The organism is Curvibacter sp. GW821-FHT09D12 (assembly GCF_059416245.1).
Genome location: NZ_JBWKOU010000009.1, coordinates 56,086 through 111,265, shown reverse-complemented (window position 1 = coordinate 111,265; position 55,180 = coordinate 56,086). Strand labels below are relative to the sequence as shown.

Annotated in this window: 60 protein-coding genes (2 of these 60 running past the window's edge); 22 read left to right on the top strand and 38 right to left on the bottom strand. The window is 59.7% G+C overall.

Features of this window, described 5'->3' with window-relative positions; genetic code table 11:
* The 3 genes from lexA to AC07PT_RS16310 all read left to right on the top strand — a co-directional run.
* On the top strand, positions 1-365 hold the 3' portion of the coding sequence (lexA, locus tag AC07PT_RS16320; RefSeq protein ID WP_492346397.1) for a transcriptional repressor LexA. Its footprint begins 307 nt before the window's first position; the window shows 365 of its 672 coding nt (coding positions 308-672); the start codon falls outside the window, past its left edge; it ends in the stop codon at positions 363-365.
* A 119-nt stretch (positions 366-484) separates the two neighbouring features.
* Entirely contained in the window at positions 485-925 is a 441-nt protein-coding gene (locus tag AC07PT_RS16315) for a hypothetical protein (RefSeq protein ID WP_494657351.1), read from the top strand.
* Between the two features lie 309 nt (positions 926-1,234).
* Entirely contained in the window at positions 1,235-1,618 is a 384-nt protein-coding gene (locus AC07PT_RS16310) for a hypothetical protein (protein ID WP_494657350.1), read from the top strand.
* A 49-nt stretch (positions 1,619-1,667) separates the two neighbouring features.
* On the opposite strand, the gene AC07PT_RS16305 is transcribed toward AC07PT_RS16310, so the two are convergent.
* The 3 genes from AC07PT_RS16305 to AC07PT_RS16295 all read right to left on the bottom strand — a co-directional run bounded on the left by AC07PT_RS16305 (position 1,668) and on the right by AC07PT_RS16295 (position 3,000).
* Positions 1,668-1,973 carry a hypothetical protein gene (locus tag AC07PT_RS16305; RefSeq protein ID WP_494657349.1) on the bottom strand — a complete coding sequence of 102 codons (306 nt, stop codon included), beginning with the start codon at positions 1,971-1,973 and terminating at the stop codon, positions 1,668-1,670.
* 62 nt (positions 1,974-2,035) lie between these two features.
* Positions 2,036-2,494: a hypothetical protein gene (locus AC07PT_RS16300; protein ID WP_494657348.1), complete on the bottom strand. Its 459-nt coding sequence runs from the start codon at positions 2,492-2,494 to the stop codon at positions 2,036-2,038.
* The gene (locus AC07PT_RS16295) at positions 2,491-3,000 is read right to left on the bottom strand and encodes a lysozyme (protein WP_494657347.1); all 510 of its coding nucleotides are present in this window, start codon (positions 2,998-3,000) and stop codon (positions 2,491-2,493) included. The genes AC07PT_RS16300 and AC07PT_RS16295 overlap by 4 nt, the downstream gene beginning before the upstream one ends.
* 17 nt (positions 3,001-3,017) lie before the next feature.
* Here AC07PT_RS16295 and AC07PT_RS16290 point away from each other — a divergent pair, with 17 nt between their 5' ends.
* On the top strand, positions 3,018-3,329 hold the full coding sequence (locus tag AC07PT_RS16290; protein ID WP_494657346.1) for a hypothetical protein: 312 nt from the start codon (positions 3,018-3,020) through the stop codon (positions 3,327-3,329).
* A gap of 80 nt (positions 3,330-3,409) precedes the next feature.
* Here AC07PT_RS16290 and AC07PT_RS16285 read toward each other — a convergent pair whose 3' ends face one another.
* Genes AC07PT_RS16285 through AC07PT_RS16270 form a run of 4 tightly spaced genes read right to left on the bottom strand, consistent with a single transcriptional unit; the run spans position 3,410 to position 6,088 of the window.
* Positions 3,410-3,697 carry a hypothetical protein gene (locus AC07PT_RS16285; protein ID WP_494657345.1) on the bottom strand — a complete coding sequence of 96 codons (288 nt, stop codon included), beginning with the start codon at positions 3,695-3,697 and terminating at the stop codon, positions 3,410-3,412.
* On the bottom strand, positions 3,694-4,035 hold the full coding sequence (locus AC07PT_RS16280; protein WP_494657344.1) for a hypothetical protein: 342 nt from the start codon (positions 4,033-4,035) through the stop codon (positions 3,694-3,696). The genes AC07PT_RS16285 and AC07PT_RS16280 overlap by 4 nt, the downstream gene beginning before the upstream one ends.
* Positions 4,035-5,705: a phage head spike fiber domain-containing protein gene (locus AC07PT_RS16275; protein ID WP_494657343.1), complete on the bottom strand. Its 1,671-nt coding sequence runs from the start codon at positions 5,703-5,705 to the stop codon at positions 4,035-4,037. Before AC07PT_RS16275 ends, AC07PT_RS16280 begins: the two co-directional genes overlap by 1 nt.
* A 2-nt stretch (positions 5,706-5,707) precedes the next feature.
* Positions 5,708-6,088, bottom strand: a complete 381-nt coding sequence (locus tag AC07PT_RS16270; protein WP_494657342.1) for a hypothetical protein — start codon at positions 6,086-6,088, stop codon at positions 5,708-5,710.
* A gap of 381 nt (positions 6,089-6,469) precedes the next feature.
* Here AC07PT_RS16270 and AC07PT_RS16265 point away from each other — a divergent pair, with 381 nt between their 5' ends.
* Positions 6,470-6,754 carry a hypothetical protein gene (locus AC07PT_RS16265; RefSeq protein ID WP_494657341.1) on the top strand — a complete coding sequence of 95 codons (285 nt, stop codon included), beginning with the start codon at positions 6,470-6,472 and terminating at the stop codon, positions 6,752-6,754.
* Positions 6,755-6,757: 3 nt separating this feature from the next.
* Here the strand turns inward: AC07PT_RS16265 and AC07PT_RS16260 are convergent, their stop codons facing one another.
* The 30 genes from AC07PT_RS16260 to AC07PT_RS16115 all read right to left on the bottom strand — a co-directional run bounded on the left by AC07PT_RS16260 (position 6,758) and on the right by AC07PT_RS16115 (position 42,665).
* Positions 6,758-14,911, bottom strand: coding sequence for a PLxRFG domain-containing protein (locus tag AC07PT_RS16260; RefSeq protein ID WP_494657340.1), 8,154 nt, complete (start codon positions 14,909-14,911; stop codon positions 6,758-6,760).
* Positions 14,912-14,919: 8 nt separating this feature from the next.
* Positions 14,920-16,332: a hypothetical protein gene (locus AC07PT_RS16255; RefSeq protein WP_494657339.1), complete on the bottom strand. Its 1,413-nt coding sequence runs from the start codon at positions 16,330-16,332 to the stop codon at positions 14,920-14,922.
* A 77-nt stretch (positions 16,333-16,409) separates the two neighbouring features.
* Positions 16,410-18,275 carry a hypothetical protein gene (locus tag AC07PT_RS16250; RefSeq protein ID WP_494657338.1) on the bottom strand — a complete coding sequence of 622 codons (1,866 nt, stop codon included), beginning with the start codon at positions 18,273-18,275 and terminating at the stop codon, positions 16,410-16,412.
* A 2-nt stretch (positions 18,276-18,277) separates the two neighbouring features.
* Positions 18,278-18,718, bottom strand: coding sequence for a hypothetical protein (locus AC07PT_RS16245; RefSeq protein ID WP_494657337.1), 441 nt, complete (start codon positions 18,716-18,718; stop codon positions 18,278-18,280).
* A gap of 1 nt (position 18,719) precedes the next feature.
* Positions 18,720-20,720 carry a hypothetical protein gene (locus AC07PT_RS16240; protein WP_494657336.1) on the bottom strand — a complete coding sequence of 667 codons (2,001 nt, stop codon included), beginning with the start codon at positions 20,718-20,720 and terminating at the stop codon, positions 18,720-18,722.
* Positions 20,721-20,725: 5 nt separating this feature from the next.
* Positions 20,726-21,901: a hypothetical protein gene (locus AC07PT_RS16235; RefSeq protein WP_494657335.1), complete on the bottom strand. Its 1,176-nt coding sequence runs from the start codon at positions 21,899-21,901 to the stop codon at positions 20,726-20,728.
* 1 nt (position 21,902) lies between these two features.
* Positions 21,903-22,589, bottom strand: coding sequence for a hypothetical protein (locus tag AC07PT_RS16230; protein WP_494657334.1), 687 nt, complete (start codon positions 22,587-22,589; stop codon positions 21,903-21,905).
* Positions 22,590-22,963: 374 nt separating this feature from the next.
* Positions 22,964-24,529, bottom strand: a complete 1,566-nt coding sequence (locus AC07PT_RS16225) for a LamG domain-containing protein (protein ID WP_494657333.1) — start codon at positions 24,527-24,529, stop codon at positions 22,964-22,966.
* Between the two features lie 9 nt (positions 24,530-24,538).
* A complete protein-coding gene (locus tag AC07PT_RS16220; RefSeq protein ID WP_494657332.1) occupies positions 24,539-24,940 on the bottom strand; it encodes a hypothetical protein in 402 nt (133 codons plus the stop codon).
* A 20-nt stretch (positions 24,941-24,960) separates the two neighbouring features.
* Positions 24,961-25,617 (bottom strand): phage adaptor protein, encoded by a 657-nt coding sequence (locus AC07PT_RS16215; protein ID WP_494657331.1) that lies wholly within the window; start codon positions 25,615-25,617, stop codon positions 24,961-24,963.
* Positions 25,614-26,432 (bottom strand): RyR domain-containing protein, encoded by an 819-nt coding sequence (locus AC07PT_RS16210; RefSeq protein WP_494657330.1) that lies wholly within the window; start codon positions 26,430-26,432, stop codon positions 25,614-25,616. Before AC07PT_RS16210 ends, AC07PT_RS16215 begins: the two co-directional genes overlap by 4 nt.
* A gap of 66 nt (positions 26,433-26,498) precedes the next feature.
* The gene (locus tag AC07PT_RS16205; RefSeq protein WP_494657329.1) at positions 26,499-26,972 is read right to left on the bottom strand and encodes a hypothetical protein; all 474 of its coding nucleotides are present in this window, start codon (positions 26,970-26,972) and stop codon (positions 26,499-26,501) included.
* Positions 26,973-27,037: 65 nt separating this feature from the next.
* Complete coding sequence (locus AC07PT_RS16200) at positions 27,038-28,315, bottom strand: phage capsid family protein (RefSeq protein WP_494657328.1); 1,278 nt, start codon at positions 28,313-28,315, stop codon at positions 27,038-27,040.
* Between the two features lie 54 nt (positions 28,316-28,369).
* Positions 28,370-29,452 carry a hypothetical protein gene (locus AC07PT_RS16195; protein WP_494657327.1) on the bottom strand — a complete coding sequence of 361 codons (1,083 nt, stop codon included), beginning with the start codon at positions 29,450-29,452 and terminating at the stop codon, positions 28,370-28,372.
* 212 nt (positions 29,453-29,664) lie between these two features.
* The gene (locus AC07PT_RS16190) at positions 29,665-30,558 is read right to left on the bottom strand and encodes a Gp49 family protein (protein WP_494657326.1); all 894 of its coding nucleotides are present in this window, start codon (positions 30,556-30,558) and stop codon (positions 29,665-29,667) included.
* Positions 30,555-32,879, bottom strand: a complete 2,325-nt coding sequence (locus AC07PT_RS16185; protein WP_494657325.1) for a portal protein — start codon at positions 32,877-32,879, stop codon at positions 30,555-30,557. Before AC07PT_RS16185 ends, AC07PT_RS16190 begins: the two co-directional genes overlap by 4 nt.
* An 8-nt stretch (positions 32,880-32,887) precedes the next feature.
* Entirely contained in the window at positions 32,888-34,522 is a 1,635-nt protein-coding gene (locus tag AC07PT_RS16180; protein ID WP_494657324.1) for a terminase, read from the bottom strand.
* A 2-nt stretch (positions 34,523-34,524) separates the two neighbouring features.
* Complete coding sequence (locus tag AC07PT_RS16175; RefSeq protein ID WP_494657323.1) at positions 34,525-35,430, bottom strand: terminase small subunit; 906 nt, start codon at positions 35,428-35,430, stop codon at positions 34,525-34,527.
* A 68-nt stretch (positions 35,431-35,498) separates the two neighbouring features.
* Positions 35,499-35,981, bottom strand: coding sequence for a hypothetical protein (locus tag AC07PT_RS16170; protein ID WP_494657321.1), 483 nt, complete (start codon positions 35,979-35,981; stop codon positions 35,499-35,501).
* Positions 35,982-36,485: 504 nt separating this feature from the next.
* A complete protein-coding gene (locus AC07PT_RS16165; RefSeq protein ID WP_494657320.1) occupies positions 36,486-36,905 on the bottom strand; it encodes a hypothetical protein in 420 nt (139 codons plus the stop codon).
* Positions 36,902-37,360 carry a hypothetical protein gene (locus AC07PT_RS16160; RefSeq protein ID WP_494657319.1) on the bottom strand — a complete coding sequence of 153 codons (459 nt, stop codon included), beginning with the start codon at positions 37,358-37,360 and terminating at the stop codon, positions 36,902-36,904. Before AC07PT_RS16160 ends, AC07PT_RS16165 begins: the two co-directional genes overlap by 4 nt.
* The gene (locus AC07PT_RS16155; RefSeq protein WP_494657318.1) at positions 37,357-37,692 is read right to left on the bottom strand and encodes a hypothetical protein; all 336 of its coding nucleotides are present in this window, start codon (positions 37,690-37,692) and stop codon (positions 37,357-37,359) included. The genes AC07PT_RS16160 and AC07PT_RS16155 overlap by 4 nt, the downstream gene beginning before the upstream one ends.
* Positions 37,685-37,975 carry a RusA family crossover junction endodeoxyribonuclease gene (locus tag AC07PT_RS16150; RefSeq protein WP_494657317.1) on the bottom strand — a complete coding sequence of 97 codons (291 nt, stop codon included), beginning with the start codon at positions 37,973-37,975 and terminating at the stop codon, positions 37,685-37,687. Before AC07PT_RS16150 ends, AC07PT_RS16155 begins: the two co-directional genes overlap by 8 nt.
* 294 nt (positions 37,976-38,269) lie before the next feature.
* Positions 38,270-38,494, bottom strand: a complete 225-nt coding sequence (locus AC07PT_RS16145) for a hypothetical protein (protein WP_494657316.1) — start codon at positions 38,492-38,494, stop codon at positions 38,270-38,272.
* Positions 38,491-39,093 (bottom strand): hypothetical protein, encoded by a 603-nt coding sequence (locus tag AC07PT_RS16140; RefSeq protein WP_494657315.1) that lies wholly within the window; start codon positions 39,091-39,093, stop codon positions 38,491-38,493. Before AC07PT_RS16140 ends, AC07PT_RS16145 begins: the two co-directional genes overlap by 4 nt.
* On the bottom strand, positions 39,041-40,048 hold the full coding sequence (locus AC07PT_RS16135) for a hypothetical protein (protein ID WP_494657314.1): 1,008 nt from the start codon (positions 40,046-40,048) through the stop codon (positions 39,041-39,043). Before AC07PT_RS16135 ends, AC07PT_RS16140 begins: the two co-directional genes overlap by 53 nt.
* The gene (locus tag AC07PT_RS16130) at positions 40,048-41,019 is read right to left on the bottom strand and encodes a phosphoadenosine phosphosulfate reductase domain-containing protein (RefSeq protein WP_494657313.1); all 972 of its coding nucleotides are present in this window, start codon (positions 41,017-41,019) and stop codon (positions 40,048-40,050) included. The genes AC07PT_RS16135 and AC07PT_RS16130 overlap by 1 nt, the downstream gene beginning before the upstream one ends.
* Positions 41,020-41,290: 271 nt before the next feature.
* On the bottom strand, positions 41,291-41,449 hold the full coding sequence (locus AC07PT_RS16125) for a hypothetical protein (protein WP_494657312.1): 159 nt from the start codon (positions 41,447-41,449) through the stop codon (positions 41,291-41,293).
* Between the two features lie 318 nt (positions 41,450-41,767).
* Positions 41,768-42,127 carry a SurA N-terminal domain-containing protein gene (locus tag AC07PT_RS16120; RefSeq protein ID WP_494657311.1) on the bottom strand — a complete coding sequence of 120 codons (360 nt, stop codon included), beginning with the start codon at positions 42,125-42,127 and terminating at the stop codon, positions 41,768-41,770.
* A gap of 295 nt (positions 42,128-42,422) precedes the next feature.
* On the bottom strand, positions 42,423-42,665 hold the full coding sequence (locus AC07PT_RS16115) for a transcriptional regulator (RefSeq protein WP_494657310.1): 243 nt from the start codon (positions 42,663-42,665) through the stop codon (positions 42,423-42,425).
* 81 nt (positions 42,666-42,746) lie between these two features.
* On the opposite strand from AC07PT_RS16115, the gene AC07PT_RS16110 reads away from it, so the two are divergent.
* From AC07PT_RS16110 to AC07PT_RS16100, 3 genes are read left to right on the top strand one after another with little or no spacing between them, the layout of a single operon-like run.
* Entirely contained in the window at positions 42,747-43,418 is a 672-nt protein-coding gene (locus AC07PT_RS16110; protein ID WP_494657309.1) for a S24 family peptidase, read from the top strand.
* A gap of 43 nt (positions 43,419-43,461) precedes the next feature.
* The gene (locus AC07PT_RS16105; protein ID WP_494657308.1) at positions 43,462-44,130 is read left to right on the top strand and encodes a DUF4124 domain-containing protein; all 669 of its coding nucleotides are present in this window, start codon (positions 43,462-43,464) and stop codon (positions 44,128-44,130) included.
* A gap of 10 nt (positions 44,131-44,140) precedes the next feature.
* Positions 44,141-44,329 (top strand): hypothetical protein, encoded by a 189-nt coding sequence (locus AC07PT_RS16100; RefSeq protein ID WP_494657307.1) that lies wholly within the window; start codon positions 44,141-44,143, stop codon positions 44,327-44,329.
* 59 nt (positions 44,330-44,388) lie between these two features.
* Here AC07PT_RS16100 and AC07PT_RS16095 read toward each other — a convergent pair whose 3' ends face one another.
* Complete coding sequence (locus AC07PT_RS16095; protein WP_494657306.1) at positions 44,389-44,631, bottom strand: Arc family DNA-binding protein; 243 nt, start codon at positions 44,629-44,631, stop codon at positions 44,389-44,391.
* Between the two features lie 113 nt (positions 44,632-44,744).
* On the opposite strand from AC07PT_RS16095, the gene AC07PT_RS16090 reads away from it, so the two are divergent.
* From AC07PT_RS16090 to AC07PT_RS16025, 14 genes are all read left to right on the top strand, one after another.
* Entirely contained in the window at positions 44,745-44,957 is a 213-nt protein-coding gene (locus AC07PT_RS16090) for an Arc family DNA-binding protein (protein ID WP_494657436.1), read from the top strand.
* A gap of 860 nt (positions 44,958-45,817) precedes the next feature.
* The gene (locus AC07PT_RS16085) at positions 45,818-46,549 is read left to right on the top strand and encodes a hypothetical protein (RefSeq protein ID WP_494657305.1); all 732 of its coding nucleotides are present in this window, start codon (positions 45,818-45,820) and stop codon (positions 46,547-46,549) included.
* Positions 46,550-46,615: 66 nt separating this feature from the next.
* Complete coding sequence (locus tag AC07PT_RS16080) at positions 46,616-47,101, top strand: hypothetical protein (protein ID WP_494657304.1); 486 nt, start codon at positions 46,616-46,618, stop codon at positions 47,099-47,101.
* The gene (locus AC07PT_RS16075; RefSeq protein WP_494657303.1) at positions 47,098-47,439 is read left to right on the top strand and encodes a hypothetical protein; all 342 of its coding nucleotides are present in this window, start codon (positions 47,098-47,100) and stop codon (positions 47,437-47,439) included. Before AC07PT_RS16080 ends, AC07PT_RS16075 begins: the two co-directional genes overlap by 4 nt.
* 139 nt (positions 47,440-47,578) lie before the next feature.
* A complete protein-coding gene (locus AC07PT_RS16070; RefSeq protein WP_494657302.1) occupies positions 47,579-48,394 on the top strand; it encodes an ERF family protein in 816 nt (271 codons plus the stop codon).
* The gene (locus AC07PT_RS16065; protein WP_494657301.1) at positions 48,391-49,125 is read left to right on the top strand and encodes a hypothetical protein; all 735 of its coding nucleotides are present in this window, start codon (positions 48,391-48,393) and stop codon (positions 49,123-49,125) included. Before AC07PT_RS16070 ends, AC07PT_RS16065 begins: the two co-directional genes overlap by 4 nt.
* 10 nt (positions 49,126-49,135) lie before the next feature.
* Complete coding sequence (locus AC07PT_RS16060) at positions 49,136-50,338, top strand: hypothetical protein (RefSeq protein ID WP_494657300.1); 1,203 nt, start codon at positions 49,136-49,138, stop codon at positions 50,336-50,338.
* A 65-nt stretch (positions 50,339-50,403) separates the two neighbouring features.
* Positions 50,404-51,324 (top strand): prohibitin family protein, encoded by a 921-nt coding sequence (locus AC07PT_RS16055; protein ID WP_494657299.1) that lies wholly within the window; start codon positions 50,404-50,406, stop codon positions 51,322-51,324.
* 67 nt (positions 51,325-51,391) lie between these two features.
* Complete coding sequence (locus AC07PT_RS16050) at positions 51,392-51,640, top strand: KTSC domain-containing protein (protein ID WP_494657297.1); 249 nt, start codon at positions 51,392-51,394, stop codon at positions 51,638-51,640.
* Between the two features lie 10 nt (positions 51,641-51,650).
* On the top strand, positions 51,651-52,568 hold the full coding sequence (locus AC07PT_RS16045; protein ID WP_494657296.1) for a ParB/RepB/Spo0J family partition protein: 918 nt from the start codon (positions 51,651-51,653) through the stop codon (positions 52,566-52,568).
* A gap of 324 nt (positions 52,569-52,892) precedes the next feature.
* Positions 52,893-53,813: a recombination-associated protein RdgC gene (locus AC07PT_RS16040; RefSeq protein WP_494657295.1), complete on the top strand. Its 921-nt coding sequence runs from the start codon at positions 52,893-52,895 to the stop codon at positions 53,811-53,813.
* Entirely contained in the window at positions 53,810-54,307 is a 498-nt protein-coding gene (locus AC07PT_RS16035) for a DUF1643 domain-containing protein (RefSeq protein ID WP_494657294.1), read from the top strand. Before AC07PT_RS16040 ends, AC07PT_RS16035 begins: the two co-directional genes overlap by 4 nt.
* A gap of 44 nt (positions 54,308-54,351) precedes the next feature.
* Positions 54,352-54,840 (top strand): hypothetical protein, encoded by a 489-nt coding sequence (locus AC07PT_RS16030; protein WP_494657293.1) that lies wholly within the window; start codon positions 54,352-54,354, stop codon positions 54,838-54,840.
* An 8-nt stretch (positions 54,841-54,848) separates the two neighbouring features.
* Positions 54,849-55,180, top strand: partial view of a hypothetical protein gene (locus tag AC07PT_RS16025; RefSeq protein ID WP_494657292.1) — the 5' portion only. The gene runs 121 nt beyond the window's last position; only the first 332 of its 453 coding nucleotides appear in the window; it begins with the start codon at positions 54,849-54,851; the stop codon falls past the right edge of the window.

Genomic DNA, 55,180 nt, shown 5'->3' with positions numbered 1-55,180 from the left:
GAGTCGCCGCAGGCTCACCGATTCTCGCCCAAGAGCACGTGGATCAAACCTATTACGTGGAAAACAGCCTGTTCCAGCACAAGCCCGACTACCTTCTGAAGGTGCGCGGCATGTCGATGCGTGACGCGGGCATCATGGATGGCGACCTGCTGGCAGTGCAATCCACCCGTGAAGCCAAGAACGGTCAGATCATCGTGGCCCGCCTCGGTGAAGAGGTCACGGTCAAGCGCCTGCGCAAGACACCGCAGCACATCGAACTGATCGCCGAAAACCCGGACTTCGCCCCCATCATCGTCCAGCCGGGTGACCCTTTCGAGATCGAAGGGCTGGCTGTTGGCTTGATCCGAAACACGATGCTGATGTAAAGCGGCTGGCCTGCGCAGGTGGCGGGCGTTTGAGGCAAGGTGTCCTTGTCGAAACCCTGCGCTGGCTCCATCTTTCAATCCTGCCTGTGTTCAACCCCTGAATCGAACTGGAGTTTCACATGGGAAAGGCATTCACCACTGCCGTGCGTTGGCTCGCGCCTCTGAGCGCCATCTTGGCCCCTCGACACACCCACAATGCAGGCTTGAATGACGCCAATCTGGGCGCGCAAGCCTCCAAGCGGATGACATCGGGTTGCGAAGCACCTCCCCCCATCCCACAGGCATCCCAGGATCTGGTCGGCATCGCCCTCGAACAGGCGGTGGCCACGGTGCCGGTGGATGCACGAGCCGACCGCATGGACCGCGGGCCTGTCGCCACAGCCCCCCAGGTGCACTCGAGCCCCTCGTCCTCCAGCCTGCGCCCCCTTCGTGTGTTGCGGATCCGGGAAAGCTGCCCCAACCCTCGACAGGCTGGTCGACTGGTGATTTCCGGACGCATGGCCGATGTGTGTGCCGAGCTGGAGCGCTTGGCTGCCGCCCATCCCGGATTGGTGCATTGACAATGATCGGCTCTACCCCGGGCTGAATCCGGCGTACCCCAATCGACCCGCCTTGGGGCCCAAAAAAGCGCGCATCGTGCCCCAAGACTTCGGGCCTCGCGATTCATCATCTATCGCAATGTCCTACGCTGAAGCGGGCAAATGCCTGCATTCACCCAAACCGGTTCCATGATCCATCCCCTCCAGGCCCGATGCCCACCCCAGGCAGGGCACAATCAGGGGATGAACATTGTGATTCTGGATGCTTATGTTCTCCTCTGAAAATCAAGGTCTGATTTTCAAACCTACGCCAAAAGCTACGCCAGTTTTGTGCATCTCATCGTCTACCGCATCCGCCACGCCGGCCACAGAATCCCCGGCACTGACCCCGCGCTGAGGGTCGGCATCCGGGGTGATTTGCTGCTGGCCCCGGCCCTCACCGAAGGGCGCCGACTGCAGGCCCGACTGCTGGGCACAGACGGCCAAGACTTGATCCAGCGCCTGGAATATGCCGAGGTCTGTCAGGTCCGCGGAGAAGCGATGCACATCACCGGAACCGAGCTCGTGTCGCGGGTTTCGCGTGGTAAGCCCTCCAAATACCGGCAGTCGTGGCTCTGCGTTTGGGATGAGTCCGTAGCGCTTGAGTTGCTGGGCCGGGTGCAGGTCAGGCCCATGGATCCGTTCAGCCCCGAGTTTGACGACTGCCCAGAATGAAAAAGGCCCGCACATGGCGGGCCTTCAAGTCGGTGTAGACCGGAGCGCCTCAGATCGAGGGACACAAACTCCAGGCGCTGAACTTGCGGCACGGTTCGGTCTGGCTGCGCTGGGAGGCCTTGGCACGAGCCGCCTGGCCTTTCAGGTACTGAGGGGGCTTGACCAGATCCATCGCGTTGCGCTCCACGGGCGAGATCGAGGCCGGGACCGACATCAGCCAGGTGCGTGCCAAACGAAAGACCGCGATGCCGATTTCATAGACATCGCGAATACAGCTCGAAGCCGCGGCACAAGCTGCGAGCGAAAGAGCAACGAGGGAGCGGAAGGAAGAGCGGCAGATGGAGGTGGTTGCCATGGTCGACTTTCAGGTTGTGCGCTGCGGCTCACAGCGGGAATCCCTCGCCATAACGGGAAATCTCACTGGGCGGCCGATACCGGCCATGCCTCGATCAGGGTTCGGACATCACTCGCGTGGCCGTCAGCCTTTCCCGCCAGGTCTTGATATTCGCGCTGGCACGTGTCGAATAGCTGGTTGACGGCAAGGGCGTACTCAATGACGGCGGCTGGGGCAGCGCTGGCGAGTCGGCGGGCGGCGTCGGCGCTTTGTGCGCGCAAGCCGTCAGACTCAGCACGAGCACCATCAGCATCGCGACGCAGGGCCGCTTCACGGGTTTTTGCAGCATTGAGGGCCCCTTCGTAACGATTGGTGATTGCGCGCTCTTCGGTCAGCGCTTTTTCCTTGGCATCGGCCTCAGCCGTGGCCGCGTTCAGCCGGATCTCGGCCAGCTCGGCCGCGTGGCGGCTGCCTTCGAATTCATAGACACCCAGGCCGGCCAGCACGGCGCCCAGGATGAACGTGATCAAGTCGGTGCTCATGTGCGCCCCCAGGAAAGACAAAGTTCCATCTCGACAGAGCGGCGGTCCACCAGGCCATCCAGCGTGATCAGCGTGCCGTTGACGCGGCTCTTGACCCACTTGATCAGCTCGCGGCACCCGGCATCGGTCTGGCCGCTGTTGAACAGGCGGCGCATGGTCGATCCAGCCAGGCCGGGTTCACCGACGTTGTAGGTGAAGTCAACCAGGGCGGCCTGCTGGAACCGGTTGAGCCGGTCATAGACCACGATCTGCCGGCGTGCTGCCATCTCGGCGATGGCCAGGTGCTTGCGCTCCAGGGCTTCGCACTCGGCCGTTGTGTAGGTCTTGCTGGGCACGACTTCGGGCCCGGTGATGCCATGACAAACCGTCCAGATGTTGGCCGGATCGCGGTACGGCACCAGGGGGCGCTTGTTGCTCGACTCGAAATGCGACTGCAGCACGGCTGCGATTGCCAGAGTTCCCCCTGCGGCGGCCTTGGCGAGACGAGAGCGAAGGATCTCGTTCATAGCTTAGGGACCGGTGGATGCCCAGTCTTCCAAGTGACCCAGAGCGAATAGACAGCAGCCCCACAACTGGCAATCCAGGTGAATGGCATCGCCAGCTTGCCGATCCAACTCAGGACTTTGAAGGCCGACTTCACAGCCTCGAAGAACTCAACGATGTCCCGAGTCGCATTGGCATTTTCCTGGGTGATCTCGGTGTTCTTGCCCAGGGACTGCACAACCTCAGCCAGGGCCGCCTCGATCCGGTTCATGCGGGCATCGCCATCGTCAAGGCGCTCCTTCACCTGCTGGTCTGGGGCCTCGCAGGCTGGGCAAACATGGGGATCGGATGACATGAAACGGTACTCGCTTGGGGAAACAACCCCGCGAGTAAACCGCTGCATTCAGAAATCAAGAACCCTTAGAGGGGGGGTCATACCCCTTCGCTTTTGGTGCAATGGTCCTTCTCAAAGAGGTCCAGAGCACGACAAAGGATGCAGCCCCAGCGGCGCCCCTCTCGCTGGGCTCTTGCAGCCCTGCTCGATATCGTTTCATCCTCGCTTCCATTTGCCGCAGCATTCGCAAGTTGGTCAAATGCGACAGCCATCCGCCAGGCCTCCACCGGATTGACCAGCACACACCAAACGTAGCGGATCCAGGAATAAAGCGTGGCCGCAATCAAAGCGGGCGTGATGATGAGCAGAAGGGATATTCGGGTCATGAGATCACCACCGCAGCACAGAAGGCCTGACAGTCAGCAAGGCTAGGCGGCTCCAGGTCTTGCCAGCGGGCCGCATAGTCGGCCTGGCAGGCCGCGTGCAGCTGCGCAGGATCAGCCAGCATGACGAGCGCCTGGGCCTTGAACCCAGGCGTGCAGGCGGTTGTGGTGGTCAGCGTCGAGGTGTCGAGCACCGGGGTGCCGTCCTCAGCATAGCTGGTCACGGGGTGGCGGAACGAGTCCGCTCCGCCAGTGTCGGGGTCCATAGCACGGCCAATGGCCGATGCCAGTGCTGCCAGTTCGGCGGGCACGCTCAGGGTGAGGGTTTCGGAGTAGTTCATCAGAAGCTCAACATTCCTGGCAGTGGGCCGGTCCCAACAGCAATCATTCGCTCGATAGCGATCAGGTCTGCATCTGTAACGTAGCCCTTGATGCCGACGACGAGATTTGTGATGCCCGGCAATAGGTTGCCTGCTGTGGTTGTGGTCACGCCACCGATGGAGGCCGTGTTGACAGTAGTCGTACCCGGCGTCAATGCGACAGACGCAGACTGAATGCCATTGACACGTAGCACGCCTAGGCCACCATTTCGACGTAATGACAGCACACATGACTGCCCCACCCTCGATGTTCCTGATGTCGCGCGAAACAAGGCGCCACTATCGTCACGCCAAACGGCGTCTGGCAAGCCGGCAGTAAAGCCGAGCTGGCTGACGATAGGTGTAGTGCTGGAAGTAGATCGAATCCCGAAGAACGAGCGATCTGCTGAACCCGAGTCACAGCGACCTCCGGCGACGACGACATGATCATCAGCCATCTGGAAGGGCAGAGATGTGAGCTGCAAGTACTTAGAGGTGCCGTCTCCTTCCCACCCCCAACTCCCTTGTGACGAAGACGCAACAGCGCTCGTGGTCAGGGGGATGCCTCCGCAGGCCAGGATTTGCGCCGCAGTAAGCGCCCCAACAAAACAGCCTGCGTTATAGATCAGCAAGTCGCCGTTCACAGACTCAAGGTTCCTCAAGCCGCAGCGCCCTGAGCCAAGTAGCGACGCACCCACAGTACCCGACACGACACACAGCGTCCAAGTGGTCGTAACTGTGAAGTCCTGGGTGATCTGAGTGTCATTGATAAACAGGCGCACTTGCTTTGTGCCCGATGTCGTCCGCATCCAAATCGCGTTCGTCATCGGCGCATTGACAATAGCCTTCGTCTGATACAACTGCCGTCCAGCAGTCACATACGTACCCGAGAGCGAGGTCGCAGAATTACCACCGAGCGGATCTACCCCAGCATTTGGGGTGATGGTGAACACCCCATCGCCGCCAGCCAACCATGCCGCGTTGGTGAAGTCATTGCTGAAGGTAAACTGGTTAGTGACGCCACGGCGCAGCGTCGGTTTGTTGGCCGTGGTGGCCTGGGAGGCGAGGATCCCAGAAACGGCCTGCAGAGTGACTTGTCCAAACGTCGTCGCAGCTCCAGCCGAACCACCCTGCTGCAGGAACAGCGCCGTTGAGGTAGACGTCGCAGTGAAATAGATTGTGATTCGGCCAGGAGTGGCCTGGTAGCCTGTATTGTTGCCCGTAACGCCAAAAATGTAGTTGCTTGTCGGGTTCGTAATGAAGCAGCTAACTTTGTAGCTTTGCCCGACTACCGTGGGGACGTTCTGCGCAAGCTGACCATCAGTAGATCCGTTTTTCTGGAGAGTTACGCCATTCACCCCGTTCGAGGTGATTGGTGAATTTATCGGAGTCCACCCCGATAGGTCTGTGGTGAGACCCCCATTACTGACAAGGTTTGGCCCCGTGGTTGGGTTCGCTAAATCCAATAACAAGCCAATCGGGTTGTCCACACTGGCCGCGCTGCTGCCGATGCTATCGAGGAAATTGCCCAACTGCTGCCCGTTGAAGTACCCGATGCCAGGCAACCAGAGGTGCGCATTGGTGCCGTACTTGCGGAGGACTTTGAGTCCCCGCTGCACGCGGTTCAACCGCTTGAACAGTGCGATGGTCATGATCAGGCCAGGGGGCGGGTGATCAGGGTGAAATCGCGCTGCGCGCCCTGGTTGACCGGGCTCGCCAAGGTGCCCGAGCGCAGGCGCACGTAACGGAACGGCAGCAGGGTCAGCGTGTCCACGGCATAGGCCGCGCCGGCCACCAGGCTGGGGTAGTTGCCCGAGGCGGTGCTGCTGGCGTCGTACAGGCCAGCCGTGACCCACTCGGAGGCATTGCCACCTCCGGTCATGCTCACCTCAATGTTGAGGGCTGCAGCCGTCCACGCGGAGGGCGAAATGAAGGCCAGCAGCGCAGTGCTCAACAGATCCACCGTACCCGACACGCTGGCCCCGTTCGGAATGCTGGCAACAAAAGTGGCACGAGGAGACTGGTCGCTTGCCATCACAACAGGCAAAGATGCAGCTGCCGATTTTTGGCCCAAGGAAGCGGGGAGCTTTCCGACCAGCCGCTTGACGAGAGCGATCAGGGTGAAATTGCCAGTGTCGTCAGTGGCAGCGGTATCGGTGGTCGCGCCGATCTCGCGCAACGAAACGACTGCGCGGCCATCATCTTCTGCAAGTGGGTGGACATCGAGATTCTTTGCGGTCTTGTGGGATTGCATGGTGCTGCTCCGGAGCCCTAGGAGGGGCGAACCGGTGCAGTCTCTTGCGCCAATGAGAAATCAAGAAACCCCGGAGGGGGGGTCTGTCAAGTGCGAAATTCGGCCGCAGTCCAAGAACTTGTTGCCATGGCACGCTACAGCCTTCAACTTTGGAGATTGAAGATGAATGATTTGATTGGTGTCATGCTTGCCTTGGAATCTGGATTCGAAAGGCATGTCGGCATGACACGGCAGTTCAGGAAGGTAGACCTGGAGAAGATGCGCATGCTTTCAAATCAGGTACGTGGGAAATGTGACGACAGATATGTTCTCGGATGCCTTTCAAGGATGAATTCACACCTGAAGGAGGCTTGCAAGCGGGACCAAGATGAGTCCTTCCATATCGGCCATGCGACGTCTGATCTTCACAACATCAGGAGCTGGTGCCAGGACCAACTCCTGATTTGAGAGTCACAGTCTGGAGCGGGTTTCAGCCGCATCTGCCCGCATCTGGGCCCGCATGGCTTTGGGAGCCGTATCGGCAATGCGCTGGTCTTTCGACTTCGACATTTCCCGAACCCGCTTCATGATGGATGGCATGTTGATCGGAATGCGCTGATCTGGGTTGGCCTCGTTCCAGGCGGCCATATCCTGGCGGGCCTGGTCTACCAAATCAGGATCCTTCTCAAAGATGCCACGGGCCCATACGCCCCTGATCTCTTGGGCCTTGAGGGTGTAGAAGTCTTTGGACCGTTGGTTGATGTAGTTGGCCTCCTGCACCTTCGAGACACTGGCGGGCTGGAACCCGATAGCCTTCATGGCCCCTTCGAGCATTGAGGTATCGAGCACCTTGTAACCCTTGTCATCTCGGTACATGCCGCGGGCCAGCATGTCGGTTCCTTTGGCTGCGTTTGCAATCGCTTTGGGTGCCATGGAAAGTGCAGCCGACCCAACATCTCCAGTGAGCAACTGCCCCGCGGCCGTGAATCCACGTTTGACCAGATCACCTGCAGGACCGGCGAGCTCCTGAATGTCGCCCGTGTGATTGGACTTTTTCAGGAGCAGGCCAGTGCCAGGGATCAAGTTCCCCATACCCAGACGGCCAGAGATATCCAGCGGTGCCCCTGGCAATCCAGTGATGCCTCTGTCGATGAAGTCTCCAATGACTGGACCAACGATCGACTCCAAGAACTCTTGCTTGGCCTTCTTTGAGCTGAAGTTGTAGCCCAGCGACTGAGCCAGTGCATCAGCAACATCTTCGGCATCCTCCGCAAATGGCAGGCCCCCTGCCCCACCCAGGAGCATCAGTACCGCCAGAGCGAGCATTGCAGCGCGCTTGCCCTCCGGACCACCCTGGGTGTACATCCGATGCAGCAGCTCAAGGTATGCGATGGAATAGGTCTTGAACGTCATCAGAGTGCCGCCTACCGCACCGCGTGCCCATCGCATCTTGTTGGCCTTGCTGTACACGAACTGGGTTTCCAGAACGGCCCGCTTGGCAAACTCAGCAGGATTTCCCAGATTCTTTGCTTTGGCAATCCGATATGCAGCGATGAAGGTGGAACGGCGGTTGACCTGTTCGGCGGCGCCAAAGACCTTACCCCATGCCAGTGACATACGGGCAAGGCCATTGGTCACTGCAGCGCGGGCATCCCCTACCTTGGTGCCATCACCTGGGCGCAGCGATCCAGATCCGCGAGCCTGGGCCATGAGCTGGTGCACCTCCTGGGGGGAAACCGTCCCATCGTCCTCAGCCTCTTTGATGGCCTTCGCCAGATCGGGCTCATAAGCCTTGCGGGTTGCAAGGCCCTGCATTGCGCGAACCAGTTCCGCACCGGCCAGCTTGGCACCCGCATACTGGCTCAACCAAGGGAAGGACACTGCAGCAGGCTGGGTCATGTTGACGAATGCGCTGGCAATCGAGCCCCCCAGGTATTGGGCAAAAAGCAGCCCACGAATGGCCTGGGCCTCCTCCTGTGGATTCTTGATGTACTCGGCCAGGCTGATGGCGACATCCTTCAATTCACCTTGAGCCTTGGGTATGTCGCTGATCGACTGGGCCAACTCCCCCATGTGCAGCGCGGCAGCGGTCTGGCGGGCATTGGAGTAGACAAAGCTGGCAAGCACGCGGCCAACGTCCTCGCTGTACCCGGCGATCCCCTTCCGATGGATCAGCCGGCGCAAAGCGCTGCGGTTCGTCTTTGTGCGGCGCAGGTACTCCTGAAAGGCCTGGTCTTTGGCCTGATCCCCCGTGGATTCGAGGCCCAGCATGTTGCCGAAGATCTCCAGGCTTTCCGGAGTGATGCCCGCGAAGAGCTTGAACTCCTGTTCGCTCAATGTGCCCTGAGAAACAGCAGCACTGCCAAACTCTTGCCGCATCTTGATCGCCATGAGGTTTGCCTCACGAGCGGTTTCGAAGAGCCCGAAATATTGGCGCTCTCCATCTGTCACCACATCGACGGTGAACTTTCCAAAGCGAGACAGGGGTGCGTAACCGGATTTCTTCAGATCTTCAACCTTGTTGGCGCGATCAGTCATCCCGTTCGCCAACTGGAGAAGCTCGCTGGCCCGGCCAGGTTGCTCCTTGGCGGCGCCGGCAAGATAGTCGAAGAGAATCCGACCGGCCTCTGCAGCATCGGGAGCTGCCAAAACCGCATCTTTCAGGCCCTGAACATCCTCACCACCGAAACGCAACATTTCGGCCTTGGCGAGCGAATCCAAGCTGTGATCTACCGATGCCCTGAATTCCTGATACAGACCGATCTGACCGTTGAAAGAGCCGTCGGGTTGCCTTTCTCCGTTCAGGCCCCATCGTGTTTTCAACTCGTCGACAGTCCAGAGGATTCCAGGCTGCAACAGCTTGGCCTGGTATTGGCTCTCGATCAGGGATTCATACTGGGCCAGGGGCAAGCCCTGCCAAACACGCAGCATGGCTGGTGAAATGTGATCATTGCGAAGCAGGCGCTGTGCCTTCTGTTCAATCGACAGATTTGCCGCCTCGGCCTCCAGCTCATCAACCTTGCGAGGCTTCCCAGATTCATCGCGAGCCCAGTTGAGAGTGCCCTCGAAGATAGGCAGACCAACTGCCTTGTTGTCCTCGGCGCTCACCGGCGACTTTGTGATGTCACGCCATGTTTCCAACTTGGGTAGCCATTTTGGGGCCATATCGGCTGCCTCGGTCGCAAACAAGGACACGTCGTCAACGAAGCCCTGGGCCGCATCGAACACGCGCTTGAATTCAGGCGAGCGCTCAGCCAAGTTGTACATCGTCCCGATAGTCTTGTGCCACCAGGACAGTTTGCCTGGGACATTGAACGTCTTGTCCAACTCCTGTCGCGCCTTCTGCATAGCCCCAGAATACGCCTCCCTGCTTGCCATGGGGGTCGAGTCAAAACCACCGAAATCCAGGCTCAAAAGCCTCTGCAGCTCGTCAGCAACCTCAGAGGCATTGACCTTGCCGACTTGGGTCGGCTGGGATACCATACTCTCGCCTCCTGAATTGGACGGGCCGGATCGCTCCACATCGCTGTTTGCTTTGTCAGTCCCGGATACCCGACGATTCAAGAGGCTTTCTTTTGTCGCAACGCTGTGAAGATACATCCGTTGTGTGTTTGGGTCTCTTCGCACCAACACAGTCACGACGTCATCAACTCCTGCTATTTTCACTGGTGCGCTGATGTAGAAACTTGTTGCATCGTGCCGATGGGGACGTTCAACAACAATAACCCCCCTTGAAATTACAGTAGGTACAGCAGCGAAAGCTTCGGCTTTGAATCGGTTCATGCCGTGTGCGATGGAATCTCGGACGGACCGGTCATCCAATACAACCGTCCCAATTTCTGGATTGGTAGCGCTTCCACCAGCTTTTTTGAAAATCTCAGAGGCCCAATTACGTAGCGATTGGAATCCCTTTGGAGCCTCCTCTACAGCCAGTTCAATTACCGGATTGCCCTGAAGGAATTCAGCCTTTATCTGGTCATTGGTCCTTACCTTCCCACGGCTTGGAGATGGCCTGTTCAGATCGGTATTCCCCCCCTTTCGAGAGGCTTGTGCAACGGCAGTGATCCCGCTGATAGATTCAATTGCTCTAGCGCTGGGAGTGGATGTCCCCTCAACATAGTTGCGAGCAGGAATCAGGAAATTCCGGACTATCTCGTCGTCGGTAAGTTTGACGTTGGCAAGCGCCGGTACGTTCTCCCTCAACCAGGTTCTGATGGCCGCGACAGCACGGCGAACAAACCCAATCTCTGGTCGGGTCTGAGCCATCTCCGCGAGCACTTCTTCGGCGGCCTTGAGGCGGTCAAGTTCGCTGTTTGGGTTCATCCCGTAGGAGATCAATTTGGCCATTGACTCGCCATTGCGCATCGACCAGACCTGGCGAAGAACTGGAATCAGTTTCTCTCCGAAAACTTTGCGCAGTCCAAAGTGCCCAAGAGCCTCATGGAACAGGGTTTCGACAACATCTCTTTCTGTCCCCAACTTAGACGACAGCAAGTAGACGGTTCCTCGGTAGTAGTAGCCTTTTGAAGTTCCGGCCGCTCCGCCAGAAATCTGGTTGTCATCCTCTTGGCGAATGGCATCAGGCAAAGATGCATCGCTCAAATCGTAGGCAATAACGATGGGAGGGTTGTTTTTCCAGGCCTTTACGATGGGGGAGATGATTTCCTGAACACGTTTATTCTCGGCGTCTTTAAATTCGCGTGGAAGGCTATTCAAAGCTTCCAAGGAGGAAAAATTGCTGCGGCTTAACTGTACTGATTGAGGCCCAGAAAAAAGACCGGCCTTGAGAGCATCCTGATCGACCTGCTCTTGGGCTGCCTTCACGTAGCGCAGTTCATCCCGGTGCTCGGATTCTGCTTTGATAAGTTCGACCCGCAAATCGGACCGGCCTTCTTTGACCTGGGAGCGCAAGGTTTTGACACGCTGCCAGGCCTTTTCCTTGCGTTCGATGGCGTTGTTCAGAGCCCCCACTGCTGGAGAATCGACTCGATCAATGTTGGACTTGGAACCAGCCATGGCAGCCACCATCCGGGTCCAGTCAATCGGCGCGATATCCAGTACGCGATTGAATTGGAATGGGCGCCCCCATTCGTCGGGTGTCATTTGCTCTTTGGCTGCACTAACGGCCTGTTCAAGAGTCACAAACTTGTCGTTTGTAAGCATCACACCATTCGGGGGGCGCTCCTTAGTTGAGATTTCCCGCAAGGTTTGCCACGGCTCTTTTTGCTGCGCCAAATTGGAACCTTCAGCAGCAACTGCGCTTTCAGCTTGGCTGACAGGCCCAGCTGGATTGACGCCGCGATCAACCGCGGTCGGGTGTGGCTTTCCATCGGCGCGCTGATCCGAATAAGCCACTTGGCTGGCGGGCTGGTATCCCAGGCGCTCAACCGGGCCGGCAGCTAGTTGCCTCGTATCCGGCTGAGTGGCGTGGCTTCTGGCGTCTTGAGGACGTCCCTCACGGACCCATTTGCCGTCCACCTTATCAACTCGGTGAACCTTCACGCTCCAAGTGCCGCCAACGTCTTTGGGTGGGCTGTAGGAAAGCACCTCATCAAAGCCGCCGTACCCCTTGATGATGTTGCCAGGCGTGAAGTAATCAGCCCTGGCATTTTCGGCAGCAGCAGCGGAATTTTTCAGCGAAGTCCGCGGCTTTGCTGGCTTGATCACAGGCGCGGCTGGCTCGGGGTATTTGCCGGCAGCCTTTTCCTTCTCGTACTTTGCAGCCATGTCCAGGAACTTGGCAGGCTCCCACTTGACCATGGACTCCATGGCCTTACGGATTTCGGAAGCCGTGGCGCCGGCTTGCATGAGCTTGGGCCCACGCGCCATGTCCGCGATCATCTGGGCGCCTTTCTCGGCGTAAAGAGCCTTGGCCGCAGCCTTGCTTTCTTTTCGAGCGGCCGCGGCTTCCTTTGACTGGGCTTTCTGCTTGGTCTTCTGTTCGGCCTTATATCGATCAAGCATTGCATCGATTCCGGACGTGCGACCGGGAATATTGAGCTCGCCGTGATCAAGGCGAGGTGCTTCCTTTACCGGCTTGGCTTCGGCAGTGGAAGCAGGCCCTGCTGGTTCTTCTTGCGGTCGTTGCGCTTCTGCTTGCTGGGTTTGATCGGCTTGAGGGACATCTGCTTTCTCCGTTGATGAGAGGTTTGTTGGGGTTGTGGTGGGTGTTGCGCCGGCCTCTTGGGTAGCGCTCGGGAATTCCTTTACCGTGGCCAGCAGGTCTTTGATTGGCGCATTCAGGCGAATCACCTTCACAGGCTGATTGCCGGGGATCTTGGAAAGCCACTGGTGGTGGCCGTCGAGCACGTGGCCATCAGACGACACCAGAATGGAGCGCTCGCCTCCTTTGAAGGCCAAGGCTTTGCGCACCTTGGGTGGCGAATACTCTGCCTGGGTCGGCTTCAGATCGGCGGCCGGAATCTCTTCCTGAGTCGCATCAATGCCTTTGGCCTTCAGGAAATTGACCATTGCACCGCGGTGCTCAGCCTTGATCTGAGGCATCTCAGCCCGGGGAACCGACAAGGTGCCAGTGTCCGCGCCAAACTTCTGCCAGCGCAGCCCCCTGGTCAGCCGAGCGGCTTCCATGGAGCCACTTCCGGAAGGGGGTACTCCTTTAGCGGTCGTTGTTGGGTCAGTATCTTTCGCAACTGACGCTTGTTCTGGGCTCTGTTCTCCGGCCGGAATGGAATCGGTGGCTTGGACATTGAGGGGCTCCATTTCGGCCTTTTTGGCCTTCTTTGCCGCCTTCTCAGATCGAACCTTCTGAATCCCCTCTTTCAGTCCACGTGGCTTGGAAGCGGGTGCAGGCTCCGGCTTGGAGGAAGGGGGTTGAACAGCTTCGCCATTGCTTGCTGTAGGTTTTCCGGTATCGGGGATAGATCCCCCGGTTGCTGTTTTCGGAGAAATCGGTAGACCCGTGCCCCCTCCGGCAGAGTCAGCACCCCCAACCTGGTTTGCAGGAGGATCCAAAGGCCCAGTGATCCCGGGTTGTTCACCATTGCTGACTCCTTGCTGAGCACCAGCTTTTGCAGCCATACGGCGCCGGTACAGCTCTTTGATGATGGCTGTGCGCACACCTGCGGCCTGGGCCTGCCGAAGGCCCATTCGAAGCTCTTCGTCAGACCTCCCAGCCAGATCATTCGTCGCCTTCATGACAGGAAGCGCGGTTTTGGCACCACCGGAAGGTTCTCTTGCAGCAGGCTTTTTCGAATTTGCCGTACCTTGGTCATTCCCAGCGCCATCGGCCTCCTGAGCGGCAAGATTCGCCTGCTGCATGGAGGAGCTCACACCGCTATCGACTGCTGTCGCTGCGGCTGAGCTCAAAGGTCCAGCAGCCGGATCAATGCCGAGGGCTCGATGCGGTGGCTCAGACTGAGGCTGATCAGCACCCGTGGATTGGAAGATCTCATCGTCAGGACTTGGGACGGCACGCGACTGGCTCAACGCCTCCTGCCGCAGGCGTTCCTGCTCTGCCTGCTGGGCAGCCAAGATAGCCGCGCCATCGGGTGGAGAGGATTGAGGGACCTCGGGCTGAACCTGTTCTTGATCAGCCAGTTGCTGGGCCCGCACACTTGACTGTTCAGCAGCGGACTGGCCCGCATTCAAACCTGGTATTTCGACCGCTGGAGTCCCTGGACCTTGAGGGGCCTGACCTTGACCAGGCTCATTGGTTGGCGGGACTTGAGCGGCAGCCTCACCGGCACGCTTTCCACCGAATCCACCCACACCAGCACCGACACCTCCCATGGCCATCCCGGCCAAGGTACCCATGACGGCGCTATCACTCACCCCCTCATACCACGGCTTGTCGAGCGCTAGGTTCTGCAGAACCTGCTCGCTGACAGATTGAGGCAGCTCCTCAAGCCAGCCCTCAGAGATAGCGCCTTCGACCATCTGTCGAGGAATGCTCTTTGCAGACACCTTGCCAGCCGGCGCTGCGGCGCCCTGTGCCAGCATGGTTTCGACATCACCAATGCCCAGGCGCTGCGCCACCTTGCCACCAGCGAAGCCAAAACCTGCGGTCGCGGCGCCGGATGCAGCCGCCAGGCCTGCCTGGGCGGGCGTCAGGGTTCCGTCTTTTGTCTCCTGTCGGATCTGCTCAGCAGAAGAGCCTGCCCCAACAATACCCTCACCTATTGCACCAGCACCAACTGCGCCAAGCGCAGGGGCCGCGGCCATGGCGGCTCTGGCGGGGACGGCACCGGCACCCATCAAAGGAATAGATTCGGCTACGGCATTGGCGATCAGAGATGGGTTGCTTATGGCTGTGACGGCCTTGTCGACCACACCGTCAGCTTGCTGGAATTGCTGCTGCTTGGCCTTCAGGTCATCTGATTGCAGGGAACTCAGGTATTCCTTTGCCTGCTTGGGACGAAAGCCGAGTGCTCCGCCTTCGTTTTCCAGCACCTTGCCGGCCTGGCCGCCTGAAACCATGTCGGCAAGGCCTACGGCGGACTCCGGCACAGCAATGACACCCTTGGCGACTGACAGACCGAGGTCAGCAGCGCGGCGGCCGAAGCCAATACCCTCTTCTTTCGGAGGCGCCTTGGCATCGAACTGATCGAACGGATTGGCGGATGGCTTGGCCGCTTGGCTGTCGAACTGATCAAATGGATTGCTCATTTTTTTCCTCAGTGGCCGAGAGCACGCGCAGAGGCGCCCGCACCATATTTCTTGTCGAAGTCAGATGCCAAAGCAGGATTCGCTTTGAGCATGGAAAGGGCTGCTGGGGGAATTGCTGAAGCCGATGACTGCACCTGATCGACGAACTGCCCGTTGTTCGCGTTGAAGACGCGATCAGGAGTCTTGAAGATCTCCCCATTCGGGCCGAGCTGCTGACCACCTGCAGCCACCTTGAACTGATCCGGCTTGGCCTGGCCGGAGAGGACGCGGATCTGCTCGGCAATCGCAGCCCGGTCTTCAGGCTTGGCAGCCTGGTAGGCCATCTGCAATTGCTCCAGGCGTTGGGCTGATCGGCTCTGAAAACCTGCTGCGGTCTGCTTCAGTGCCAGCTCACCCTGGGCGATCTGGTTGGACTGGCCGGCGCGGAACCCCAATCCAGCCTCCTGGGCATTGGTACGGGCCGTAGCTCCAGCCTCCCTCATGCCTGTCTGGGCGATGTCGGTCTGTCCGCGCATGGCAGCCAGCGTTGCCGGGTCAGCGCCACCTGTCAGCGCAATATCAGCCCCAAGAGCTTTGGTGTAGGCGTCCTGACGCATAGCAATGTCCCGCTTCGAGCCAGTGGTGCTGGAAGCGCTGACCTCCAAGTTGCGGAGGTTGTTTCGGGCCTGCCAGTCATTGCTGGAATTGCGCACATCGGCCTGCGGCATGAAACCGAGGCCGGGACCAGGTGTTGGCGGTTGGGAAGCCTGAGCAGCCTGATTCGGCTGGAAGCCCACCCCGGTGGTCATGAAGCCGCCACCGGCCTCCTTTCCATTGATGGTGGCGTTCGGACCAATGTTGGAGCCCGAATAGGAAGGAATTCCAGTCGCCGGATCATTGGTCCTGGTGATGTTGTTCTGCAGTTGTGGAGCGGTAACAGGGGAGCCAGGGAATCCCAGAGCCACATCACCACCAGCAACAGGTTTGCCCTGGCTCGGCGCTGCGCCTGGGTTGGCAGCCTGCGGCACAGGGGAAGGAAGAGCAGGGGCAGGCGCAGAGGTTGAAGGCGCGTTTGTGGAGTTGCCAGCAGAGGCGAAGCCCAGGCCGGCAGCCCCTGCAGCCGGGACAGCGTAAGGCCCGACTGCCTGCACCGCCTTCCCAACGGCAGATGCAGCGGGCGCCATTTCCGCCACCTTTGAAAATCCAGAAGCCACGGCACCGGCCACACCAGGAACAGCAGCGGCACCAGGCAAAGCAGAAGCTGTGTTGACCAGATTGCGGCCAACATCATTGTTCAGAGGGTTGTCTTGGGAGCCATCCGGTGGAACGGTACGAGTAGCGCCCGTAGGGATTTGGTTGGATGTGCTCGAATCCCCAGGCTGACGCGGGGAGAAGCCGAACCCTTGGGCCCGCTTCTTTTCTTCTTCGGTTGTGGTTGCCATGATGGACCTTTGTGCAAAGCTGCACGCAGTCTCAAGGCACCCCACAAATTCAAGAAACCCCGGAGGGGGGGCGCTGATCAGACAGTGGTGACAGGGGGAACATCTCCATTCACGGATCCGGAATAGCTGAAACCAATATTCATGTTCGACCCACCAGACACGCTGGCAGAGGTCCGGATCATGCTGTAAGCGCTACCGACAAGCTGCGACATGACCGAAGTTCCTACCTTGGCAACTTCCAATTGGGTTTGTCGAGCAGTCGTCACTGCATCGTTATTCAGCTTTTCAGCCCGCAGGGTGTATTCCTTTTGGGCGCTGTACTGACCAATCGAGGTTTCCCAGTGCTTGATGTCCTGGTTGATCTGGGCCTCAACCCTGGCCACTGATGCTTTGTAACCATCGAGAATGGCGCTGGATTGCATGGCAACCGCCTTGATGCGCTCAGACTCAGCTTGGACGCGCTCGCGCCAGGCTGCCCACTCGTCGGCCTTAGCTTTCGCCATGGACTCGAAGTAAGAGATGTTCACGCGGGCCTGCTCGGACGCGGCGCTCACCTGGGCGGAGTAGGAGCGCACCAGGCCCTCGTAGACCTGCACCTTTGTGGCCTCGGCCGATACCGAGGCCTTGTAGGCCTCCACGCCGGCAGTTTGCGCATTGATCCCGGCCACGTAGGCCTGAATCTGCTGGCCTGCAGCGCTGATCTTGGCGCCCTCCAGGTCAACCAAGGCCTTGGTGCCCTCCAGCTCGGCCTTGTAGATCTCCACAAGGGCCATGCCGGCCTCAATCTGCGCCTTGTACTGTTCGACCAGGGTCCGGTTGATGTTGGCTTTGGTTTCCTCACCGGCCAGTTCAGCGCGGTAGATCTCGATCTGCGCCTTGGCCGCATCGATCAGGGTCCGATAGGCATTTGCATAGGCCTCATAGCCGGCCAGCAAGGCCTGGTATCCGCTCACCTGTGCGTTGTAGGACTGAACCGCGTTGTCAGCGTAGGCCCGGGAGATCTCAAACGTCAGCTGCTCCAGCTTGAAGGCGTTTTCAATCAATTGGCCCTCCAGCGCCATACCTTGGTCGATGGCAGTTTTCAGGTTGGCCTGCTCAAGATCGGCCTGCTTGATCGAAATGTCCCGGTTTGCATCGGACATCTTGTCGTAAAAGGCCTGCTGCGCGGCACGCAGTTGACTGGCAAGGGCACCGGAAGGCAGAGAGAACCCAAGCGCCTCATGAGTGCGTGTCACCTCGATGATGTTGGCCTGGGCCATTGCGTTTTCACGCCCGCGCAGACGATCCCAAATCGCCTGCTCCACGATTGCAGGCAAGCCCGTGCCACCAGCAAGGCGCTCATTGATCAGCGCCTTGAGATTGGTCAGAAGAGCACTGGAATAGGCGGGACCAACCGAGTGAGAGAACGGTGTTGGAGCTGCCAGCGTGAAGGTCGGTATCGTCTTGAGGAACTCCTCCATGTCTGTGTGCAGATTCACTCCGCCGAAGGTGATCGTGCTCAGACTCATCAACGTGGGGGTCGATGGCATGGTGATCGTCGGCGCCGTTGGAAGCGACACGCTGGACAACGAGGGAACTGTGGGCACCGCGCCGATGTTCAGCGTTGGCGCAGCAGGCATATTGAGCGTCGGAGCCTGGCCCGAGAAGGTGGGAAAGATCCCGCTGATGCTCGGTGCCGCGATTGTGAGAGCGTTCGGCTTCGTTGAATCAAGCGAAGTGCTGAACTTGAAGTCCTGACCGATGCTCTGAAGTTCAGATGGAACGGATGGATATTCCAGCGGCGTTGGCTCATTGACTGGGGCCCATTCAATCGAATAGGTTGGAGCGGTATATATCGCCGAATTCATCGCATTCAGAAACGACGAAAGTTGGGCCTGCGCCGTTGCAGCGTAGTTCTTTGCGTTAGTGAATGCGCTTTCTACCTGTTGGGCTGGGGTAGTCATGGTCAAACCCTCCGGTTTTTAGAAGAAGAAACAGGGATCTCGATCTGATCGAGTTGGAAGTCATCGCCATCGATGTTTCGATAGCCAAACGCAAGGTAGTTTTCGCGCAGGCCTCGGCCTGATTGGCATCTTGCTTCGCCATCTGGAAATGATGGAAAGACATAGGTCCATGAATCGTTGCGACCAAAGACCGTTACCTCTCCACGGCCAGAGCAATTCAAGGCCAGATAGATGAAGGCCTGCATGGCCTTTTTCATTGAGGTGCCCCAAAGTTTTTTGCCCGTGATGATCTGGGCAACGATGGGGGATCCGGCATCTGACGATCCGCCAAATTTCCTCAACCCGGCAGAGCTGCCAGCGAAATTCGAGGTGATGGAATTGACGTCAAAGTTTGAGTATTCAGACACCGCCCCAGTTCTCGTGTTCAGGATGATTGCGTTCATATCAAGCGATCTTGTAAATGTGGTTTAGAACCTTGGCGACCAGAGTAAAGAGGGATGCCTGAGACGCCCAGTCATCAAGGGCTGCACCCGCGACGTCTTGCTGCATTCCGGGAAAGACTGCAGTGGCCCCATAGGGGAAGCTGTTCAGTTGCTCAGTGCGAGGATTAGCTCCCGCATGCAGGTTCATCGCCACCACGACGGCCGTCGGGTAATAGGGCCAGAGCGAGGTCAGCGGAAACGTAGGCAGCGTGGTTGGGCGCAGCTTGTCGCTGGGTACATCGGCGGCGGTCGCCCAGCTCCAGTCGGCCTGGCGGGTCTGGCGGAGGAAGCGCCGCACACGCACATTGCGCGGCGAGGTGCCGGCGCTTTGGAGTTCGGGCAACGCGGGGATGGTGTACGGCCCCATGCTGGCGATCCAGATCGAGTCGTACTTGCGCAGGTCCACGGCCGGCATCCACACCCAGTCCAGCACGTAGGGGTCGTAGACCTCGTACTCCAGTTGGGCAATGGTGATGACCGAGCCCGGCGGCACAAAGCGGTCGGAGTTGACCACCGCAGAGCTGCTCGACGTTGCGCCGATTGGGCTGTCAACATAGGCTGCGTATCCGGGTGCTGTGGTGAAGCTCAGCGTGCTCAGGTCGCCGGGGCGGGTCTGGGCCAGCTCCAGGTAATGGTTCGGGTAGTAGCGCTTGTAGCGAACGTAGTTGCCGTTGGCCAGCCAGCCGAACAAGTTGGTTGGCTTGGCCACATTCCCACCCATCTTCCAGGGGGTCGCGAATGCCATGGTGGTCTGGGCGAAGAAATCAGCGTAGGTCTCGCCGGCCACCGTGTTCACATTGCCGTCGGTCACGGTGTGGGTGATCTGCCAGTTCACGGTGGCATCAGTGATCTGGTCATGACCCACGTCCGTGCCGGCCGGCAGACTGAATGCACCCGTGTGCGCACCGAGCACGGTGAACGGGAAGGAGAGGTAACGCGCCGTGAGGTGCGGGTTTGCAATCCCGGTGTCCAGCCATTCCTTCAGCGCCGCGATCTGGTTGCCCCTGGCTTCCGTGCGCAGCGTCTTCAGGATGGTCGCTCCGTTGCTGGACGGGTAGGCGTCGTCGATGGCCTTGCACGCATCAACCCAGGCCTGGTGCACTGTGGTGTACCAGGCGTTGTAGAGGCCGGCGTAATAGGCGTTGCGAGCGTTGGCCCAGGCCTCATGTGCAGCGAGGAAAGCGAGGTAGTCATCGCTGCTGGCGGGCGGAACTGCAGACTGCGCTGCTACGACCGCAGCCTGCGCTGAGCGCTCAAACTCAGACACCCGCGTGCTGATGCCATTGCCGTAGGTGTACTGGAAGAAGATCTCACCGTAGGTCGCATAGTGGGTCTTGGTGACGAAGTGGGGGTACGGCGAAGGATCAACGCCGTCCATGTCGGCAATCCCCCCATCGGTCAACAAGGCCTGCGCAGCGGTCTCCCCGATTGCAGAGGAAAGCTCTGAGAACAGTGCACGGCGGATGCTCATCGTGTACTGACCGGCGGCGACGTTGTAGGCCTCCTGATTGACCCAGTAGACATAAGGGTCGGTCGCCGGCCCCACGTACGTGGGCTCGGGCACCCCGTACGGCGCTGGCGTTGGGTACACCGGCTCTGGTGGGTAAGGCGGCGGTGTGTAGCTGCCCATGTCCACCACAGGCCGATCGAAGATCGTCGAGAAGGCGAGATCGACGAATGCTGGCCAGGCAATTGGAATGGCCAGCCTTTCTACTTGATTTCTCGAAGCGACTTTGACGAATGCCTTATCCACCCCAAAAGCACGTTCAAATAGAACAATCGAGCCATCAGATAAATCGACTTCGCGGGAATGCTGCGAGGCAAATGAAGTCCTGCACAGCATGTCGAAGCAGTGATATTCGGCGCTGATTTCAGCAAGATGTTGCGCACTCAGCTCCAGGTCGCTATGAAGTTGAAGCGGCTGATGGATTCCGATTGGATCCCCATCAAGAGTGATGAGCATGGGGATCATTGGGGCACCGCAATGTACTGAGCCAGGCCGCCTGTGCGCCGAAAGGTGGAGACAACAGAGACAGCCTCTGTTTCATATCGACCCTCAGTGATACGCAAAACAGATCCGCCAGCGAAACCAGCCACCAAAACCCGGCCTGCAATGCAGACCATGGCCGTGCCCTGCCCTGATCCTCCTGCAATGAGGTTGGCGGGGACGGAAACGCCAGATCCAAGAACTACAGACCCAGCGAGATCCGAGGACATGGCCAGCCCAGAAAACTCAGTCCCGGCCAAGAAGTACAGGGCTCGCGTTGTGCCCACATAGATGCCATCACCCTCGATGGGTTGGATCAATGTGATCGGATCGGAGAACTGCTTGAAATCCTCCCGGATGTCGAAGTTTTCAGGCTGGTAGGCCCGCGAGGCGATCAGAAGATTGCCGACGGCCAGCAATGAACGACCACGCCAAGTGCAGCACAGGCGGCCGGCTGGCGGCGGCTGAACGAACTCCGTGCGGCACGGAATCACGAGATCTTGATTTTTCCCGGTGAAGCTGAAGGATTCGCCCAGGGTCATGCCTGCCAGGAAGCAATCCCCGCCATCCGCACCGCTGAGATAGACGTTGATTCCGTAGCCGCTTCGCTGTGGCAATCCGGTCAGCAAGATCCCGCCCTGGGAAACCTGGGCCGGCTGGGCATAGGCTGGGCCGCCCTCCAGGCCATCGGAGAGCCGCACGTGGGTGAGCTGGTACTGGTACTGGCCCTGAAAGAGGCTGCCCGCCACATCGGTGAGTGCGCCAACCCCAGTGGGGACAGGGACACCCCAAGGTGTTTGGCTCAGACCATTGGCCGCCACGATGCCGCTGATGAGCCCATTCGAGAATGCCACACGGCCATCAGGCAGCTCGGAATACCAAACACGCGGGCTGTCGCTCAATTGCGAGTAAAGAACGGTCCTGGTGCCATTGGCTTGGACGCTGAGCAGATCACCATTCACGGTAGCCAAGAGGAAATTTGGCCCTTCCCACACATTGTTGTGTGGAATGGTTGATTCCAACGTGAAGCCGATTCGGCGCACGATCTCGCCTGACATACCAATGTCAACATTGGTCGCATTGGTCAGTTCAGAATCATCAATGCGTTCTGGAAGGTCGACATTGTTGATCCCCTTGAAGTTGGCGAACTTCAGCATTTCATGTCCTTCGAATCAGGCCCGTTCCCCAGCGCACAGTGGGTGGGGTGTGTAGGGCGTGGTAGTTGCTGGTTCCCTTTGGGGCGCCCAAATGGGTTTCTGTGGTGCCAGCGGCTCGGTGGGGAAGTCGGTTGGTGAAGCTGGGCTGGCCAAAGGCATGCCGGGCCGGCAAGGGGTATGCCTTGTAGGTGCGCGGGCGCACGCACTTGGCCGCGCCGAACTTGGTGGTGGACCGACCGCTCTCCTGGAGTTTCAAACGCAGCACGGGGGTGCCGAACGCTGCACTGCTCCAGGGGCTGGGGTGAGCGCCGACACGTAGCTTGGCTGTGCCGAGGCTGGTGGTGGACCGTCCGCTCGAATGCCCTCCCCTCACCGCTACTGGGGCGCCGACGCCGGTGCCCAGCACCCCCGTGGCCTGGGCCATCTGGAGGAACTGAGCGGTTGGGGCGCCAAGCGCTGTGGACGAAGTGCCGAACGCCAGGACCTTGCGGGCTTTGGACCCCGGAGCGGTGACGATAGACACAGGAAGGCCCAGGCCACCCGCGGTGCTGCCGACCGCGGCTGTGTTCTGGCTGAACGGGTAGTAGGCCTGGGAGACCACGGACGTGGGGCCGATGGGCGCGGCACTGTAGAACAGCGACCCCGCCGGGGTGCCCATGGCGGTGGACGACCACCCGACCGAGGTCATCAGGAGCTGGGGCTGACTGACCTTGGTGGCGAGCCAGCCTTTAGGGCCATACCCGCGTACCGCCGCTGGGGCCCCGAGCTGGGTCGTGCTGAACCCAGTTGCAGGTTGCCAGATGGACCCGTTGAGCGAGCCGAACCGGGTCAGGCGGATGCTCGGCGGGTTTCCAATCTGCGTGTAGCGCCCGGTCGGGAAGCCGGTGCGGGCCGAGCCGACGCCGCTGGCCGTGCCGGCCTGGTTGTACTGGGACTTGGGCGCACCGAGGTGTGTGGCGGACCAGCCGGTCGATGTGTACGTGACCCTCCAGGCGAAGTTCGCCGCCCCGCCGCTCGGCGGGGAGTAGGCGGCGACGCCGACCCAGGAGAAGTTTGTTGTGGTCACTGCGGCATCACCCGGGAAAGGATGAGGTCAGGCAGGGAGCCGGTGGAGTCCAGGCACACGAGATCGTGAGCGCCGGTATAGGTGGTGTCGAGGCTGTAAACACCTGAGCTGTTGCTGGTGGTGGTCCCCACGAGCGCGCCCGTGTCGCGGCGGTAGGCCAAGATGGTGCGCACTGCGGGTGCGCCGGAGGCGTCAAGCACCGTGCCCGAGAACGCACCAAAAGCCGAACGAAACGCAGTAGCGTCGAGGGTATACGATGCGCCGGTGTACCGTGCGACCCCCTTCGTGATGCGCACCTCGTCGATGTACCCGTTCAGCTTCCAGTCGTTGTTCGACCCGCCACTCGGGTTGTACCCCAGGACGAGTGGGCCTCCGCCGTCTTGGGGTGATGCAGTCTGCGTGGCGCTCTGGGCCAGCGACCCATCAATGTAAACGCGCAGTTGGGTCCCGTACCGCACAAAGGCGAGGCGATGCCATGCCCCGGCGGTCAGGGCCCCGGCTGCAGTCACCACGTCCTGGACGGATGTATTGGTGTTGCCGGTGCCGACGGTGAGCTGCAGGGAGCCATCGGCATGGATGAATACGCCATAGCTGGTGTAGGTCGAGCCGAAGTGCTGGTCCTTCTGCAACAGGCAGTAGTCCCCCACGGTCGGCAGGTTCACCGCGACTTCGATCGTGAAGTCGCCCACCGCCAGGTTCAATGCACTGGCATGGGCATATGCGAGGCCGGTGCCGGAACCGTTGAAATGGTACGCACCCGCGCCAAACAAGGCGTGGGCCGTATCCAGAGTGACCCCGTCGATGCCCGAGTAACCCCTGGAGTATCCGCTGCTGTCAACCACTGCTGCATCGTCGCAATGGAGCAACAAGGACACCGAGCCAAAATACTGGTCTGCGCCATCAGCGATCAGAAGGCTCGCCGGGAAAGCACTCGTCGGCGCCGTGAACGGCCCCGCGTAACGCGCCACACCTTTTGTGATGCGGACACTGTCGATGTACCCCGGCCATGGCCAGTACGCTCCGACGGTCCCGCCCAATTCGAACAACGCCGTGGAATCGTTCACCGTCCCCATTGATGTCGCAGTGCGCGTGACTGCGGTCGCGCCGCTGACGTAGGTGGTGACGGTGTTCCCGGAACGCACGACAGCCCAGTGGAACCACTGGTTCATCGGCACCTTGGCATCGACGGTTTCCGTGATGGTGGTCTGTCCGGTCCAGTACGCGTTCAAGACCAAGTTCATCTCGGGGCTGACAATGACCCGCCACCCTACGGACGGATCTACCAGGTTCCCTACGATGGTCGCATTGGGCGAAGGCGTCGCATTGAGGTATGCCCACCCTTCGAGGGTGAAGTCATCAGACCCGAGGTTGTAGTCCGTGGAGGACGGCAGGTAGGTGAACTGGGGCTGGAGACTTATGCTGCCGAACTTGACCGGCGATGTGGCGAGGCCCGACCCGGAATAGCTGATGCTGGCCGCACGACTGCTCTTGTCCGTGAACGTGCCGTCCGTGCCCGATTGCAGGAGAAGGACAACATTTGCCCAGTTCGCGTCGCCGGCCATGCCCGCTCCTTACAGGGCAAAGATGCGGTAGGTCCCGTTGTCCCACACCACGGAGATGTCGCCGCCGTTGGTGGCCAGGGGGAAGCCGGTGATGGTGTCGATAAAGGCGATCAGCGGGCTGGTGCCAGCCACGCCCGTGTCCTTGTAGATCACGACGCCCAGCGCAGTTGCACCAGCAGCCACAGCGGCGAAGGTGACGTCAGCAGCATCGAACGCACCCGAGATCGTGGTCTTGCTGGCCAGGGTCTGGGCCGCGCCCAGAACGTAGGGAGCAATGGTGCTCAGGAACTCGTCGGTGGCTGCGTAGGTGTAGCCGTTGCTGACGAGAGCGACCTTGATCGTGTCGGTGGGGAAAGCAATAGAACCAGCGAGGATTTTTTCCTTGCCTTTGGGGTACAGGGTGTTGGCCATGTTGATCCTTCAGCCGAGCTTCACAGCCAGGCGGATTTATTGAAGTGGGGCCCATTGGCCTGAGTGGCCTTGCGCAGGTCCACATCTGGCCGAAGTCCGAAATAGGCTTCGAAGTTCGCCAGCGCATTGCCGGCCTTTTCTGCGTCCTGCAAATCGGCATCTGGTCTGCTGTAGGCCCGGTAGAGGGCCCAATCGACCAGGCGCCGATGGTGGGCTCCAGCGATCTCCAGGCCATTCGCAATCGGCTGGAGAGGTAGCCGGTAGGCCTCGATGGTCAGCTCATAGTCCTGATCAGGGGTGAATGCCAACTCGATGCGAGTGTCATCGTGGATCAGGAACTTGGGACGCTCGGTCTTGAGACGCCAATCAGGGGAGATTCGAGTCAGTTCAACCCGGTCCATCTGATCTAGCTTGGAGACCTCACCATTGCCGTCTGTGAGGGTCGCAAATGCGATCTCGAAGACGGCAGCGTGAAGCGGATAGCTGCGCGTGCCGGCAGTTACCTGGACCTTGCAAACCGCCAGGGTCGATGTGTCGTAAATGAGGCGTGCACGAATGCATGCCTCCTCCTGGGCTTCAGCGAACCAGATCGTCAGATCCGGATCTGAGGCCAGGTAGGGCAAAGCGTTGTCCACCGCATCGGAGCGGTACGCTGCGATGAGGTCTGCCAGGTTCATTGCAAGGGCCCGAACTGGTCAAACAAGCCCACGACACGGGTCTGCAGCTCGGCCTTCTTCATTGCCGGGTCCAGATCGACCTGGAAATTGTGTTTGGCGTACTGGATGAGACCTTCTTTGGTCATGGTGCCCAGAGATTGGCGAGCGTTCTCCAGCTCCTCCAGGCGCGCCTTTTCCTTGGCCTCGTCAGATTCGGTGTCAACCACCTGCGCCACGGGAGATGCTGCTGCTTCTGGAGCTTTGGCCTCGGCCTCAGTGGCCACCGCGTAAACGTCGGGGTGCTTGAGCATGAGGTTCGCCTTGTCAGTGGGAACCCAGCAGGTGCCACCTTTGATGAACTCCAGGCCGGTGCCGTAGAGGTTCTCGCGATGACGTTCGCGGTTGCCAAGGTACTTGATCAGGGTGAAGCCTGGACGCTGCTCGGTCTGTACCCGAACCTCGACCTTGGTATCGGCCACGCCGGCCTCATCAGGCACGTCCTTGAGCTGATGCACCACGGCGCGGAAGAGGTAATCCTTGGCCTTCTGTTCGACGGGCAACTCGTCGTAGGGGACGCAGCAGGGGTGCTCCTTGAGAGCGCTGTTTTTCACCGGGCCATACTTCCAGCCCTGGTCGATCTTGGCAGCCAGCCACGAGACGTGGGATTGCTCAGGAGTGGCGTCGGGGTTCTCGATGTGCATGGCAACACCTGCCGATGCGCTGTCTTTCTGCCAATCAGGCGCGTCTTCCCAGGCCGGCTGAGAGTTGTCGCCGAGCGACTGGCAGTAGGCTCGGTTGATTTCGTGGGCAATCTTGGCAATGAGGGCGGGCTTCATGGCTGCCTTTCAGGAGTTCATGGACAGAAGGGGCCGAAGCCCCCTCTTTTTCTTCAGGCGGCTGGATCAGCCGATGACTTCAGTGCCGATCAGCACATCCATCTGGGCGGCCTTGGCGTTCGCAGCACCGCTGAAGGTGGCGATCAGGCGAGCCGCTTTCGGCAGCGTCACAGGCGGGTTGGACGTGTTGTTGCGGTAACGGCCGGCGGTGTTCACAGTGATGCCAGAGCCGAAGAACGAAGCGTTCTGGGGAACATCAGCGCTGTCCACGCCGTCGTCGTACTCGAAGCCCAGCGCCATGACGACAGCAGCCGTGAAGGCCGTCGAGACGATGACGCTGGAGTCATTCAGCTTCATGCCGCCAGGCAACACGCCGAGAACCACCTTGTCGCCATTGCCGATGGCGGCCGTGGTGTCGGAGTCCTGGGCTGCACCTGCAGCAGTGGTGATCAGCTGAAAAGGGATCGTGGCGTGGTTGCCATAGGGGACGCCACCGAACGGCGCAGCATCCTGGTAGCGGGTCTTCTTGATGGTTGCCATGATGGGCACTCCTCGAATTGGTTGAACGGTTCAGGGAGAGGGCCGGATCACTCCGGCCCTGCTCATCACAGGCCCTGCAGGGCCACCGTGGTGTCGATGACGGCCACGCCGTAATCGGTGACCTGGGTCGAATCGCCATGGTCGATCTCGAAGCGGATCTTCGAACGGCCATTGATGGCGCCGATCAGCACTTCGAGGCGCGAGTCGTGGTCCATCATCTTTTCGGACCAGAAGAACGGCGCACCGGATTGGCTGACACCCCAGGCCTCGGCCAGCGCTTGACCACCCAGCAGGACGGCACGATCCACCGCGTAGGTGGTGCCGAACGCAGCAGGAACCACGCACGAGCTTTCGGTCGAGGTCGTGTAATCCGCGCAGTACTTGATGGTCTGGCCCGCATAGAAGCGGATCGGCTTGGGCATCTTGACCAGCAGGACGCCATTCCAGAGGCCGGCCTCGCCCAGGAACAGCGGGTTGTTGCCCGCAACCTGAGAACGAGCCATGGCGTTCGCCTGGAGCTGGCGGAATTGGCCGGTCTTGATGAAGGCCGCATGCTGGTCGGGAGAGACCAGCAGGACGCGCAGGGGCGAATCGTTGGCGGCCTTGTCTTCTTCGAAGATCACCGGGGGCGGCGGCAGGGGGATCGTATCGATCACCGTGCGGATGCTGTCCACCACATCGAGGTTGAAGAGGTCAGTGGTCGACAAAGCAATTTCGCCACCGCTGACGTTCATGCGCTCGATGCCCGAGCCAGTGCTGATGAAGTGGCGGTTGCGGCTGGGAGCGCGTACCGGGTTCACCATGATCTTGGCGAAATCCGGATCGGTGGCCAGAGGCACCGCCCATTCGATGTTGTTGTGGAAGCCGCGGGCGCCGGCCATGTGAACCAACTGGCTTTGATCGCCCAGACGATCCATGTAGGCCTGAGCCGACACGCGGCCCAGGCGGCGCAGATCGTGAGGCGAGCGCTGGGCAGTCATGCGGGCGCCGCAGTCCACCGGATAGCGCGCCTGGTTGACGCGCAGCTTGTCCTGGGCGAAGGTCATCGCACGGCCACGGCCTTCGGCGAAGTCGTCACCCATAATCGGTTTGCCACCCATGGGGTTCAGCAGGTCGAAATCGATCTCATCGCCCATGCCTTTGCTCAGATCCTGAGCGCGGACGATGGGGTAATGGGTCGAGGTCTGGTTGCGGATGGTCTTTTCCGCGTCGGCCTGCTGGGGCATCTTGCCCGACAGCCGATTCATGGTGGTGTTGCGGCCCATGTGAGCGGCGAACAAGCCGGCGCTCTGGACCACCTTGGCAATTGGCGAGCCAATTGGGATAACGGTTTTTGCACCCATTTAGGGCCTCCATCAAAGGGATCGACTCCGCTTCACAGCGGTGTCAGAAAACAATCAGACCAGTCGGGCCAACATGGCCTCAATCTGAGCCGGCGTCTTGTCTGCGAGTCTTGTCATCAGGGTTGCGGCATCCATGTCGCGCATTGCCTGCAGCTCATCAGACGGCGCCGCTTTGCCACCCGGAATGTCCGAGAGGCTGGCCGGCGTCGGCGGTTTGAGCCCTGCAAGCGCGGCCTTGGCCTTCGCTGCCACCTCTTCCTGAGATGGCTGCGCGGCTGTGCCAGTCGCCTTCTTGAACTCCGAGAACACCTCAATCACCTGCTGAGTCGTTCCCTTTGCGAGGGCGTTCTCATAGGCCGCACGGACGATGCTCGGCTGGTTGCCCAGCCAGGCTTTCAGCTCAGCGCTCTCCGCCATCGAATCGGCGTCGGGGTGCGCTGTGTAGATCGCCTTCAAGTGGGCTTCTTGAGCCGACAGCTTTCCAGCCTCTTCAGACCGGCGCTTGTCTTCCAGCAGCGGGGCCAGTGCGGCATCGAGCTTGGCTTGCACCTTCGCTTCGATCTGCATGTCCACCAGCTTCGCGACACCTGCCGCGATACCCTTCTCGTCGAAGTCGCCAAAGATGGTCGGATCGACACCAGCCGCAAGAGCCGCCTGAGCCGTAGCCAGGTTTTGGTCAACTTGCGTTGGCGCCTTGCCTGCATCAGCTCGGGCTTGAGCTTCGGCTTGAAGGGTTGCCAGTTGCTCACGGGCTGCAGCCAACTCAGCTTGCGCTGCCTCAGCATCAGTCCGCCACTTTTTGCCTTCATCGCGTGCCTCGGCCAGCTTCTCGTACGGAATGGTGTGAACACCATCCTTGGCCAGCACCACGGACTTTTGAGGGTCTTCGGCGCCTTGCGCACTGGGAGCTGCTGCCGGAGCTGCAGACGAAGGAGCATCGCCCGGCTTCGGGGCGTCTTGGGGGTCAGCGTTCGCCGTGGTCTCGATCACCTTCACAGATGTGGCGTCGGGCTCGCCACCATTCGACAGAAAACCGTCGATATCGCCCACGGGCAGAGACAACATCTCCGCCATCTGCGTTTGGGTCAGTTGACCGTCAACAGCATTCGCTTGATAAAACTCAAATTGGGTAGTCAATTTGCAATCCCTGCCACATGTCGGCGTGGCCGCCAAAGGGGTTTGCGGTTGAGGGACCGGGGCAAGCCCGAAGGCCTGCCCCACTCACTCTCCTGCTTGAGGAAATGCGACATCTCACGATGTTGCGGATCGCTTCTGGCTTGCGCCGTCTGCTTGAGCCCAGACTTTGCACCGTCGTGCCGAAATCAAGAACCCGTGGAGGGGGGCTCGGGTCAGGTGTTTTGAGTCAGCTTGGTGCGCAGCTCATAGCCCATGAGGGACCAGATCTTGGCCTTGGCGTTATCGCGGGCGATGCGCTGGCCGATCTCTGCGTTGAAGTTCTCGGGGCTTGCGCAGGCCGATTCGCCAGTGACGGTGAAACCGTTGCGCAGCACCAGGACGCAGAAGGTCAGAAGCGACAGCGATGCCTGGTAGGCCACAAGATGCTGGTGCTTCACAGCGTCTTCGGCCGTGAAGTAATACTCGCTGACGATGTTGGACTCAACGTCATCCGGCGTGATGCGCGGCGCCACATCGGCGCCCTTGGCCTGGATCTCGGCTTCGATGTTCTGGTCAGTGGTGCGGGCCTTCGGCGCCGACTGATCGACCACGGGCAGCGCCAGAAGGCGATCAGCCGAAATCGGGTGCAGGGTGTCCAGGAAGTTCTTGATGCCGCGAGCGATATCGGCAGCCGCATGCGGGGCATTGGCCAGCATGCCGGCAGCACCGAACACCAGCTGCTGCTCCAGGCAGAAGCGCTGTTCGCTGGAGATGACCACCACCGGAGCCACGGGTGCATCAGCCTTGGCAGCTTGGTTCTTCTGGAAGGGCATCCATTCACAGAAGGCACTGTCGGGAGGCAAATCCCCTTCTTGCACCAGAGTGGCGCTTGTGACTGGAAAGAAGTTGCCGTAGTGATCACGCACCAGGAGGTTGACCATGCGGTCATTCCAGACATAGACCACGGTTGCATCCATGGGCTGGGCCTTCTCAGCAGCCACGTGAAGATTCAGATCACTTGGAGTGAAGGATTCAAGGACACCAGCCGCGTTGAGCTTTTGGAAGGAATTGCCTTGAGGCCAGAAATGGACCTTGCGGCCAACGGTTGGGGTGATGACTTTGCTCATTGGGAAACTCCTGCGAGGTTGTCAGCCGGTGTCGGGGTTTCGATACCGGTCTGGGGTGAAGGCCCCTTCTGGGGCACGGGGGGAAATTCGGGGCTGGTGTTCTGCCTGACGCTTGCCATTGGCACGCCACTGGCAGTGCTATGGGCAGTGCCAGTAGGTGCCACTGGCACGCCATTGGCAGGCGTTGGGAAGTTGGGATCGGCCCCGCCAGGGTTTGGTGGCTGGTAGCCAGCCGACTGCATGACCGCATCCGCGATGGGCGCGATCTGGGGCATGGTGGCCACCTGGGCGCCGGCCTGCATTGCGCTGAATGCGGCTTGCACGCCTGTTTGCACTGTGCGGGCGATGATTTCGCGGATCTCGGCGGTCTGCTTCTCGGCCCTGAGCTCGAGCTCGCGGGCTTTGAGATCGTGGTTGGACTTCGCCAGGGCATCCGCCACGGCCTGATCGATCTGGCGCTGCACCTCTTCCGGCCCGCCTTGGTCCGCAGCCACGCGCAGGGCCTGGATGATGTCCTTCTTGTGGGGCACATCCATGAGCTCGACCAGGAACGGGAGCGCAGCCGTCTGGATATTCGGGGGCAGGCTCTTGACTGCCTCGGACAGTGCGCTGAGCTGCTGGGCCCGGAAGCTGCTGGATGTCGGGACATCCTCCAATGCCACCTTCAGGCGGGTGCGCTGCACATCGTTGCTGAGATACGGGATCTCAGTGTCTGGATCCACGCTTGGCACGTTGAGGGCGATGGTCTTCGCGGGCTTGATTGGTGTCTCCGGGATGTGGATCACCTCATGAGAAGACCCCATGTCTTCGATGATCATGGCCAGGAGCATTTCGCCGACCAGCGTTCGGCCGGCCTCGAAGTTGTCCATGATGTCGGCCAGGGCCTGGGTGGACTGCTCAACCTGGGTCTGCTCCTGCAGCCCGCTCGTTGCAGACCCGTTCTGGCCCATGAAACCGTTCGTGATGCCGCCCGTCCGCATGATGCTGTTGCGGCTGTCATCCATGAGGCGGTACTGCTGCTCGTTGAGCTGGAAGTCCCGCTTGACCTCGAAGCGGGCGCCAGGCTGCGCCATGTGGGCGGCGTTGAGCACCACATCTGCATCAACCCGTGCGATCTGCTGGCGGAACTGCTCGTCGGTCATATCGACGGCGCCCTTTGTGCGCTCGGTGCGCACCGACGACATGCCCCAGCGCAGCTTGGAGATGCTGGAATTGAGGTTGTCCTGGGGGAAGATCATCCCGCGCACAGCACCATACGGCACCCCTGTGCGGTCTTCCTTCCAACCCCAGAACGGCGCATAGGGGAACCACTTGTGGGGGTACGGGCTGGGCTCATCGCTCAGCTTGTGCGGGCCCAGCCAGTAGGACCGGCGCACTCGCGTCATCGGGGCAATGGTGATTTTTGCCGTGCCTGTGGCTGCCGCGTACATGTGGGCAGGATTGGCCTCGTCGAATTCGACCACGCGCCCGTCGGCGGACATGATGACGGGCACCTGAACCCAGCGCCGATACCAGACCTCCAGCAGGCGCACCATGCCGTTGGCCTTGTCGAGCCAGAACTGCTCTTCGATGCTGCTTCCCCGGGCCGTGGCCCAGGCATTGTTCAGGCCCGTGCTGGCCGATCCATCCATGAGGATGTCCAGATAGCCAGATCCATTGGCGCAGGCGTTGATCAGCTCTTTGTGCTGGGGGAACGACTGGATCACGCGGCGTTTGTGCAGCCATTTCTGGCGCACGAACCAGCGCGCATCCGAAAGATCCGGCTCCTTGCTGGTCATCATGTCCCACCAGCACTCATTGCGCGGCACAGCCGTAGCCCGGTACTTGAACTTCGTCGGGTCGCGCTCTCTCGCAACTTCCACAAAGCCGGCGCCGACACAGTATTGAGGGCGGAAGGCCTCGCTGCAGGCCCGATCAGCCTTGCTGTGGCGCTCGGCTTGGTTCAGCTTGAAATTCAAGGCTTCGGCCACTTCATCGCCCTGCCCGTCTGTGCCATCTGGGCTGATGCGCCAGTCGCGCCGGGTCTTCGCCTCCATGCCCATCACAGATTGCGCGATGGGCCCGATGATGTTTTCGACCGCGGGAGGGATGCCCAGAGCCTGCTGACGGCGCAGGAGCTCAGAATCGAGCTGGTTGCCGTCCACGTAGTCCATCTCCTTGTCGGCATTGGCTCGCCAGGCCGGCTGCTGTTCGATCTCGTAGACGATCTCCTGCAGCTCGCGCAGCTCCATTTCTTCGGCCTCTTCCTGCTGGCCTTCAAGGGCTTCACCTGTCAGGCCCTCGGCTTTGTCTTCATCGTCGTCAATGTGGTAGGGGTTCATGGTGGTCCTCACATGCGCCAGTCAGGCGCGGGTGGTGGTGGTTGCTTGGTGGCCGATTGGCCTGTCGGGACGTATTCCAGGAGGCCGATTTCTTTGGCCTGGGCCCACTGCCGCAGGGCATCAGCGCCTTCGCTGCAGCCATTGGCCTTGTCTGGCTCGCTCGTGAATCGGTTGTCGGCGCGGCTGAATCGCTTGCGGTAGCCGTCAAGGCGGGTGATGCCCTCCTTCGTGCCTTCAGCATCGAAATAGGCCCCCTTGAGGTGCTTGCGGGTGGTATTGATGCCCGTTACCAGCTCGGTGATGCGGGGCACGACGATCAGGTTTTGGCCCGGCATGAGGTCAGCCAGCATTTCGCGGGTCGTGCGGTTGTAGTCGCCCAGTCGGCGGTGGTCGGCATCGTGTGGAAGGAAGTGTTTTCCGAACACGTAGCCCTTCTTCTGCATCTCTGCGACGTAGTGGCGCAGGTTCTCGTTGTGGGCTTCGTAGTAGTCGATGAATCGGTCTTCGCCCCGGGCTTCCTGGTGAAACCAGATCGCCACACCATCGCTTGCACCGATGTCCCAGAAGGTGTTGACTGGCAGGTCAAGCATGGGCACCTTGGTGATCCCGCCACGCTTGCGCAGCGCGGTCATGTCCTTGGCGTACCAGTTGCCGTCGGTCGAGACCTGGAAGGCCTCTGAAGGCGTGGATGGGTATTCCTGCCACATCCGCTCTTCGCGGCCATTGAAGTCGGCCTCTTGGGTGGCCACGTACCAAGCACGCTGGTCCGGGTCGATCCGGCAGCCCATTTCCGCCTCGATGGCATCGAAGTAGTCATGTTGGGCATCGCTGATGTGGATGCCAGACGATGGGAGGCGGTATTTGGGCTCTTGCCACCAGGCGTAAAAGTGGAAACGGTAGTCCCTGGGCGACAGTGGCAGCTTCTGGAGATGCAGGCGCTGTGATCGCTCCGATATCTCGAAAAACTCGCCCTCACGTCCCTCGGCCGTGGACTCGATCACCAAGATGCCATTGGTCGGCACCGCAGGGATGGAGCCCGTCATCACCTCGGCTGCCTTCAGCGGGTAGCGGGCGCAAATCTTCCCGAACTCCGAGATGTGCAGCCGGTGGATGGTCCCGGATCGCATCGAGGTGGCCACCCGGATCGAGCTGTTGTTGTGCGCCCAAAGCAGCTCGGTAGCCGAGTCGCGGGCCAGGGGAAAGCGCTCGCGGATCTCGGGCGGCAGGTTCTCGTAGGCGAAGATCACCTTGTCGCGGAAGATGACGGCGGCGGCCTCCTTGTCTTGCGCGATGATCCCGCAACGCTGGTTGGCGTTCCACAGCGCCTGGTCGAGCCACATGATTGCGATGAGAGTCGTGAAACCCAACTGGCGGGCTTTCAGGATCAAATTGCGGTTCCATAGCCGCTTGAGGAATCTGCGCTGCGCCCGATTCGGGCGGAATGGCATCACCATTGCTTCGCCCTCTTCGTCCCCGTCTCCCTTGATCATGATCTTGTAGAGGCAGCCGGAAGTAACGCGCCAGAACGGGTCTGCCAGGTAGCGGGCCAGCTCCTCGGCATTCGTGGGCATAGGCAGCAGCGGCTCGTCTGACACGATGCGCGGCATCTCCTCCGGTGGGATCAGGGACACGAACTCGGCCACGATCAGTCCTCGTCGTCGCGGTCGGGCGTGGATGGGCTGGGCTCCGCGTGCTCTGGGTCCACGGCTACAGGGCGGAACCCAGATGAATTGCCACCAGCGATTCCCATCAGCAGGCTCTGCAGCGCGTCTGCCTTCTGACTGTTGTCCTCGCGGTACAGGCCAATGTGCTTGGCCACCATCTCAAGGGCGGTCATCTTCGGGTGCATGGAGATCTCGATGCCGTGCTTGCCGGTCTTGGCGCCTGCATACAGCGCAGCGGCGGCCGGGCTCAGGTGCCGGGTATCGGCCAGCACAGTTCGGGAAAGGCCATCACCTCCGCAGCTCGGGCACATCGGGTGCGGGGGCTTGAGGGGATCGAAACCAATGCCGCCCTTCACATCGAAGTCGGCCAGGGATCCGCCCTTTTCAGCGAATGCCTCGCGGTCATGATTGAACTCAGACAGGGTGCGCTGCCACTTATGCCCATCGCCCCAACAGCAGCGGCAGCAGCCCACCTTGATCTGCACCAGCTCACGCGGATCTGCGATGACGATGGACCAGATCTCCTTCAGCACCCGGTCTGCGGTGATCTCTGTTCGCTGGGAACGCTCACGCTGGGCAACGGCAATCGCTGCCTGCACGTTAAGTTTTGCCAAGTTCTGGCTTGCGATGTGCCGAGCTGTCGCCTGGGAGTAGCCGGCCCGGATTGCGGCCTGGGTTCCATTCAGGTCGATCAGGTATTCACGGACGAATGCCTCTTGCAGCGGTGTCAGGGGAACGTTTTCGGGCAGCACCAGGCTTTCCCTGGCCTTTTGGGGGGCCTTGGCTTTGGTGCTGGTCTCCTTGGGCTTCTGGAGCTTGCGGAAACCCTTCTTTGGGGCGGGAGGGAGTTTGGTAGCCGGAGGCTTACCCGGCTTTGGATCTTTCATGCGCCTGGAGGATCAGGCGCATCTCCAGATTCAAGAAACCTTGGAGGGGGGTATCGAGGCGGGCGGGATCAGCGGGCTTTATCGTTTGCCGCCTCTCCCTTGTCCTGGAGAGATTGGATTTGCCTCTGGGCGTAATTGAGGCGCTCGTTGATCTCGTTCGCCAGGTAGTTGGTCATTCTGGCCGCCTCGATGGCGCCAAGCGAGATATGGTCTCCCGCGAACAGGCTTCCCAGCGCCCTTGCTTCGGCCGGAGTCAGATCCAACACGATGTCGTCAATTTCCAGCTTGACTATCCCGCTAGGCAGGACTGTCTTCGAGATCGGGCGTGCAGGTGGGTGCGGATCTGTTGGGCGGTACACACCAGAGCGGACGCGAATGACCTTTTCATGGGTCAGCAGCCGGCTGATGTGGTCATCGACCACCGACATCTTGAGGCCCGTGGCCCTACATACCGCTTCACGGGTCACGATCTGGTCATTGTTGTACAGGTCACGGATGGCCTGAAACACAGACGATGAGTTGAGGACGCGGGCGCCAAAGTCTGCGGTCATTTCTGAGTTTTGCTTGCTTGTTTCCACTGGGTTTCCTTGAATATTTGAAATGGGTCTTATGAGGACTACTGGGCCGTGTCAGGCGGTATGGATTCCTGCAGCAGGTCAAACATGTCAAGTTGGTCCGTCTCCCGCGCCTTCCTGGGCTTTCGCTTTGACTCCGGCGACTTGCGGCCTGATCTGCGTAGGCCTTTCACGGCAGCCAGCAGCCCCATCAGCGCGGCGCACTTGGGACCGAATGCCTGAGAGCCGATCTGGGCTGTAACGAAGTAGAGAGGTCTATTGCAGCGGGAGCACTTCATGGTTCGGACCCCTGTCTCCACTTGCACCCATCGCATCCCTTGTCGGCTTTGCCCAGGTCGCTGGTGGAGTAGACGCATGCAGGGTTCATGCGAAACCGCATGGGGACCATCTTGGGATATCGCGTCACCCCATCGGTAAACCAGCCATCCTGCACAGCGATGACCCTTTCACCGAGAGGCGCCCTGTTCTTGCAGGCGTAGCTCATGCGTTCACCAGGTTGTTCAGGTACTGGGCGGCGTGCTGGATGGCGCCGGGCGAGGCCTTCTTGAGCGCAGTTCGGGCATGACCACATGCTGCTGAAAATGCGCGAGCGTGATCGGCCGAGATGATGCATCCAGCAGCTCCGCACTGCTCAGCAGCACTGATCGCGCCCCGGATGATGCGCACTTCGGGGGTGTCCACGGTGCCGGCATCGTAGGCATGGGCCATGCCGGCCAGGGTCAGCAGTGAAAGCAGGCCCGTCAGCGCGCCTCGATCCTCCTCTTGGATGTGATCCCACGCACGGATTTCATCGATCGTCAGCTTTTCCAGCCACTGCTGGCGAGCCTTTTCGATCTGCCGATCCACTTCATTGCCTCCGGAGAGGCGAATTCCTCGATTGACCATTGCGAAGAGGTTCATAACTCACTCCATTGGGGCAGGTTCTTGGGCCAAACGCCCAGATCGTTGATCTTTTGGCGCGTGCGGGCGGCGTATTCGGCTTCCAGGCGGCGGCGCTCTTCTCGGCCCAGCGCCCCCGATGTGCCCAGCAGGTGGTGGCAGCCGGGTTTTCCGTCATGCGGGCCGCAGCCTGGCCATCCCAAGCGGCTGTCGGTCTTCAGGCCCATCCCCTTGCCCATGTCTGTGTGGCAGAACTGGGTGTAGCCCTCAATTCCGCAGTGGGCGCAGGGCAGCAGGCGCACAAGGCGCATGTAGCCCTGGTGCTGGATCGGGCCCTCTTTCTCGATCCGCTGGGCTGGTCCTTCATCGTTGATGGCGGCCATCTTCACCAGGCGGCCAGGGACTGGCGCTGCTACCGGTGGCGGGGTGTAGGTCTTGCGCGGCCAGGCGGTGCGCTTCATGGGGGTGCGTTTCATGCTGTTGCCCGATCCAGACCACGGTTGTTTGCGCTCTGGGTGCGCCAGATTTCCACCTTGGCCTGGGCTGCAACCATCTTCCAGCGCATGGTTTCCTCCGACTCCACGGCCACCTTCAGCCCCTCCAGCAACTGGATGTACTCAGGGTGGGAATACGCGAATTGCTCCTTGGCTGCGGCTGTCTTCTCCTGGCATTCGTTCATCAGGATGGCTTTTTTGGACTTCCTGAACTGCTCCAGATAGATGCGCTCGGCCTTGGCCTTGGCATGACGCTTTGCGGTTTGCAGCAGGTACTCAATGGCCGCTGTAGGGTCGAATTTGTCTTCAGACATGGCCCACCTCCACCACCAGCGCGCCCGGCTTTTTGCCTGCCACCCGGCGGATCACGATGGGCTCAAAACGGCTGTCATCCACGCCCAGGGCGCCGGCCATGCCGTCCAGCAGCGGCTTTGAGGCAGCCAGAAGATTGTCGGCATCTCGGCGCAGTCGGTCTGGCGTGTGAAAGATCAGGGTCAGCGGGATCTGCGGGGGAAGCTCGGGACAGCCCTGTTTCGCAACGGCAGCCATGGTCAGATAGTGGGCATCGGCCTTGGCTCTGTTCTTGATCGAATGCACGGTTCCCCAATGAGCTCCGTTCTTTCGATTGGGGCTCAGGGCCGGGTTTGGCCAGGGGAGAGAAATGGTCAGGATGCTCACTTGATCAGCCCCCATTGCTCTTGGGTTTTTTGGACAACTCTTCGGCCCACCGAACGCGGGCAGCTTCCTGCTCGGCTGGAAGTGGTGCCTGCTTCCGGCAGCCCGATTCGGCTGAAAGGTAGCGCCAGGGGAGGCCCAAGGCGCAGCGCGCAAACCCCTGTCTGGCCATTGGTGGCGACTCCTTTGGCGACCAGTTCTTGCAGGTGAGGCATGTCACATGACCCCCAGGGCGAAATCATTGGCGGCGCCTGCAGTCGCCAGGCGTTCCTGCAGGTGGCCCTTGATGTCGGTCCAGAACTGGCAAGAGGCCTTGAGGTGATCAGCCTCAGCACCAGATGCGCGGTGCGCTGGGATCGCATAGAGGTGCAGTTGGTCCTGCGCCTGCACCAGGCCTTCACAAATTTGGCGGACGGTCGGGGTTTGGACGCCGGTGTTCATGCTTCTTCCTTCTTGCCCAGAATTCGGGCGATATGGGCTCTGACCTGCGGGGACGGTGCTCCGCCCTTGATTGGTTGGTTTTCGATTGCCAGGACTGGATCTGGGACCGGCTCGCCCCATCCGGCCGCGAATTGCCGGCGCAGCTCCATTGACCAGCGGGTGCGGCAATCACCGAAGGAGCGACGGCGCAGTTCGTAGTCGAAGTTCTTGGCAGCCCGGTAGACGGCTGGATGACTCCAGACACCACGCTTGCCAGCAGCTCGGGCACGCATCCCTGCAGCGGCCTCGTACCAGGCGTACTCAGGATCAAGCGCAGGCCGACAGAAGTTCTTGAACTCGCCCAGGGTTGGCGGGAAACGGCGCTCCGAGACCACGGCCAGGCCGCGCTCAATTTCCTCAGATCGGAATCCAGCGAGCTGCGCGGACCATTCGATCTCTACATCTGCCGGTGCTACTCCTTCGAACATGTCCGCCAACTTGGTGCCGAGCTGGGCGTTCAGCGCCCGAATCAGTTCGCGGATCGCCCCCTGCGGGACCGGCGCGAACTCAGCCGACAACGCGGGTTTGGGCGTCGATAGTGCGGTCATCACCTGCTCCATGGCTTGCTCCTTGAGGATTGGGTTTGTTGAATGCTTCGGCCCAGGTCTCACGATGAGCCTGGCGGGCGGACTTGGGGCGCGGAGGGGGAGCACTTGGCAAGGGCGCCATTTCGGCGGCCTCACGGCGACGCCCCTCCGCCACCGCAAGGGCATAGGCAAAGGGCTTTCGGTCCTCAGCGGCCTTGCGTGCTGCATCAATCAACTCGTCAAGCGTGATGCCCGCTTCGATCAATGCTTTGAGCGTTGGGTGGCTCGGGTTCACGTCGGGAAGGCCAGCAATGCGCATGGCCTTGCAGGCAGCCCCAGGGGTCAGCGTCTCGGGCGCAGGCGCGGGCGCGCATTCCTTGCCACTTGGGGCAGGAGACGGATACGGTATCGGAGACGGTATCGGTAACGGAGACGGAGACGGAGACGGGGCACTGCCAAGTTCAGCTATGGGCGTGCCACTGGCACTATCTGGCACTGCTACCGGCTTGCCACTGGCATCTTTTGGCACGTCTACCCTGTCGCCGGGGCTCGATGCTGGCATGCCTGGGGCTTGTGGTTTTGATGAACCAGCCAGCCTTGCGGCGTACTCTGGCATCTGCCGGCTCGCTTCGGCTCGACCGTACTGCTTGCAAAGTGCCGCGAATCGCGACTTTTCCGATCTGGCCTCACTGCCTGCAGCCCACGGGTTGTGGACCGTCCAATCGTGGATTGAACGGCTACCTTCCTCACCGTCAATGAATTTGACAGCTACCAATTCGCCAATGAAGCTCACGCTGTCATCTGGCCAATCAATAGCAAGCTCGATGTCAAAGTCAGCCATGCCGGAAAGATTCCCGTCAGGTTTGTTCTCGGCGGCCCATAAAAACAGGCGCACCAGATACCACGCAGCTCTCTCACCCAAACGGCGAATCAGCTTCTTGGTCTTGGGATGCGCTGGCAGGCCCGTCGAAATACGTGCATCGGCCATCAGGCTGGCTCCCCTTGGTCACACAGCCCATAGGACGAACTGCAGCCGGCCTCGGCGTTCTCCACCTCATCCAGCAGATTGAATTGCTTGCCGCCGCGGCTGGTCTTGGACCATTCAATGCGGGCCCAGATGTTCAGGTCGGCGAAGATCTCGCGCCGGTCCTGGGCCGCGTGTGCATCAGTCATGAAGGTGCTGAAGCCCTTCTTCGAACATGCGCCCACGATGCGTTCCCATTCCGCGATACGCTCTGGGTGCTCCGGGAAGCGGGCCGAGATCTGGCGCAGCTCGGCCTTGTTGCAGTTGATGCATGGCATGCAACCCACACGGCTCATGCCCTGCAGGTACAGCGGATTGGGCTGGACGCCACGGGCGCGAGCAAACTCAAAAACCTGGGCGGCAGTCCAGGCCACGATGGGCCTGAAGATCCACAGGCCGCCACCGACCCGCTCAAACAGCTTGGCTTTGCGCCGGTTCTCAGACTCGTCGCGTCGCACCCCCTGCCAAGAAATGACCCGGTGGCCGGCCTCCATCAGCTCAAGTTGATAGCCGACGGCCATGTTTCGCTTCAGCTCCTCCGTGCAGAACTGGGCCTTGCGGGAGGGGAAACGGCCCTTCCACATGCACAGATCGAGGAAGGGATTGCCAGTGGGGTGCATCACTGCCAGGGCGCGGCGCTTGGCCTTGTTGCTCCAGCGCAGCTTGCGGCCCGACTTGTCCCGGCCTGTGCGCATGTCACGGGCGATGAACATCCGCTTGGCCTTCAACTGCTCGGTGAAATCGGCCTTCAGCCGGACGACCTCGATGCCCAGGGCCTGCTCCAGGTAGGCCAGATAGTCGTAGGTAGCCTGGTGCTCATTGCCGGTGTCGCAGAAGATCACGCGGATCGACTCGCGCGGGCAACGCTCAAGCGCTATCAGCAGGGTGGCAAGACTATCTTTGCCGCCCGAAAGGGAAATGACGTGAAAGATCATTGATCGACCTTTCCCAGCGAATACCGCCACTTGAATCCGTGGGCAGTCAGCGAAACCCCGCGCACGCAGTTGCTGATCCCCCCCAGGTAGGACCGCGGTGATGCTGGAGAAATTTCCCGTGCAGCAGTCATCAGCGTAGGCCACGTCTTGATGAGCCGCCCATCGAGGGTCAGTTGATCAACAGGCCGGCCGAGGCCGTTTGGTCTCAGGGGGATTGAACCTGTACTGACACCTTTTGGGCGCACAGATTGGAATGCGTTGAGCACGGTCATCAGATGCCCCCTTTCACCAGGGCACGGCGCTTGTCGACCGTGGCCTGTGGAGTTGGATCGATTGAGAAATTTCCACGATTCCGGTGAGCCAGATAGTCGGGGTGGGCCAGATGGATGCGCGTGCAGATCTCGCTCTTGCGCACCTCTCGGGTGGACATGACGCTGGGGCGCCGTGGGGTCTGGAAAGCATTCACAGTGGCCCCCATGGAATGAGGCGGATCCGGGTGTTGCGAACCTTGATAAACAGGCCGCCACGGCGGAAGAACAGCGGGGATTGCCAGTACAGCTTCATGCGACCTCCGCGACGAGATCGGCATGCGCCAGTTCCAGCGCATGGCTGTTGAAAGCCTGCTGCCAGATATCGTGATCGGCATGGCCTACCGGATAAGGATTGCTCACGGCACCGCCGTGATGTGCTGCTAAAGCGTCTCGGCAGGCTATTGCCTCTACTGACAAGTTATGAGGGGCGATCATGCTCAAAGCCCCCCGTTCTGCCGGTCATTTGCAGGGACATTGGTAACGGCGCGCACAAGACGGTCATTCGATACTCTTGCCACATGCTCAAGACCAAAGGCCCGAACCCGCAGGCAGATTCGAACCAACTCAGCCGGAGTCATCCGCTGCTCGGAAGCGATCTCCTTGAGCTTGTCCAGGGTCTCCTCATCAATGCGAACGCCACCCAGATCAGCTGTCAGCTTCCCAAAAGCATCCGATTCAGCGGTCCGTGCGCACATAACGGTAGCTTCAAGGCCCTCCAGCAAGCTGGGAACTGGCAATTGGATTTTTGGAACAGCAGGGCTTCGCTCGTTCCACCAGGAGTCGGTGTATTTGGTCATGGTCAGGTCCAATCAAATGATCTGGATGAGTTCGCCCCTGCCGTCGATGAGAGCGACGACATGGGAATCAGCACCGGTAGCGAGGTCGATACCGATGTGAGTTGGGATGAGTGGGTGCGCGGCAGAGAGGAAAGAGCCAGGGCCTGGGGCCCAGCCCCGGCCATTGACCGGTGCAGTCCTGGGCCATGGATCCCGCTGACCAAGAGGTGGTCTGCAGGAAGGCGGTTCTGACATGCCGGCCATCGTGGGTCTGGCGCATCCAGTGAGAGATGCGGGATCCATGGGGATCGGCATGTCAGGCTCCACCTTGGTGGGCCACCTGGACCATCTCGGGCCAGATCTGCTTCCACTTTTCAGGAAAGAGGTCTCGGCGCGTGACCTTGAAACCAGCTTCCTTTTCAATCGTGGCGCCCTGCTCATAGGGGACGGCGCGCTTCCCATCACGCCAAAAGCAAACGGCTTGGGGGGTGACGCCACAGGCAGAGGCCAGTTTGGTTGGACCTCCTGCAAGGGCTACGGCTTTTTGGATAGGTGTCATGAGGCCGAATTCTACAGTTGTAGAAATGCGAAATCAACACCTGTATTTGTCACTAACTCAACAGTTGTTTAGCCTCGACCAATGTCACTAGGGAAACAAATTCGTCGGTATCGAGAGGCTGCCGGCCTGACTCTTGAGGAGTTGGCTGATCTGTCGCACGTTGATGGCGGGACCATCAATGCACTTGAAAACAGAAATAGCAAGCGCTCGATGTATGGAGCCGCGCTCGCGAAGGCCTTTGGGGTCTCGCTTGAGCGTCTTCTTGACGAGGCGCTCCCGCCACCGAGCAAAGATGAGAAGGTGGCACTTGCTGCCATCTCAACTAGCCATGAGGCAGGCCCGTTCCCAGCTGTTCCAGAGGTCAAATTTGTCCTCGAAGCAGGCAATGGATCGTTCAAGTTTGAGGTTCAGGGGGAATCTGATGCCCCCATCCTGTTCAGCCGCAAGTGGTACAAGGACCGCGGCCTGACTCATAAGTCACTGCTCGCTGCTCGCGTACCAGATGACTCCATGGCTACTGCGCTTTCCCAGGGTGACACCGTCGTAATTGATACCAGCTCCAACCGCCCAATCGAAGGAGTTGCATTTGGGATCAATTTCGAGGGTCAATTTTTGGTCCGGCGTGCGATCAGAGATGCCGGGGAATGGTGGCTCTTTGCCGATTCGCAATCTGTAGTTTTCCCGAAGAAGATCATGGACTCCAACGTCCACCTCTTGGGCAGAGTGGTACACAAGCGAAGCGACAAGGTTTAAGGCCCTCAAGCGGCAAAGATCGCCGGGGCGCAGGGAGATTGTCGTGATCAGAGAGTTTTCTCTGCTGTGCGCCCTTTTGTCGGGCGTTGGCGCGTTTGCGCAGGTCTACAAATGCACCGATGAGAGAACTGGTGCGATCACCTTTTCTGATCGCCGATGCTCTACCAGAGAGCATGAGGCACATGTGCTCAATCGCGTTGATCCAAGACGCCTTGCTGCAGAGCAGCGAGAAACAGTAGTGGCCATGGCTCGTCTTGCGAAAGAGAAATCCGAAATCGAAGCCAATGAGCGCCGGCAAGCAGCTGGCGGTGGGTATGGCGGCGGAGGCTCGTCATGGGATTGCCAGATGGCTCGCAAAAATGCAACCACCTCAAGCACCAGCCTCACTATCAATAGGAAGGCCAATCAACAGGCCTACATGCAGGAGCTTCAAAGTGCCGACCAAAAATGTGGCAGCGGCGAGAGCCAGGTAACTGCTCGACAGCGAGAGAAGATGGAGGAAGCTGCAAAGCCAAAGCCATACGTGCCAATTCCGCCCCCGATGACAGCGCCAGACACTTCAACACAGTGGCGAACTCTTCGCTCATGCATCAATGAGGTCTGCACGGACGATCAAGGAGAAACCTATCGTGTTTCAGGTCCTCAACAAATGACCAACACTTGGACAGGTCAGACTTGCCGGATTGATTCATTGACCGGTAAGTGCCGGTAAGGAGGAAATCATGAAGCCCAAGAAACTCATCAGCACCGTTGTAGTCACTACTATCTCAGCGCCCACTTTTGCGGGCTATGGCAACATGGGATCTGACTCGATAGATAGCTCAGGAGGTACCGGCGATCTGAGCAACCTAGTGTGGGGCGCACTCATTGTTGGTGGCCTGCTATGGCTATGGAAGAAGTTCATGGGATGACCACCCAAACCAAGGCAACTTGAGCCCGCCATGTGCGGGCTTTTTCCTACCTAGTGCCTTTAAACCTGGTCACCTAACTTTTTGAGGCGACTGTCAACGATCTTGAGAACATCATCCCTGGTCAGGGGTGGCTCTTTCCTCCGCATCCCGAGCTCTGCGATCTCTCGATGCTTCAGGCCGGCCTCAATGAGGGAACGTAACTCTTCATTTCGACTTCGGTTGAGTTCCTGGGCCGATGCATCCACCTTTTCCAGAATGTGCGCAGGCAATCTGAACTTGATTTGAGGGTCTGTGGAAGCCATGGCTCAGATGATATCTAGGCGTGAGTCACCGTGATTCACGCCGCCATGAGTTGCAGCCAGAGATAGCCTTGGATTACAGTGAGAACAGGTACCACTTTTGGTACCTCCTCACAATGAAAAATGCTCGAAAACTCCCAACGACAAGCATCAGGATCCCGAGTGAACTGAAGGCTTACCTTGTTGCGCGATCTCAAGAAAACAGGCGTTCACTCAACGATGAGATATGGAACCGCCTGGAAGGATCTAGAGTTTTTGATCAGCAAGTCGCCACATCAGAAGACGATAAAGACCATCTTCGCAGTTCTATTTTGCCATTTCAAAAATGAATTTGCCCAAAAAATAGGGACCATTTCTGATCCCTTTTTGACCCTGCTCACGTTGTAAGCAAATGTAAGAATAGTTGCTCATTCAACGCACCAGGGAGTATCGGTGACCAAATTCAGCAAGCTAGTTGGCAGGCTTCAACATCTCATTTCATCTGCGGAAGGTCATCGATCCAACGCCCTCAGTCATACAGACCGACGGAGGCCTTTGTGAGTTCCTTTGTCCAGCCAACTTTCAGCCGCGAAGAGCCGTTTTCTCTGTGGCCATTCATCCATTTCACCAATGCAGACTTTGCTGCCAGCGAAGCCGTGAAGCTCTGCAGAAGCGCCGTCTCAGATCGAAGAGACATTGCAGCCATCTTGGCTGACGCCTTTCAATCCCCTCCATCGGGCCCCTCCTCCGCTGCAAGACGGGCTTTCGTGAACGAGCTCATTCAGATGGCAACTCGATAAAAATTTCTACACTTGTTGACGACAATAATTCTACAGTTGTAGAATTCCACTCAAGGCAGCCCAACAAGGTTGTCTCGGGTGGACGGGATCGACCGGCCTCCTGCATGTTCCTGCAGCCACCACGGCTGGGTAAACACAAGGGTGCCGCGGGCAGCAGCGGCTCACAAAAGGTTGTCGGTGCGAAGGCTAGTAGCGCTCTGCCCCCGGATGGGATCAGGCAACGCGAACGAGATAGGGCCGTGGATGGAGGCATCCACGCGCCACTGCACTGCGAAGTCCATCCGCTGGGGCTCAATACGGCGGTGAGGCATTCCGGGAGGCCAAGACAAGCAACGACCGACTGCCCTGGCAACAGGGCGAGAAACAAAGTGGCTCCGCAAGGGGCCTTTTTGTTTTTCAAGGAGCAACCCATGCAAATCGATCTCGCAATTGACCTGCAGTCCGCCATCCAAAAGGCAGTCTCTCCCGAGGCCCTGCAGCCCATCATCGACAAGGCCATTCAGTCGGCTGTCAGCTCGGCGATCAACGACGCCACCGGCTACCGCAGCAAGTTCTCTGAAGCCCTGAAAACCCAGATGGCCGAAGCACTGCCCCACGGCCTGGGTGCGGACGATATGGTCAAGTTCCAGCACGTGCTGAACGGCGTCATCACCAAGCTGGTGGGCGAAGCCAACACCAATACCATTCGAACCGCGTTCGATCAGGCGCTGAAGGCCGTCATGCCCGAGGTGCCTGCAGTCGTCAAACTCTCCGCGTTCATGGAGATCGCGAGAGACGGATTCCACAAGGAGAAACACGAAGCGTTTTATGCCTTCTGGAAACCCTCTGAGTTCGGAGGCGGCGGCTGGCTCTACCTGGACAAGGACGAGAAGCCTGGACACAGCTCCAGCTACAGCACCTACAGCGCATTTGACCGTGACGACGCGAAATACAAGGCTTCCTTCCGGCTGGCGGTCACAGAAGACGGCGCCGTGTACGCGCTGCACATGGATGGCAAAGTGGTAACTCCAGTATCACTGCCCGACGTGATCAGCCAATTCGACACGACCCTCATGGCCATGTACGTGGGCCGTACCCGCCTCGAAATCGACATCGACGACGACGACGTGGCAGCCGCAGCCAGCGAGCAATACGAAGATTGACCGCCCATCCCAATTCCAAATATCCAGGCCCGCCCATCGCGGGCTTTTTCACATCTGGAGATCCCCATGGCAACAGACCCCCTCATCAAGGTTGACCAGCCGCTGGAAAAGCGCATCGAGATCAACCAAGTCCCCGGCGATCCGTTCTACCACCCCTCACATTCCAAGATCGCCGATCTCACGGCCAGGCTGATCAAGACGGAGGCAGCGAACGAGCGGTTGATTGCCGAGAACGCTGTTTTGAAAAAGCAACTGACCGAATTTGAGGCCCCCAAGCCGGGGCCTGGTGAGCATGCGGTTCAGGTCTATATCCCTTTCGTCGCCAGGCCTGTGACCGTGCATTTCGAGCCGCCGGAGATTGGTATCGAGATCACCGAGCACCACATCACTCGGGTTGATTTGAGTGGGTGTGACATCAGCCGGCCTCGCAGCACCCGGGGCCTTGATGAAGTCGCAGAAGCAGTGAACTTCGAAATTGCTGCGATGCGCACGGCTGATGAGTACTCACGAGCCGAATCCATCCTTGCATCACTGAATGAGCCAATCGTATGAACAACCTCGAAAATTTTGCCAAGGTCATGATGGCCTGCGTCTTCATGTTGATCATCGCGGCATTCGCTGCCAGCGAGTCAGGCGCCCCGACTGAGTTGGAGGCCGCCCAGCAGACGGCCCTGTCTGTGGAGGATGCTGGCCGCAAGGCGAAGCAGGTAGAGGGTGAGTACCTCTTTGGGCGCCGTGTTCAATTGGCCGGCGATGCGGTATGCATCCGCACTGCTGGACCCAATACGCGGGCCGTCTGGAACGGCCCAGAAGAAACGCTGCACTGCGTTGCTCGCCAAGGGCCTACCAGCAATCGCCTCACAGTTGCAGCCAACGGGGTCAGCCCATGAACCATCGGCAGCGCCGCATCTGGCGCGAAATCAGATGGCACCTCTTCACGGCCTGCGTTCTCCTCTTGGTGACCGCAGGCCTTTTCACTATCGCTGGCATCGCAGCGATGTACATCAAATTCAGACTGTGAGGAACGCAATGGCTGCACGAGCACCAAAACGCGCATCAGTTCAAGAAATGCCCCTGGAGCTGGAAAGTGCCCAGGAACTCATGATGATTCCAGAGGCAACGAAAGCCCTGACTCCGGCGAATGATGCCCCGATCAATTCCCCGTTTGCGATGGCCCTCGATGCAATTGGGAAAGGATTCCCGATTGACCAGCTTGAACGGGTATTTGCCTTCCAAGAACGCTGGGGGGCAAGTGAGGCAAAGAAAGCATTTGTCGAGGCCATGGCGGAGTTCAAGAAGAACCCACCACGCATCACCAAGAACAAGCTGGTCGACTTCGAAAACAAGGTCGGCGGGCGGACGCGATACCGGCATGCCGATCACTTCAGTGTGACGCATCCAATCATTGAGGCTCTTTCTAAGGTGGGCATCAGCCACAAGTGGGACATCCAGCAATCCGGCGGGATTGTTCGAGTCGAATGCATCTTGACTCACAAGCTGGGCCACAGCGAATCGACCAGCATGGAGTCTCCTCCAGACCAGTCTGGCGGGAAGAACCCAATTCAGGCCATCGTCTCGGCAAAGACCTATCTGGAGAGGCACACCTTGCTAGCAGCTACCGGCTTGTCCACGGAAGACATCGAGGACGATGACGGGGCCGGAGCCGGGGTATTTGCGGGAACCACTGCGCCAGTGTCTGAGTTGGTTCAAGGATGGATCGACTATGTGCTCTCGCTCCGAGGAGACCAGGAGAAATTCAGGGAGGGCCTGAAGGAGGCCCGTCGAACAATCAGCGGTGCCCGAGATGCTGCAGGCCTGCGCGCTTTCAATGCGAGGGTTTCATGAAAGAACTGCTCATCCGATGCTCATCGCTGGGCAAGATCATGACCGAGCCGCGCACCAAGTCTGAGGGCATCCTCTCGGTTGGGGCCAAGACCTACATCAGAAAGCTGGCTGCTCAGGAGATTTTCGGAGTCGATTTCGAGATCTCCTCAAAGCAGCTTATCAAGGGGGTCACAGTCGAGCCAGAGAGCATCGCCCTGCTCAACCGAGTCAGAGGACTGAACCTGGAGAAGAACACCGAGCGCCGAACAGATGGCTTCCTGACCGGTGAGTGCGATTTGTTCGACAAGCAGCGCCGCCGCGGCAATGACCTGAAGTCTTCCTGGTCCCTGGCAACCTTTCCGGCCTTTGAAGCCGACTGCTACGACAAAGAGTACGAGTGGCAATGCCGTGGCTATATGAAGCTCTGGGATGCTGATGAATGGGAAGTCGATTACGCCATGATCGACACCCCAGACGAGCTGATCGGGTATGAAGACATGTCCCTGCACATCGTCTCGCACATCCCCGAGCACATGCGCCTCACCTCCTGGGTGATCAAGCGCGACAAAGAGAAAGAGGCATTGATCGTCGAGCGCGTGAAGGCCGCCCGCGACTACCTCAGAGAGGTCATCGCTGAGTTCGATCAGACCCACCAGATCGGTGGCATGCCAGTCGCTCCAGTTGCCTCTCCATCACCCTCCCCTGCAACCACCAAGGCACAGGCAATTGAGGCCAGCGCCTTCGAATTTTGAGGACCACATCATGAACAACCCCATCGCATTCCCTGAAATCGAAATGCCAGCTCCTACCCAGGTCGCTGAAGCTGTCGCCACAGCGCTGGATCTCTCGAAGATCAATCTGTCTGATGTGGCACTCCACCAATTCGGGAAGTGGCGCGACAAGGCCGCCGAGTCCCGCAAAACCCTGACTGGTGTGCAGCATGACCTCAGCACCAAGTCAAAGATCGATGAAGCCAAGAGCCTCCGGCAGCGCCTCATCAATGAACCGCTGGCTGATGCTCGAAAGGTGTCGAAAGCCGTCAAGTCCAAGCTCAACGCAGTCAGCAGCGAGGTTGGTGAAGAACTGACCAAGATCGAGGCTGAGTACACCGAAATTGCCAAGCTGATCACCCCCCAGATCGAAGCCCGTGAGGCCGAGCTGGCCGAAGAGAAGCGGATTGCCGACGAGAAGGAGGAAAAACGCAAGGCCGATATTCAGGCCCGGATCGATGTGATAACGGCTTGCGCGGTCCGTGCCCGAGCGCCCGAAATGACCTCCGAGCGAATTCAGAAAGGCATCGATTTGGTGGATGCCATCACAGTCGATGACACATTCGCTGAATTCAAGGTGGCTGCTGAAGAAGCGAAGTCAGCCACCCTGGAAACCATGCGCGCCCTGGCAGCCAGCGCCAAGGCCCGCGAGGAGGCCGCAGCCTTGGTGGAAGCGCAGCGCATTGAGAACGAGCGCGTGGCCGAAGCCCTGGCTGCCAAGCAGGCAGAACTGGAAAAGGCTGCTGAAGAACTGCGGGCCCTGCAGGCCGCCCAGAAGGCAGAAGCCGACCGACTGGAGGCTGCCAAGGTCCAGCCAACTGAAAAGACCGAATTCGTCTCTCCATACCCTGATCCGATCCGTCATTCGGAGCCAGAACGCATTCAGGCCCAGCCCGAAATCCAGCAGGAGGGCCAGGAAGTTCAGATGCAGGACCAGGCCCCGGCCGCCAACGCTGAAACCGTGCAACCCACCGCAGAAGAAGTGACCCGGGAAAACGCCATGAACCTGGGCGAGATCAATGAGTTCTTGCAGGTCTCCACCGTCAATGCCGAGCAACTGAAGATGCTGGGCTTTGAGCATGCAGGCCGGGACCGTCGCTCCTTCCTCTACCGCAACAGCGATCTCCCCAAGATCTGCAACGCCCTGTCCATTCACTTTGCCGGGCTTGCAGCCTCCTTCCGTAAGGCGGCCTGAACCGGTCCCTCTTCTCCCTCCCCTATTGCCCGCCATCGAGCGGGCTTTCTTTTTGGAGCATCCAAATGTTCAGCAAAATAAAATTTCCCGGACTCAACTTCAACCCCAAGCAGACCATCATCTACGGTGTCGGCGGCATGCTCGCTGCATTCGTGATCAGCTCAATCTGGCCCATTGCAAGCGTTCCCACCGGCAGCCGTGGCGTGATCACGGTGGGCGGCGCTATCAAGCGAGTTGAGGCCGAGGGCTTCACCCTGATCATGCCTTGGGAGCGCCTGTCGCTTTTCAGCATCCGCGCCGAAGAGGCCCCAGTGGACAATGCCCAGGGCAGCACCAGCGACACCCAGCCGGTGCACATCTCGCTGACCGTGCGCTACAGCATCCGTACCGACAAGGTAAGTGAGGTCTTTGAGCAGTACAGCCACGACGGCAATCTGCAGTCCTACGTGCAGACGGCAACCCAGGAAGTCGTGAAGGCAGTGAGCGCACGCTACAACGCCCCCGATCTGATCGCGAAGCGCGCTGAGGTCTCCCTGGCCATCCAGTCGGGGTTGAGCACCAAGCTGGCCCAGTACGGTGCCCAAGTGATCAACGTGGACATGCGCAACTTCGCGTTCTCCAACGACTACATGCAGGCCATCAGCCAGAAGGTGACACAGGAACAGTTGCGCCTGGCAGCCGAGAACAAGGTGCGCACCATCGAAGCCGAGCAAAAGTCAAAGGTTGCGATTGCCGAAGCTGAGGCCACGGCCCTGAAGGCAAAGGCGGATGGCGAGGCGTATGCGAACCTGAAGATCGCCCAAGCCCAAGCCGAAGCGCTGTCGATCCAGAACAAGGCCTTGGCCCAGAACAAGGATGTCTTGGAACTGCGCCGCATCGAGGTGGACAAGGTGAAAGCCGAAAAGTGGGATGGAAAGCTGCCCGTCAACATCTATGCCGGAGCACCGATTCCATTCCTGAATGCCAGCCCTGTTGGCAAGCAGTAGTCCCAACCTGCCCCTTCAACCAGCCCGCCAAGTGCGGGCTTTTTTTCGTCCATCGAGGAATCAAACCATGTCCAAGAGCCATCCCAACATCACCCTCAACCCGGTGAAGTCCAGCCAGATCGAGTCTGTTGGCTACGACGCTGCCAGCAAAACCCTGGCCGTGAAATTCAACCGCGGCAATGGTTCGGTCTACCACTACCCAGGGGTTGAGGAAAAAGCCTGGAAGGAACTGATCGGCGCCAAGTCCATCGGTGCCCACTTCGGCCAGCACATCAAGAAGCTGCCCTTCAACAAGATCGAACCCAAGACCAAGTAAAGGAGCTGACATGTCGTCATTTCGAGAAATGAGGCAGGCGAAGGTGCTGCAGCGCCTGGATGCCTATCGCCTCCGGCTGGATCAGATCCACGTCGAAGAGGGATTCAACCTGCCCGAGGCCCCGGAGGAATTCGAGGCCCGCGTGGAGGGCATGGTCACATTCCTCACGAACGGCGGCGAGTTGCCGGCGCTTGAGGTCCGGGACCGTGCAGAGGGTGGCGTCTATGTCGTGGACGGCCATGCCCGGCGAATGGCCTACATCTATGCCGAGCAGCGCGGCATCGAAGAGGTCAAGAATCCTGATGACGGATTCGTCTGGGTCGATGTCAGGCAATTCAAAGGCAACGACATTGATCGGACCGTTCGCCTGTTCACCTCAACCGAGGGCCGGGTGCTTTCCCCCCTGCAACAGGCGGAGGTCATGAAGCGCCTGCGGGCCTTCGGCTGGACAGTTGACCAGATCGCAAAGCGCCTGAATCGGTCACACGAGCGGGTGCGCCAACTGCTGGACCTGGGTGATGCGAATTCGGATGTTCAGCAGATGGTCCAGACCGGCGAGGTGGCGGCTGCAGTGGCCATCAAGGCCCAGCGCCAACACGGCGACGGCGCAGGCCAGGTACTGGGCGAGCAGCTCAAGAAGGCCAAGGCATCCGGGAAGACGAAGCTCACCGCTGGATCTGTCGAAGAGAAGCGGGTCCGCGTCTCTGCCCTGACCGTCGAATCGGCCCGCCTGGACTTCCTCATTGAGAACAAGGCCATCGTCCAGCAGGGCGGAAAGATGGACCTCTCGAAGCCAGACGCGAAATCTCAAACCGGTTGCTGGCTCTTCTTCACTGAGGATGAGTCCACACAGGCCGGCGTCTATCCAAATGCACGAGCGTCCATTGACGCAGCGATATCAAAAATGGCCGAGCAAAAGGCCGGCTGATCTCAGCCTGCCTTCGTGAACTCCCATCCTGCATGGCGATCTTTCTTATCGCCATCACAGGTCAATATTGACCCGCATGTCTTGCATTGATATGTCGTCAATGCCCCAGTCGACATACCACCGCTGATCCGCCCCCACGGCCTGGAATCAACTTTGACCAAGCCTCCGTGGGGCGGTGTGTCATTCATCTTGGTGCTGATCTCTTGGCAGTCTGCACAAGGTTCCATTTCTATCTCCCAAAAAGTATTGATTCTCCACTCTCCAACGGAGATTCAAAAATGAAACAGGCCTGTGACAACAGGCCTTTCTTCTTCTGGATCAAGCATGTTCAAAAACCTCATCATCTACCGCTTGGCTCCTGGCCTGGGCCCGAATCTGGATCTCGATACCGTTGAGCAGTCCATGTCCAAGGCTCGCTTTGTGGAGTGCGGCCCCACCCAAGAGCGCGCATCCGGATGGGTCGAGCCCCGAGGCGAAGCCCATGGCCCCCTGGTCGAATCTATCGGCGGCCAGTGGATCATCAAATTCCAAACCGAGACAAAGGCTGTGCCTGCCGCTGTACTGGCGCGCAAGGCCAAGGAAGTGGCTCTGCACATCGAGCAGACCACCGGCCGAAAGCCAGGCCGCAAGGAAACGAAGGAGATCAAGGAAGAACTGAAGCTGACCCTTCTGCCCAATGCCTTCAGCAAGGTGGGCGCTTCGCTGGTCTGGATCGACAGGGCCGCAGGCCTGCTGATGATCGATGCCGGCAGCCAGTCGCGTGCCGATGAAGTGGTGACAGGCCTGGTCAAGTCGATTGATGGCTTTTCGGTGGCACTGCTGGACACGCAGCAGAGCCCCGTGAGCGCAATGGCCGAATGGCTGACCACGCAGGAGCCACCGGCCGGCTTCGCCATTGAGCAGGAATGCGAGCTGAAGGCCGGCGACGAATCCAAGTCAGTGGTGCGCTACGGCCGCCACCCGCTGGACACCGAAGAGGTCAAACAGCACATCGCCCAGGGCAAGCTGCCCACAAAGCTGGCCCTGAGCTGGGACGACCGTGTTTCGTTTGTGCTGACCGAAGGCATGCAGCTCAAGAAGCTGAATTTTCAAGACGTTGTCTTTGAAGGCAAGTTGGCCGACGATGGCGGGTTTGATGCCGATGTGGCGATTGCAACCGGCGAACTGGTTCAGATGCTGCCCGACCTGATTGCGGCGCTGGGCGGTGAAGCTCAGCGCCCAACCGTGGAAGGAAGCCCCCAATGAGTGCCATCATTTCACCATGCGGCCTGTACCGCTATCGCCTGGAGCGGACGATTGCTCCAGCCGGCCCGGTCTATGCCTTTTTCGGCATCAACCCAAGCACGGCAGATGCCAACATTGACGATGCCACTGTGCGCAAGTGGATTGGCTTCTGCAAACGCTGGGGGGCCTCGCGCTTCATTGTGGGCAATGTCTTCGCCTTCCGAGCTACCGACGTTCGTGAACTGGCCAGCATTGAAGATCCACATGGCCCCGACATCGGTGACCACATCACAGCAATCATCGAAGAGGCAGACATCCTGGTGCCCTGCTGGGGCAACACCACGAAGGTTCCGCCGAAGCTGCAAGAGTTCTTCGATGTACTGATAGATGCGCTGGTCAGCTCTGAAAAGCCTGTGAAGTGCTTTGGCCTGACAAAGGCTGGCGATCCAATGCATCCACTGATGCTTGGCTACAGCACACCGCTGGTGCCATGGCAGGAAGGCGGTTCCCAATGAGCCGCCGATTCGGACGAAACCAGCGCCGCCGGGCCCGCGAGGCCTTGGCCACCAAAGCCCAGGAATTGACGACCCTGGGTTACCAGCTCAAAGCCACCAATCATGAGCTGGGTGAGCAGCGGGTGCGGGCCCGCGTAGCAGATGCAGTCATGGATGCCCTACGCGCCGTGCTTGGCGATGAGTCGGTGGCACTGCCGGCGTCCCTCAAGATGGTCGGCGACACGAAGCTGCATTTGATGCAGTACGTCAGCGACCCCGGCGGATTTGACGAATTTGACCTTTCCGACTCGTCGCCGTGCGAGACCTTGACCTACCGCCTGGCCGGCCTGCTGGAGGTCAACGTAGGCAGAGACCACTGGGCGCGCCGTGCGCACTTTGAAGCCCAGTTCAAAGGTGACCCGGTGGCCGCCTACTACATCGACCTGGATGTCTTCAGGCTCAAGAAAAGCGACTTTGCGAACAACCTGATCGAGCGCGAAGTGTCGCGCCAGGTGGCCCGTATGTTCATAACCAAGATGATGCAGGGGGGATAGCTGTGAAGATGGCAAAACCCTCTGCCCGCGACATCGATGCGGGATTTGAACTGCTCGGCATCCTGCGGGATATCGATGGTCGATTTGGCGGCCCCTGGCCTGTTCATGGGCCCAAAGACCTCACTGCATTGGGCGATGAGGAATTCGACGCCGACGATCCTGAGCACCTGAAGGCTCTCTACAACCACTTGGTCAAAACGCTGCGCAGTGCGCCAGGCTATCCCGGCCGCGTGCTGGGCGGAATGTGCGCCGTCATCTGCTGGGACCGGAATGCGATTCTCGACCCTGCGCCCGACTACCTGGAGCTGCATCCAGATCTGCTGGAAGGCCTGGAGCTGCT

Bases quoted from the DNA above. Each gene is read 5' to 3' on its own strand.
- AC07PT_RS16270 (WP_494657342.1), bottom strand. From the start codon at position 6,088: ATGGCAAGCGACCAGTCTCCTCGTGCCACTTTTGTTGCCAGCATTCCG.
- AC07PT_RS16260 (WP_494657340.1), bottom strand. From the start codon at position 14,911: ATGAGCAATCCATTTGATCAGTTCGACAGCCAAGCGGCCAAGCCATCC.
- AC07PT_RS16070 (WP_494657302.1), top strand. From the start codon at position 47,579: ATGGCTGCACGAGCACCAAAACGCGCATCAGTTCAAGAAATGCCCCTG.
- AC07PT_RS16220 (WP_494657332.1), bottom strand. From the start codon at position 24,940: ATGGCCAACACCCTGTACCCCAAAGGCAAGGAAAAAATCCTCGCTGGT.
- AC07PT_RS16175 (WP_494657323.1), bottom strand. From the start codon at position 35,430: ATGAAAGATCCAAAGCCGGGTAAGCCTCCGGCTACCAAACTCCCTCCC.
- AC07PT_RS16075 (WP_494657303.1), top strand. From the start codon at position 47,098: ATGAACAACCTCGAAAATTTTGCCAAGGTCATGATGGCCTGCGTCTTC.
- AC07PT_RS16235 (WP_494657335.1), bottom strand. From the start codon at position 21,901: ATGCTGAAGTTCGCCAACTTCAAGGGGATCAACAATGTCGACCTTCCA.
- AC07PT_RS16170 (WP_494657321.1), bottom strand. From the start codon at position 35,981: ATGACCGCAGACTTTGGCGCCCGCGTCCTCAACTCATCGTCTGTGTTT.
- AC07PT_RS16240 (WP_494657336.1), bottom strand. From the start codon at position 20,720: ATGCTCATCACTCTTGATGGGGATCCAATCGGAATCCATCAGCCGCTT.
- AC07PT_RS16205 (WP_494657329.1), bottom strand. From the start codon at position 26,972: ATGGCAACCATCAAGAAGACCCGCTACCAGGATGCTGCGCCGTTCGGT.
- AC07PT_RS16125 (WP_494657312.1), bottom strand. From the start codon at position 41,449: ATGTCCACCCGAGAGGTGCGCAAGAGCGAGATCTGCACGCGCATCCAT.
- AC07PT_RS16275 (WP_494657343.1), bottom strand. From the start codon at position 5,705: ATGACCATCGCACTGTTCAAGCGGTTGAACCGCGTGCAGCGGGGACTC.
- AC07PT_RS16130 (WP_494657313.1), bottom strand. From the start codon at position 41,019: ATGATCTTTCACGTCATTTCCCTTTCGGGCGGCAAAGATAGTCTTGCC.
- AC07PT_RS16305 (WP_494657349.1), bottom strand. From the start codon at position 1,973: ATGGCAACCACCTCCATCTGCCGCTCTTCCTTCCGCTCCCTCGTTGCT.
- AC07PT_RS16285 (WP_494657345.1), bottom strand. From the start codon at position 3,697: ATGACCCGAATATCCCTTCTGCTCATCATCACGCCCGCTTTGATTGCG.
- AC07PT_RS16050 (WP_494657297.1), top strand. From the start codon at position 51,392: ATGTCCAAGAGCCATCCCAACATCACCCTCAACCCGGTGAAGTCCAGC.
- AC07PT_RS16155 (WP_494657318.1), bottom strand. From the start codon at position 37,692: ATGTCTGAAGACAAATTCGACCCTACAGCGGCCATTGAGTACCTGCTG.
- AC07PT_RS16200 (WP_494657328.1), bottom strand. From the start codon at position 28,315: ATGGGTGCAAAAACCGTTATCCCAATTGGCTCGCCAATTGCCAAGGTG.
- AC07PT_RS16290 (WP_494657346.1), top strand. From the start codon at position 3,018: ATGCCCAGTCTTCCAAGTGACCCAGAGCGAATAGACAGCAGCCCCACA.
- AC07PT_RS16080 (WP_494657304.1), top strand. From the start codon at position 46,616: ATGGCAACAGACCCCCTCATCAAGGTTGACCAGCCGCTGGAAAAGCGC.
- AC07PT_RS16225 (WP_494657333.1), bottom strand. From the start codon at position 24,529: ATGGCCGGCGACGCGAACTGGGCAAATGTTGTCCTTCTCCTGCAATCG.
- AC07PT_RS16315 (WP_494657351.1), top strand. From the start codon at position 485: ATGGGAAAGGCATTCACCACTGCCGTGCGTTGGCTCGCGCCTCTGAGC.
- AC07PT_RS16160 (WP_494657319.1), bottom strand. From the start codon at position 37,360: ATGAAACGCACCCCCATGAAGCGCACCGCCTGGCCGCGCAAGACCTAC.
- AC07PT_RS16140 (WP_494657315.1), bottom strand. From the start codon at position 39,093: ATGGAGCAGGTGATGACCGCACTATCGACGCCCAAACCCGCGTTGTCG.
- AC07PT_RS16165 (WP_494657320.1), bottom strand. From the start codon at position 36,905: ATGAACCTCTTCGCAATGGTCAATCGAGGAATTCGCCTCTCCGGAGGC.
- AC07PT_RS16295 (WP_494657347.1), bottom strand. From the start codon at position 3,000: ATGAACGAGATCCTTCGCTCTCGTCTCGCCAAGGCCGCCGCAGGGGGA.
- AC07PT_RS16095 (WP_494657306.1), bottom strand. From the start codon at position 44,631: ATGGCTTCCACAGACCCTCAAATCAAGTTCAGATTGCCTGCGCACATT.
- AC07PT_RS16120 (WP_494657311.1), bottom strand. From the start codon at position 42,127: ATGACCAAATACACCGACTCCTGGTGGAACGAGCGAAGCCCTGCTGTT.
- AC07PT_RS16215 (WP_494657331.1), bottom strand. From the start codon at position 25,617: ATGAACCTGGCAGACCTCATCGCAGCGTACCGCTCCGATGCGGTGGAC.
- AC07PT_RS16265 (WP_494657341.1), top strand. From the start codon at position 6,470: ATGAATGATTTGATTGGTGTCATGCTTGCCTTGGAATCTGGATTCGAA.
- AC07PT_RS16210 (WP_494657330.1), bottom strand. From the start codon at position 26,432: ATGAAGCCCGCCCTCATTGCCAAGATTGCCCACGAAATCAACCGAGCC.
- AC07PT_RS16085 (WP_494657305.1), top strand. From the start codon at position 45,818: ATGCAAATCGATCTCGCAATTGACCTGCAGTCCGCCATCCAAAAGGCA.
- AC07PT_RS16045 (WP_494657296.1), top strand. From the start codon at position 51,651: ATGTCGTCATTTCGAGAAATGAGGCAGGCGAAGGTGCTGCAGCGCCTG.
- AC07PT_RS16110 (WP_494657309.1), top strand. From the start codon at position 42,747: ATGTCACTAGGGAAACAAATTCGTCGGTATCGAGAGGCTGCCGGCCTG.
- AC07PT_RS16185 (WP_494657325.1), bottom strand. From the start codon at position 32,879: ATGAACCCCTACCACATTGACGACGATGAAGACAAAGCCGAGGGCCTG.
- AC07PT_RS16090 (WP_494657436.1), top strand. From the start codon at position 44,745: ATGAAAAATGCTCGAAAACTCCCAACGACAAGCATCAGGATCCCGAGT.
- AC07PT_RS16300 (WP_494657348.1), bottom strand. From the start codon at position 2,494: ATGAGCACCGACTTGATCACGTTCATCCTGGGCGCCGTGCTGGCCGGC.
- AC07PT_RS16230 (WP_494657334.1), bottom strand. From the start codon at position 22,589: ATGACCTCGGTCGGGTGGTCGTCCACCGCCATGGGCACCCCGGCGGGG.
- AC07PT_RS16040 (WP_494657295.1), top strand. From the start codon at position 52,893: ATGTTCAAAAACCTCATCATCTACCGCTTGGCTCCTGGCCTGGGCCCG.
- AC07PT_RS16100 (WP_494657307.1), top strand. From the start codon at position 44,141: ATGAAGCCCAAGAAACTCATCAGCACCGTTGTAGTCACTACTATCTCA.
- AC07PT_RS16115 (WP_494657310.1), bottom strand. From the start codon at position 42,665: ATGACACCTATCCAAAAAGCCGTAGCCCTTGCAGGAGGTCCAACCAAA.
- AC07PT_RS16055 (WP_494657299.1), top strand. From the start codon at position 50,404: ATGTTCAGCAAAATAAAATTTCCCGGACTCAACTTCAACCCCAAGCAG.
- AC07PT_RS16035 (WP_494657294.1), top strand. From the start codon at position 53,810: ATGAGTGCCATCATTTCACCATGCGGCCTGTACCGCTATCGCCTGGAG.
- AC07PT_RS16135 (WP_494657314.1), bottom strand. From the start codon at position 40,048: ATGGCCGATGCACGTATTTCGACGGGCCTGCCAGCGCATCCCAAGACC.
- AC07PT_RS16245 (WP_494657337.1), bottom strand. From the start codon at position 18,718: ATGAACGCAATCATCCTGAACACGAGAACTGGGGCGGTGTCTGAATAC.
- AC07PT_RS16145 (WP_494657316.1), bottom strand. From the start codon at position 38,494: ATGAACACCGGCGTCCAAACCCCGACCGTCCGCCAAATTTGTGAAGGC.
- AC07PT_RS16255 (WP_494657339.1), bottom strand. From the start codon at position 16,332: ATGGCAACCACAACCGAAGAAGAAAAGAAGCGGGCCCAAGGGTTCGGC.
- AC07PT_RS16280 (WP_494657344.1), bottom strand. From the start codon at position 4,035: ATGAACTACTCCGAAACCCTCACCCTGAGCGTGCCCGCCGAACTGGCA.
- AC07PT_RS16190 (WP_494657326.1), bottom strand. From the start codon at position 30,558: ATGAGCAAAGTCATCACCCCAACCGTTGGCCGCAAGGTCCATTTCTGG.
- AC07PT_RS16060 (WP_494657300.1), top strand. From the start codon at position 49,136: ATGAACAACCCCATCGCATTCCCTGAAATCGAAATGCCAGCTCCTACC.
- AC07PT_RS16065 (WP_494657301.1), top strand. From the start codon at position 48,391: ATGAAAGAACTGCTCATCCGATGCTCATCGCTGGGCAAGATCATGACC.
- AC07PT_RS16250 (WP_494657338.1), bottom strand. From the start codon at position 18,275: ATGACTACCCCAGCCCAACAGGTAGAAAGCGCATTCACTAACGCAAAG.